We start from the raw sequence: 54,677 nt of genomic DNA on the forward strand, positions 1-54,677 counted from the left end.
GTCCGGGGGCGGGTCCGGGGGCGAGCGTACGGTGCGCTGCCGCTGGGTGATCGATGCCACCGGCCGCGCCGCCGCGATAGCGGTCCGGTGCGGGGCCCGGCGGCGGGTCCGGGACCGGCTCACAGCCCTGTACGTACCCCTGGAAGCGGACCCGCTGGACACCGACCGCCGCTCCCTCGTCGAGTCAGACGAGGACGGCTGGTGGTACACCGCCCCGCAGCCCTCCGGCGGGCGCCTGGTCGCCTACTTCACCGACACCGACCTGCCCGCCGCCACCCACACCGCGCGCCACTTCCACCGACGGATGTCGGCCACCCGCCACGTGTCCCGATGGGTCCACCGGGACGGGCCCCCGCCCACATCACCCACCGCACCCCGCCGGGCGGCCGCGCACACGGCGCACCTGGACCGGGTGTACGGAGACGGCTGGACCGCCGCCGGGGACGCGGCCGTCGCCTTCGACCCGCTCTCCTCCCAGGGTGTGCTGACCGCCCTCTACACCGGGCTGAGCGCGGGCCTGGCCGTCGACGCCCACCTGAGTGGCGTTCCTGACGGCGCGGACTCGCCCCTCGCCGCCTACGCGGACCATGTCGCGGCCGCACGGAGCGCGTATCTGCGCGGCCACCGTGTCATCCACGCCCAGGAGGCCCGCTGGAGCGACCGCTCCTTCTGGGCGCGGCGCGTGGCCGACGTGCCCTGACAGCTCCGGCCGGTGCGACCTGAACTGCTCAGGCCGCATCGGCCTGAGCAGTTCAGGGGCAGGCTTCCGGTGATCCGCCGCGTTGCCGAGAGTTGCGCACCTTCCGGCGCGGAGATCACGTCGTACGCCGGCGGCCTCTCGTAGCTTCCTCCGAACAGGACCGTGGCGCTGGCCTGCACGAACCGCCAGTAGAATCCGAGGGCGTGCTCCTTGGGGTCGGAGCGGGCCACGATTCCGATGCGTTCCACATCCCGCCACTGAGCTTGTTCCGCTTTGACGGACACCATTGGTGTGGTGGTCAGGCTGCGAGTGCGGTCTCGTATTCGGCTGGACTGCGGTAGCCGAGGTTGACCAGATCGGTCCGCAGGTGATCGGCCGTCGCCCAGCCGATCACCCGGCGGGAGGCGATGTCGATGACGGTGGCCAAATAGAGCCAGCCCTCCGCGGTCGGGACATAGGTGATGTCGCCGCACCAGCGAGTGTCGACGCCGACCAGGTCGGGACCGAACTGCCGCAGGACGAGGTCGGGCCGGGTGGCGGCGCGGGAATCGGGGACGGTGGTCAGGTGCCGTCGTCTGCGGTAGCGGCCCTCCAGGCCCGCCGCCCGCATCAGTCTGGCGACGCGGCGGCGTCCGCAGAGGGCACCCTCGCGTTTCAGCACGGCGTGGATGCGTGGAGCGCCGTAGGTGCCACGCGATCTGGCATGGACCTCGGCGATCTGCCCGGTCAGCTCCGCGTCACGAACGGCCCGCAGGCCGGGCTTGGCGGTGCGGCGGGCGTAGAAGGCGGTTCGGGAGACCTCCAGCAGTTCACACACGCGCTTGACGCCCCTGCGTCGCGCAGGGATTCAGGATCAAGCCGATCAGCTCGTCCGAGATACAGACGACAGCGACAGCACGCCACGTCGTCCCCCCTCGTCCACGTGCCCGGTCGCAACCACGCCGTCCCCGAAGAAGACGATCCGCTCCCAGTACCACCGCAAATAATCTCGAAGACCCGATGATGCCCGCCCCGCACGGCAATTCCACGCGCCCAGCGCAGCAGCCCTACCGGATGACCTATGTCAAGCAAGTCGAGGGCGTCGGGACCAGGCTGACCCTGCTGTGGTTCCTCCAGCGCGATCCCCGCGAGAACTGGCGGGACCACTTCGCGGACCTGGACACGGGGGTGGCGGCTTCGGGGCTCGGCAGCGTGCGGTTCGTCGCGCCGTTCATACCGACGGTCCCCGAGACGGACCGCTACGTGGACGAGCTGCGGTGAGCAGAACGAGATCATTGCCGCGCTCGCCGGCGACGTTCGGCCGCGGCATTTCGCGTACGAGGTCCGGTGAGCCGTCCGCCGGAGGAATGACGCTCCATTTCGGGTTGGAGAGCCTGAGCGAGTGAGGAGATCGTCGGGTAGGTGAAGAAGGAGGTCAGCGGGATGTCGATGCCACACCGGTCGCGCAACTGCTGGCGTATCCGCACGATGAGCAGTGAGGTGGTGCCGGCGTCGAAGATGTTCTCCGTGACACCGACCCGAGAGACACCCAGCACTTCGCACCAGATCTCGTGCAGGAGATTCTGAACAGGCCCGCTCGGCAGGGAGTGATCCGTACTTGAGACCTGCTGCTGGGCGATGGCCTTCAGGGCGTTCCGATCAGTCTTTCCGTTCGGGGTCAGCGGCAGTGCCGGCAAGGTCAGAACCCGGTTCGGCACCATGTACTCGGGCAGCCTCTGCCGCAGGAAGGCCCGAGCGCTGTGTTTCAACAACCGCAGCAGTGCACCCTGCCGAGGGTCGTTGCTGACGGGCCCGTCGAGCGTCGGCCGCTCGTGGACGAAGTGTCCGTCCCACTGACCGCGACGAGTGAAGACCGTTCGGATCCGTCCTTGCTCAGGCAGGCGGGAGGACCAGGCATGGTGGGTCTCCCAGCCGTGCCGGGCCGCGACCTCGTCGAGTTCCTCCGGCGAACACGCTGAGCGGGACGCCGTCTCGTCATCCGTCATGAGGTTGACGAAGCGGGTGACGCGCGCATTCGGGATGCCGTCGACGACGACCGCGACCGAGCTCGACGCCCCGAGCAGTCCGTCCAGGCCGACGAGGTCGCAGACCTGCTCCCAGTCGTGGTGCTCACGGGGATACGGCTGCTTTGGCACCTCCCCACTGATCCGGAGCAGGACGTCGTAGCGGAAGCGGGTCATTTCGTTGTCGAACCCCGCTGCCTTGAGCGACACCTGAATCCCGGTCACCGCCGGGAGAGTGTCCTGCAGCTCCGTAAAATACCCGGGGTCGATGAGAAGTTCGTCTTCTTCCAGTGCGTGCCGTGCGGCGAGGGCGCGCAGTTCCTCGGCTCCTATCCGGTCGTCCGTCTCCAGCACACCGGCGTGGAACGCCTCTGCCAGCTTCAGGCTCCTCAGGTCTCCGACGAAAATGTAGCCGCCGGGAACGACGATCCTGCTCGCCGCGGCGAGGACCTCCGCGAGATAGTCCGGTCCGGGGAAGTACTGGGCGACGGAGTTGATCACCACGCAATCGAAGAGCTCGCCGTCGGCGACGTCCCCGATCTCCGTGGCGGCGACCGTGGCCAGCCGCACCCGGTCGGTGAGCCCCCTCCGGGCGACCGCGTCCTTCACCTGGTCGATGGCCTTCGCGGAGAAGTCGATCCCCAGGTAGCGGTCCGCCCCGGGAGCCAGGCGGAGCAGCAACAGCCCGGTGCCGCAGCCGATCTCCGCGAAGGTGCGAGCGCCCGTCCCGGTGATGCGGTCGACGGTCCGCGTCACCCAGTCCAGCATGTCCGTCCTGGGCAGTGGCTGTTTCGAGTAGCTGTCCCGCCAGCCCTTCAGGTCGAAGTCGTCCTCTTCGCCAGGTTCGCCTTCGGCATAGGTGTTCTCCCAGATGGTGCGCCAGTCCTCTGTAGTGTCGTCCGCCTTCTCCGCCACCTTCTGCGGCGTCACCACGGTGACCATCTGGTCCTCTCCCCCGGAGGTCGTCACGGCCAGCGTGCAGGCGTCGCGGACGCCGGGGCAGGCTCGGGCCACGGCGTCGACCTCCCCGGGTTCCACGCGGTGGCCGCGGATCTTCACCTGGTCGTCGAGGCGCCCGAGATACTCGAGATCGCCATCCGTCCGCCACCTGACGAGGTCTCCGGTGCGGTAGACGCGTATCCCTTCGACATCGACGAACCGCTGCGCGGTCAGATCAGGGCGGCCGAGGTAGCCCAGTGCCAGCCCCGCACCGCCGATACACAACTCGCCAGGTACTCCCGTGGGGGCCTGACGACCGGCAGCGTCGAGGACGAACAGGCGGGTGTTCGCAAGGGGGCGCCCGATTCCGGTCACGGTGTCGAAACGCCCCAACACTGCGCGTGTCGACCATATGGTGGTCTCGGTCGGCCCATAGAGGTTGTGCACCTCGGGCCCCATCGCGGTCAGTGTCCGGGCGAGCGAGTGCGGCAGGTGCTCTCCGCCGCTCCATATCTGCCGCAGGGCGGGCGGCGCGACGCGGTGGGACGATGTGTAGAGCTTCCAGGTCGCGGGGGTAGCCTGCACCACCGTGATCTCCTCGTCGGAGAGCAGCTTCTGCAACCGGTCGGGGTCGCCCCCGATACCCGGCGGCCCGATCATCAGCGTCCCGCCGGTCAGCAGCGGGAGCCAGAGTTCCAGTCCCGCGATGTCGAAAGACAGGGATGTCAGGGCGAGCATCCGATCGCCCGGGCCGAACCCGGATTCGGACACGAAGTCGTCCAGAAGGTTCCCGAGACTCTGGTGACCGACCATCACCCCCTTGGGACGACCGGTCGAGCCCGAGGTGTAGATCACGTAAGCCGGGCGGTCGCCGCACGGCTCGGGGGACGGCTGTCGGCGTGGGAGGAGTGACGTGAGGTCGTCCAGCAGCAGAACTTCAGTGCCGGCGGGGACGGGGATACGGTCCGCGAGGTCGCGCACGCTCAGCAGAACCCGGATACCGGCGTCCTGCGACATGTGTTCCAGCCGGGCAGTTGGGTACGTCGGGTCGAGGGGCACGTAGGCCCCTCCCGCGGTCCAGACGCCGAGCAGGCCCGCCGGCAGGTCGCGGCCGCGCGGGAGAGCCACACCGACCAGGTCCCCGTTCCGCAGCCCACGTGCCGTCAGCGCCGCGCCGATCGCCTCTGCCCGCTCGATGAACTGCGCGTAGGTGTAGATGCCATCGGACGCCTTCACCGCAACGGCATCCGGTCGGTCGTGCGCGGTCGCGGACAGTCTGACGGAGAGCGCGCGGGGATCGACCGGACGCGTGGGTCCCGTGCCCAGGGCGGCGAGTACGGCCCGCTCCTTGGCGTCCGCCAAATCGATGTCTTCGACGCGGACATCCGGTCCTTCGGCGACGACCTCCCACAGCCGCCGCAGATGGCGGAGGAACCGCTCCGCCGTGTCCGGGGCGAAGAGGTCAGTCGAATACCGGAGCCGGCAGTCGAGACCGTCGTCGTGCGGAGTGACCTCGAGTACCAGGTGGAACGGTGAGGTTCCCGTCTGGCTCTCGATCAGTTCCAGTTCGGCGTCCGGCAGTCCACCTCGAAGAACGGGTTCGTCGCGGAATGCCACCATCACCTGGACCAGCGGGTTATGGGACAGGCTGCGCTCAGGCGCAACACCGTCGAGAATCTCCTCGAACGGGATGTTCTGCGACTCGGCTCTCCGGTACACGTCCCGCACACGCTCGAGGTACGCGGCGAAGGACGGAGCGCCGGTCATGTCCGTCGGGATCACGAGGGTGTTCGCGAAGGGGCCGACCAGCAGTTCGGTGCCGGCCGACGCGCGGTTGGTCACCGGGGTCGCCACCAGTATCCGTGACTGCCGTGACCAGATACTCAGTACTGCCGAGAACGAGGCCAGAACCATCGTCCGGAGGGTTGTACCGTGCGCTCGCACGACCTTCTCGAGCCGGCGAACCAGCGATGACGGGACGCGGCAGGACAAAGACGCCTCCGCGAAGGTCTGCACGGCTGGCCGAGGGCGGTCGGCCGGGAGATCGAGCACTGTGGGGAAGCCCGAGAGTTCGCGCAACTTACCCGCTCGCCGTTCCCTGGCCCGCGGCGTGTTCACCCCCTCACGCTGCCGTCTCGCGAAGTCGACGTAGCGTGTCGGCGGCAACTCGGGTAGATCCGGGACACCGCCCAGCCTGCTCTTCCGGTAGAGCTCCGCGACCTCGCTCAGAAAGATGTCCAGAGATCGAGCGTCGGTCACGACGTGATGCATCACGACCGCAAGGATTCCGGTGCCCCTGCCGCCCTGCACGAGCCCTACCCGCACCAACGGGGCGTCGGTCAGATCGAATGGCTCCCGGACGAATTCCTCGGCCTTGGCGAAGACCCCTAGCTCATCGGCCGCGTCGAGTTTCTGCACGGTGATCCGCGCCTCATCAAGGACTTCCTGTACGAGAGCATCCCCCAGGATGCCGAAGCGGGTCCGCAGGACCTCGTGCCGTGCGACAACGCCGTTGACCGCGTGCTCGAGAGTCGGCACGTCCAACTCGCCGTGTACGACGAACTGCGCGCTCAGGTTGTTCCGGGAGGTCCCGGGCAGCAGCTGTTCGGTGAACCAGAGCCGCTGCTGCGCCAGCGAGGTCGGGTTTGCGCCCGCGCCGAACGTCATCAGTCGACCTGCTTTCCCGACAGTTCCGCCGGGTCGATCCCGGGGCAATGCTCCAGCAGTGAAGGATGTACATAGGGGATCCGCTCGAAGGCCCGCGGTGCCATGTCGACGCGGAGCGCGTGATCGCGCTCGGCATAGGCCTGCCAGTCGATCCGCACGCCACGTTCCCAGAGGGCTCCGACAGCCCGGAGCAGCGAGCACCAGCCGTCCGGGGCTTCTTCATCGGACACCAGGGTCAGGACGGCGTCTTCAGCCACTCCCCGGAGCCGGGCCGTCTCCCGCGGATCCGTTCCGCCGGCCAGCTGGAGATACACGGCCTCGGGATGCTGCGACACCACCGCGCGCAGGGCCTCGTCGAACGGAACCTGCTCACGCAGTTGCGCTCCCCAGTACCCGGGATCCCATGCCTCCTCACTTGTCAGCCAGGCTCCTGTGACGCAGGAGAGGGTCGGCGTCGTGGGCGAGTTCAGCCGAACCTCACGCATCCGCCGGGTGAAGAGGGCGGCGGCCTCGGCGCGTTCCGGAAGATCTGACATGGCCTGGCTGCGCCAGCACACCGCCCGCGCTGCGTCCTCGCCCGAGAGGACACCGCTCAGCTGCGCGGCGGTCAGTTCGCCCACGCCGTGTCCCACCAGCAGGTCCGGTTCAACTCCCAGCGCGCCGAGGAACGCATGCTGTCCGACGCCGAGCAGGTGGAGTACCGGCTGAGAAACGTTCGTCGCGGTCAGGCACCTGCCGTGGAGGAACGCGTCGCGCACGGCCGCGAAGGTCTCGGGAGCCAGCGTGTGTTCCATCGCCGCGAGACCGTCGTCCACGGCGGATCGGAAGGCGGGCTCCGCCTTGTAGAGCGCGAGCGCCGCCTCAGGCACCCCGGCCTCCTCACCGGGGAGGGCGAGGACGAGTGCTGGCGGAACTTCGGGAGGAGTGCGGAACTGCCCCGGCTTTGGCCACCGCTCGCCGGTCGGGCTGTCGTCGACGGGGATGACCGCAGCCGCGCGTGTGGTGAGCTCCGGGCGACCGGTGCGGAGCGTGTGGCCGATGTCCTGCCGAGCCTCGGCCGATGCTCCGTCCACGGCCGCACGCACCGCGTCGACGGCTTCGGTGAGCCGTTCGGGATCGTCCGCGGACAGCGGCAGCAGTTGCCAGGACCGCCCCTTGCGAGAGGCGAGCTGCATCTCAGGCTCGGCGTCTCCGATGATGACCTGCGCGTTTGTCCCGCCCAGTCCGAACGAACTGACCGCCGCATAGCGGCCCCGGTCCGAGCGCCGCCAGGCGATCGGCGTGTCCGCCAGTGTGAACGGCGTACCCCGCAGGTCGGTTGGCGAGGCTCCCTCCACCAGCGGCGCGTTGGGGGGAATGCGGCCATGGCGCAGGGCAAGAAGGCAACCGATGACGCTTGCCGCGCCGGCGGCCGCGGTGAGGTTTCCGATGTTCGCCTTGACGGAGTGGAGCCGGCAGTCGCCGACGCCGGCTCCGGTGGATCGAAATGCCCGGGTCGCGGCATCAATCTCCAGCGCGTCCCCGATGCCGGTGCCCGCACCGTGCCCTTCGAGCAGGCCGATGCTGGTGGACCTCAACTCGGCGACGTCGAGGGCTTCTTCGATCAGTTCGGTCTGGCCGGCGACCCCTGGCGCCGTGAAGCCCGCGCGCTCTCGGCCATCGTTGTTGACCGCGGTGCCAGCGATGACGCCGAGGATCGGGTTACGGGCGGCCAACGCCACATCCAACCGGCGCAGGAAGAGGGCGGCAACACCGTTGCCGTCCACCGTGCCGTCGGCCGAGGCCATGTAGGGCTCGCACCGACCTCGCGGTGAGTAGATGCCGCCCTCGGTGAACGTGTAGCCCGCGTCCCGTACGTCCAGGGCGACACCCCCCGCCAGTGCCGAATCGCACTCACCTGCGAGGATCGCCTGGCAGGCGAGATGCACTGCGACCCCCGAGGACGAGCAGGCGGTCAGCACGGTCACCGAAGGACCAGTGAGACCATAGGCGTAGGAAATTCTGGTGGACATGTAGTCGGGCTCGGTCCCCACGGCAAGCCCGGACAGATCCACATCTCCGCCTGCCGAGGTTGAGCAGTATTCGATCTGCGCACCGTAGCCACTCGTTCGGGCTCCGAGGAACACCCCGACACGATCCGGCAGCGAACCGATGAAGCATCCCGAGCTTTCGACCGCCCGGTAGCAGGCTTCGAGCATGACCCGGTGCTGCGGGTCGGTCAGTTCCGCTTCGGACCGGCTGAAACCGAATGCTTCGAGGTCGAATCCGAGGTAGTCCTCCATGGAATACGCAACGGGCACATATGCCGGATCCTTGTATCTGTGGACTGGTATCCTGCGGCGCACCAATTCCGCATGGTCTATTTCGCGTCGACCGGACCGTCCCGTGCTCATGAGCCGCCAAAAGTCCGCCGCGCTCCGCACGCCGGCCGCGCGAATCGACATCCCCACCACGGCAACACGAACAGTCATTATCCGGACCACCTCGCCTATTGCGTCGACCGGCCGCCCTTCGGGACGACCACGTGTCCAGCGTGCGATCAACCTTGTCTCGCCAGCGAGACAAGCACAATAATCAGGCCGGTGAAGCGTGCTGGTCGTGGCTGGCATGCCCGCGAGAAAGGGGAGCCCGTGGAAAATTCACTCGAAGACGACGAAGGCGCTTACCTGGTTCTGGTGAACGACGAGAACCAGCACTCCTTGTGGCCTGCTTTCCGAGCAGTTCCGGCCGGCTGGACAATGGTCCACGGAGAGGGTACGCGAAAGAGTTGCCGTGAGTATGTTTCCGCGCACTGGACAGACATGAGGCCGGCCAGTCTCGCCAGGGCGATGGACGACGAACCGCGGGGAGAGGTGTCGGGACCGTGACGGACGACAGCGAGTTCAGCAACTCCATGGACACATTGGTGCTTGAGAACGTGCGGAGCCTGACGGGCAACGCCGACGTCGGCCTTGATGACGACTTCTTCGACGTGGGCGGGAACTCCATCATCGCCATCCGACTCGCGCAGACCTTGAGCGAGGAACTCGGGATACGCCGTGACGTCCGGATCGTTTTCAAGAATCGGGTACTCAGAGACATCAGCGAAGCCCTGAGAGCCCGTTGTGAGGGAGTGGGCAGCGGGCAGGCGCCTTGACGGGCGCGGCGCCCATCCCCGACGATCAAGCGCATGCCTGCCGCCCTAACACCTTTACGCCACCGCCCGTTCCGTCACCTCTTCATGGGTACGACGGCAAGCCTGCTCGGCAACGGAGTGGCGCCGATCGCCCTGGCCTTCGCCGTGCTCGACGCCACTGGCTCGGTCGGCTCGCTCGGATTGGTGGTCGGCGCCCACTCCCTTACCAGCATCCTCTTCCTGCTGTACGGCGGGGTGTTGGCGGACCGGCTGCCGCGCGGCCGACTGTTGGTCGGCAGCAGCGTGGTCAGCGCCGCGAGTCAGGCGGTGGTCGCTGCCCTGGTCCTCAGCCACAGCGCCACCGTCCCCCTGCTCATGGGACTCGCCGCGGTCAACGGGGCGTCAAGTTCCTGCTACCAGCCCGCCGCCCAGGCACTGCTGCCCCAGACCGTGCCGGCCGAGTCCCGCCGCGCCGCCCTCGCGCTCTCCCGGATCGCGGGCAACAGCTCGATGATCGTCGGTGCCTCGCTGGGCGGCGTACTGGTCGCCGCGATCGGACCCGGCTGGGGTCTGGCCGTCGACGCGCTCAGCTTCGCGCTCGCCGCCGCGTCCTTCGCACTGGTCCGCGTCCAGGTCACTCCGCCCGCGCCCAGCCCCGGCGTGGTACACGAACTGCGCATCGGCTGGCGGGAGTTCACCTCCCGCACCTGGGTGTGGGTGATCGTGGTGGCCTTTTGCTTCCTCAACGCTGGCCTCACCGCCTCGCTCACCGTCCTCGGCCCGGCCGTCGCCGACACCACCGGGATCGGCCGCAGCGGCTGGGGCCTGGCCGTCGCGGCGTCCTCACTCGGCGCGGTCGCCGGCGGCGTACTGTCGCTGTACTGGCGGCCCCGGCGCGCGATCCTGGTCGGCTGCGCACTGATGGGCCTGACAGCCATGACCCCACTGCTGCTCGCCCTCGCCCCGTACACCGGGTTGCTGGTCGTCGCCAACTTCGTCGCTGGCGTGGGCATCGAGCAGGCCGGCGTCGCCTGGTACTCGACCCTCAACGAACAGATCCCCGAGGACCGCCTTGCCCGCGTCTACGCCTACGACGACCTCGGCTCCTACCTCGCGCTCCCACTCTCCCAGTTCGCCGCCGGACCCGCCGTACTCCTCCTCGGCCTGCACGCCACCCTCTACGCGGCCGCGACGCTCATCCTCCTCGCCACGTTCGCCATGGTCGCCACCCCCTCCATCCGCGCGCTGGCCCCGGGGCCCACAAAACCGCTGCCCGCCTCCGAAGATCCGGTGCCTGGCTGAGCGGGACGGCTTTGGGGGGCTGTCCGGCCGGTGGACTGCTTCATGGACCTGCCTATCGCGATTCGAGGCACCGCAGGGGTTCCGAACGGATGCCCCGGCGTCATCCGCACGCTCAGGAGCAGGCAATGGCTCGTCGGACGATCTTCGCTGCCCAGGTCTCGATCGATTCGCCGTCCCTCCTGGCGGCTCTTTCCAGACTTTCCAGGTCCTCGGCCGAAAAACGGAGATTCAGCGGGCGCGCTTCGGACGTGGAGGTGGTGTCGAGTAAGGCCAGTGTCGACGTGGGGCTGGTTGCCGTGCGATCGGCGTCGCTCGCCGCATCGTCGCTCCCGGCCTCCAGCTGCGCCGGCTCTCCTTGCCGCATGAGCAGACTGCCGCGCACCTCCCGACGCAGCTTGTTTCGACTCCAGCCCAGTTCACTCGCCTTGCCCAGCCAGTAGTCCTGCTCCGGTTGTTCGAGTGCCACCACTTCGAGATGGTGGCTGAAGCTCAGACCTTGGTGCCTGCGGGACAACGGAAACCGTCGTGCCACCCAGCTGTAGTTGCGCAAGGTCTGGTAGCTGAGTGACGTCCGCCGGATGGCTTCTTCGTAGCGGTCGTGGAACACGAACTCGCCGTAGACCAGCCAATCGGCGATCCACCAGGTGGACGAGTCGGCAAAAGAGAACAGCTCGGTACCGAGCTCTTCCCATGTGCTGAAACTCTGCTTGGCCGTGAACAGCAAGCCCACTTTGTGGAGCTGGACACCAGAACCCCGCGGCTGCCGAGCAACACCTGCCGCTGCCACGTGTCGTGCGGCCGGGTTTGCCGAGCTGACATCTTTACGCATCGTCACCCCTGGACACGTTCCATGTATCGACTGACCTTCGGCGGACCGTCAACGGTCGTGCGCGGTAGACGTCCCGGAAGGCGACCCACCGCTGCGCCATGTGCCCGGCACGGACATTGGCGGACGCCGCACCTGCTGAAAATTCGAATATCAGCGGAAAGCTTCTCTCCTAGATTAGCGGCATCTTCGGGAGAGGCAGGATCTGAATGTTTTGCGCATCGTGCGAGTAAGTGGTTTCAAGCAATAGTCGACTCGCTTGCAGGACGCCCACTGCGGCTAATGCCAGACTTTATATGACGGTTAGACGATCGACAAGAGGAAGGCCCACTTGCATGCCGCACCGGCATTTGGTAATAGGGACCCACCTGCAACTTGAGGCCGATCGGCGAGTGGTCGACTTCGTGTTGCCCTCTTGACTCGAACCCGAAGTGCTGTGATTCACTATGACCGCAGCAAGCGCTAACTATTGGTTTAGATCTAGAAATCCATGGAATCATCGGCTGGTCCCGTGAGCCGCGCCATTGCGTGTTCCCGCATTATCGACTCCGGACAAAGCTCGTCCCTCCGTATGCAGAGGAAACGCTGTGGTCTCTGAGCTCTCCTTATCAATTGCGACGGCAGAACAGAAATCCGGTTACGCGTCGATCGTCTCCCAGTACCTGCGCCATCTCGCGGACGGCGCGCTGCGCGTCGACGCAGAGGCCGTCAGCCAGGTGGCGGCGTGCGTCGTGGAGACGATCTCCACCGGCGGGACCGTACTCATCGCGGGCAACGGCGGCAGCGCGAGCACAGCCGACCACATGGCATGCGACTGGGCGGCCAACGCACTCCGCGCCGGGCACCGCTTCGGCAGGGTGACCAGCCTTTCCTCCAATTCCGCGTACGTCACGGCGCTGGCCAACGACATCGAGTTCAGCAAGGTGTTCGCGCAACAGGTCAGAGCAGTCGGCGCGGAGGGCGACCTCCTGGTCCTCCTCAGCGTGAGCGGTGACTCGCCGAATCTGGTCGAAGCCGCCAAGACGGCCCATGAGCAAGGGCTGACGGTCGTGGCCCTGCTGGGCAACGCCGGCGCGGTGGCCCAGCACTGCGACCTGGTGGTCGAGGCGGGCGCGGGAGACTACGGCCTGACCGAGGACCTGCATCTGGCCCTCAACCACGCCATGGTCCGCGTCTTCCGCGGCGGACGCCCCCATCGGTACGGCTGGGCCGACGCCGGCCCTCCCGGGAAGGAGGGTCAATGAGCGCAGACGTCATATCTCCCATCGTGATACGGGGCGCCGGCTCGTCCCCGTCTGCTGACACCCACGGCCCCGCCGGACCTGGTCTGCTCTGCGACCGAGACGGCACGATCATCGAGAACCGCGCTGACTACGTTCTGCGGTCCGAACACATACGGCTCCTTCCAGGCACCGTCACCGCGCTGCGCGATGCGGCACGCGCGGGATTCACCATCGGCATCGTCTCCAACCAGTCCCCGATCGGCCGCGGATTGCTGACCGAGAACGAGGCGGTGGAGCTGCACCACGAGCTGCTCACCCGACTCGCTGCGGCCGACGTGCCGGTGGCCGCGAGCTACCTGTGTCCGCACACGCCCGCACATCACTGCCCCTGCCGCAAACCGGAGCCCGCGCTGATCCGGCAGGCGGTGAGCGAACTGGCACTGGACCCGGCGCGGACCTGGTATGTCGGGGACGCGGCGACCGATGCGCTGGCGGCCCGAACGGCAGGCGTCCACGGCGTCCTCGTCCGGACCGGTCGAGGGGCTGCGCAGACCGGGGCCCTCGCTCGCCACGGCCTGACTGACCTGCCCGTCGTGGCGGACCTGACCGCAGCGGTGGAACTTGCCGCCCGTCGGCTCCGAACAGCTCAGCTCTGGCCAGGGCCGACGAGCACCGAGCCCTGACCACACCACTCTGCCAACCGTCCGCGGTGCCCGGCGCCCGGACGGTCGTCCCCTGAACCGGAGGTTGGCGCATGACCCGTATGGTCGTCACCGGCGGTGGCGGATTCATCGGCTCGCACGTTGTGGAGCGGCTGGCTGCCCAAGGCCACACCGTGACCGTGGTGGACGACTTCTCCACCGGTCACCGCGCCAATCTGTCCCGCGTGCTGCGGCTCCACCCCGATGTGACAGTCCACGAGGCCGACATCGCCGCGCCCTCCACCGCGGACCTGGTCCGTACGGAGCGGCCCGAGGTGGTCCTGCTGCTGGCGGCCCAGATGAGCGTGAAGGTTTCCATGCGCGACCCGGTCCTGGACGCGCGTCTCAACGTCGAGGGCCTGGTGCGGATGCTGGAGGCCGCCCGGACGGCCGGCGCACGGAAAGTCGTCTTCGCATCGAGCGGCGGCACGATCTACCGAGAGGCGTCGGACGGTGAAGGACCCACCACGGAGGCGTGGGAACGCGCGCCCCGGTCCTTCTACGGACTGACGAAGTCGGTGGCCCTGGACTACCTGCGGCTGTACGAGGAGGTGCACGGACTGTCGTCCGTGGCTCTGGCCCTGGGCAACGTCTACGGACCGCGGCAGGATCCCGGCGGGGAGGCCGGGGTCGTCGCCATCTTCGCGCGTCGGATGCTGAACGGTCAGCGGTGCGTCGTCAACGGCGACGGCCTGACCACAAGGGACTTCGTGCACGTCGACGATGTCGCGGAGGCCTTCGCGCTGGCCACCGAACGAGGCAGCGGTCTGATCAACATCGGTACGGGTCGGTCCTCGTCGGTACTCGACATCCATGCCGCGCTGGCGGCCACGACCGGTTTCACCGGGGCTCCGGTCTTCGGCGCCCCGCTGCCGGGAGAGATGCGGCATGTCCGCCTCAGCACCGATCGGGCCGCCGAACAGCTGGGATGGCGCGCGGGGATCGGCCTCCAGGAGGGCGTGAACAGCGTGGTGCGCTGGGTCCAGGAGCACTCCGAGAGGCCTGCGGAGGTAGGGCTCGCCGCCGAGCACCGCACGGCAGTCACCCCGGGAGAAGGAGCCTCGTGACCCTCGCGACCAGTCACACCCGTCGCCTCCGCCCGGCCCGGCACCGGAGGCTGTCGATACGCAACAGTCCGTGGCCCGACGGCTCGCAGGTGTTGCTCCGACAGGTCCGTGGCGAGCGGACTTGGCGCCTGCTGCCCGTCACCGTGCTGTACGACGACGGGCAGCGGTACGTCTTCCGCGTCCAGGCGGGCTCCACCTGGCTCGACGTGGGCCGCGCGGGCACCGACCGCTCGCACGGTCGGCGCGGAGGCCGACAACTGACCACCACCGGCGGGTCGGAGCACGACCTGACGTATGTGGTGGACCGCTTCGGATCGTACTCCGTAGCCATGAGCACCGACCCCGCGAGCGGCGAGCTGGTGAAGTGGTACGTCAGAGCCCAGAACCCGTTACGCCGACGCTCGTGGGGCTTCGACACGAGCCTCGTGGCGGAGGGCATCCCCAGCACCGCAGGACGGCTGAAGCGTGGGGCGCGGCGGCACGTGGTGGGACGCCTGGCCGACGCGGAGTGCCGGGCCGCCCTGGTGAGCTGGACCCGGCCACCAGCGGAACCGCTCGACGTGCGGCACCTGATCGACCGGCTGGCTCCGGTGCTGGGCGTGCCCGTACCTGGCGGACGCGACTCCGCCGGGGCCGTCGCGACCGGCGCTGCGAAGTCGGGCCTGGCCGCCTCCCCGGTGCTCGTGGCCGACGACCTGACACCGCGTCGCGTCTACGTGGCGAGCGGGCGCGCCCGGCGGCCGGTGAGTGTCGCGGAGGGCTGCCCGTTCTGCCCCGGAGGCCGCGAGGTACCCCCGGACTTCGAGACGGCCGCGTTCCCGAACCGCTGGCCGCCGATCGCGACCGGCCGCTGCGAGGTGCTGGTCCACAGCCCTGACCACACCCGGGACTTTGCCGGCATGTCCAGGCGGGCCGCGCGTCGCGTGGTCGACCTGTGGGCGCGGCGAGGTGAGGTACTGGCCGGTCTCGACGACGTCCGATGCGTCCTCGTCTTCGAGAACCGGGGCACGGCCGCCGGAGCCACGGTGGAGCATCCGCACAGCCAGATTTTCGCGCTGCCCGTCCTCCCCCCGTTGCTTGAACCGGTGCGGGGGAACGGCTCACCGGCTCCGCCGTGCCCGGCCTGCGTCGAGCCGGACCCCGCTCTGCTGGTCGAGCAGAGCGACGGTTGGCGTGCCTCTGTGCCGCCCGCCCCGCCGGCGCCGTACACCGTGCGGCTGACCGCGCCGCGGCATGTGGCGTCGCTGGCGGAGCTGGATCCGGCCGAACGCGACGGGCTCGCCGCGGCCCTGATCCGTACCGTGCGCCGCCTCGACCGTCTGTTCCAGGAGCCGATGCCGTACCAGCTGTGGACTTCCCGTCCGGCGCACGGATCACCGGACGGTCATGTGTCGGTGACCGTCGCCGGACTGCTCTCCCGCCCCGGGCGGCCGCGGATACTCGGCGCGGCTGAACTGGCGACGGGCCTCTACTTCACCCCGGTCGGGCCGTCCGAGACGGCTGCGGCACTGAAGGGCATCGATCCCCACTCGCGGCCATCGGAGGAACGACGGTGACCGCACGGGATACGGCTGCGGACCGCGCCGGGACGACGGCGAGCCTGGTGGTGGCCCGTGCCCCGCTGCGCGTCTCCCTCGCTGGCGGCGGCACCGATCTGCCCAGCTACGCCGACCGCTTCGGAGGCGTCGTGATCAGCCTGGCCATCGACCGCTATGTCGGCGTGACAGCCTTCCCCCGCTCGTTCGGCGGCGGTGTCCGGATGTGCTGGGAGGACGTCGAACAGGTGGACCACGCCGAGGAACTGCGCCATCGGTTCGCGCGCGCCGCCCTGTTGGACACCGGCACGTTGCGCAACATCCAGGTGGCGTCGTGCGCCGACGCCCCGAGCGGTTCCGGCCTCGGCGGTTCCGGAGCGTTCACGGTCGCGCTTCTGCACGCCCTCCTGCACCAGGACGGGCCTGATCCCCAGGAACTCGCGGAGCGGGCCGCCGCAATCGAAATGCGGGACCTGGGGCGTCCGGTGGGCAAGCACGACCACTACATGGCAGCCCTCGGCGGGCTGCGCCTGCTCCGGATCGGCAAGGACAGGAGTGTGCGTCCGGAGTCGCTGCCGATCGACGACAGGTTCGAATCCTATGTCCGGGAACGCCTGCTGCTGTTCTTCACCGGGGTCAACCGGGACGCCGGCCAAGTCCTCAGCGGGCAGGACCGTCTCACGCGTCGCGGCAACGTCGGCACACTGCGCGGGCTCCAATCCATCCACGCGCTGGCCGCCGAGATGCTCGTCGCCGTCACCACCGGCCGGGTCGACGAGGTCGGACCACTGCTCGACGCTCATTGGCAGGCCAAGCGAGAACTCAGCGAGGGCATCTCGAACGACCGGACGGAGACGCTCTACAAGGTTGGCCGCGAGGCTGGCGCCGACGGCGGCAAACTCCTCGGCGCGGGTGGCGGCGGCTTCCTCCTGCTCAGCAGCGGACCCGGCAGAACCGACGAGATCCGGGCCGCGATGGCCGAACAGAACGCTCAGGAGCTGCCGTTCGGGCCGGACACCACGGGCTCGCAGGTGGTGGGACTTTCCATATGACGACGATTCGATGCCTTGCAGGTGCGGTCCCGGAGGAAAGGTATGTGTGCCATGTCCCCACTGTTGAGCGTTGTCGTGCCAATGTTCGACGTCGAGCCCTACATCTCCGCCTGTCTCGAGTCACTGCTCGGCCAGCACGTCGACGACGTCGAGATCATCGTCATCGATGACGGGTCCACGGACGCAAGCCGTGCCATCGCCGAACAGTGGGCGCGCCGGGATTCCCGCATCCGGCTGATCGGGCAATCGAACGCCGGATTGAGTACCGCCCGCAACGTCGGCATCCGCGTGGCGCGAGGACGGTATCTCGCGTTCTGCGACAGCGACGACGTCGTGCCGGCCACGGGATACGCCTCGCTCGTCGGGTCCCTGGAGGCCACGGGGTCCGACATCGCCTGTGGCGACGTACGCCGGCTGCACAGTGCCGGCTTGCGACCGCATCCCGGCTACCAGGACACGTTCGCCCGCAGCCGGAGCCGCACCCACATCCGTCGCGACACCTCGCTGGTGCGCGACCGCATGGTGTGGAACAAGGTGCTCCGTCGCTCGTTCTGGGACGAGCGAAAGCTCATGTTCGAGTTGCCGGCGTACGAGGACGCCCCGGTCATGATCCGCGCGCACATCGAGGCGTCAGCAGTGGACGTACTGACAGAAGTCGTCTACCTCTGGCGAATCCGCGAACAGGGACCACCGTCGGGCACCCAGCGACGCGACGAACCGGACAACATCGCCGCCTGTATGCGCATGGTGCTGGACACGTTCCAGGTGATCAGGTCACTCGCCCCGGAACTCATCCCTCCCTATGCGGTGGACATGTGCTGCGGTGACGTGCGGCAGGGGCTGCGCGCGCTCCATCTGCACGATGACGCGACTCTGGGCGAGGCTCTGTCGCTGGCCCGTTCCTTCATCGCGGATGTCCCCGAGAGCGTTTTCGACGAGTTGCCACCGACGGACCGCCAGCTCATGCGTCTGCTGGCACAGGGTGACCTGGCGGGAATCCGGCGCATCGTGGAACATCCCGCTGCAGCGGTGGACTACTTCCGCGGTTGGTGAGGGGCGCGCGCTATCCGTCGACGGCGGTCAGTTGAACCGCCATGTCCCCGATCGTCTCGGCTTCGAAGAGTGCTCGGACGCTCAGCTCGCAGCCGAGGAGAGTGCGCACGCGACCGATGACCTGCATGGCGAGAAGCGAATTCCCCCCGAGTTCCCAGAAGTTGTCGTCGAGGTCGGCCTTCGCAACACCGACGACCTCGGCCACGATCTCGCTGAGCCGCCGTTCCCGGGAGCCGGCGAACGGCGTCGCGCGATGGCCGGTCTCCACCACGGTGCTCGACGACTTGATGCCGGACAGCGCCCAGCGGTCCAGCTTGCCGTCGGGTGTGATCGGGAACCCGTCGAGAACCTCCACCCGGTCGGGCAACAGCGCGGAGGGGATTTTGCCGCGGAGGAAGTCCCGTACAGCAGAGTACGTCAACCCGTCACGGCCTTCGTCGCCCGGCACGACGTACGCCACCAACTGAGCCGTGTGCGTGCCCAGATCGGTAGCCATGACGGCGGCGCGGTCGATGGCGGGATGGCTGTGCAGCAAGGCCTCCAGCTCGCCCGGCTCGACGCGCAGACCTCGAACGGTCACCTGGTCATCGAGACGGCCCCAGAACTCCAGCTGCCCGTCAGGCCGCAGGCGGCCCTTGTCGCCGGTGCGGTACAGGCGCTGACCGGGGACGCGGCTGAACGGGTCGGCCATGAATCGCTCGCTGGTGTGCACCGGCTGTCCCGCGTAGCCCTGGGCCACCCCGAGCCCGCCGATGCAGATCTCGCCGAAGAACAGCAGCGGCAGCAGCTGGAGTTGGTCGTCGACGATGTAGATCTGAGCCGTGCCGGCCGCGCGCCCAGCCACCTGGCGCGCGTGTTCGCCGATCTCCGCACTGGCGGAAACGGCGGTGCACTCGGTCAGACCGTACGTGTGGAACGCGAGGAGCCCTGGCTGCTCGTGCAGGCGCCGCCACAACCTGTCCGACGCGCTCTCACCACCGGTGATCACCAGCTTCGGCGGATACGGCACCGCTAGGATGCCGGCGTCGACCAAGATCTCCATCTGGCTGCCGGCGCAGTCGAGTACATCGATCGATGACGCCGGATCCGATCCCCGGGAGAGGAGCCGGAGCGGATCCGTCCTCTCCTCTTCGTCGAGCAGCAGCAGCCGATGCCCGAAGGCGATCATGCCGAGACACTGGTTGATGAACACATCAGAAGTCAGGGAACCCAGCGCGCCGACATTCACCTGGCACCCTTCGGGCAACCGTGCGTATATCGGCGCCAGTCGGGTGGCGGCGAGAGCGACGAGGCTGCTCTGGTCCACGACCACGCCTTTCGGCTGTCCCGTGACACCTGATGTGAAGATCGTGTACGCCGGGGCGGTGGCCGGGCGACGAACGGAATCGGGCCCGTGCGCGGATCCCTCCCCGAGGGCCTTTGCCCCATCCGCCAGGAGTGCGGCCGGTGAGACCGTCTCCACCTCGGCGAAGCACGCGTCCGAGACGACCAGGTCGGTGTCCGCCTCCGCGAGGCGCGGGCGGTGGGCCTCGGACCGCTGCGGATCCAGCAGGAGAAAAGCGCCGCCCGCACCCCACGTGGCGAGCATCGCGACGATCAGATCAGTGCGCCTGGCCAGGCAGATCCCCACCATAGTGCCGGTCCGCACGCCGCGGGCGCGCAATGCCACGAGCATCGTCCGGGCGCGGCCGGCCAATTCGGCGAAGGTGAGCCGCTCGTCCTCCGCAACAACCGCTTCCCGTTCAGGAACGGTCGCGGCCGTCGATTCGAAGATTTCCCATGCGGATGTGTATTCCGCGGGGGCACGGTCGTCCCGCGTTTCACAGCTTGCGCCGAGCATCAGCGTTTCCGCCAGTGCGGCCCCGCTGAGGACCGGGACGCTCCCCAGGGGGACATCGGGTGCCCGGCTGAGTGATTGCAGGAGGTTTCCGTAGGCATCAGCGAACCTCCGCATAGCCTCCTCGGAGAACCGCTGACGGTTGTATTCGACGGTCAGGCACGTTTCGTGCGCTTGCCGCCGTATGTCCAGCATCAGATCGAACTGGATCCTCATCAGTTCCACGGGGTCCGGCACGGGTGTCACACGCAGGCCGTCAAGGGCCCAGATCGCGCTCGGGTCGAGCGAACCGTATCCGATGGCGGCCTGGAAGAGGGGGTTACGATCGGCGTCCCGATGGGGGGCGAGAGTCTCCACCACCACTTCGAATGGCACATCCTGGTATTCGAGTGCGTCCAGGATCGCCTCATCCACCTGCTCGATAAAGCGATCGAAGGTCGAGGTGACCTCTACCCGGCAGCGCAGCGCCACGGTATTGGCGAAAAATCCGATCGTCCCGTAGAAGTCCGGGTTCGGTCGAGCGACCACCGGTGTGCCGACCGCTATATCGCTCGATCCCGTCCAGCGCTGCAACAAAATAAAGTACACCGCAAGCATGCCGGTGAACGGAGTGACCGAGCGGTCCCGGCAAAATGCTTCGAAGTCCGCCACCACCTTTCCTGGAAGGGTGACCGGGAGCCGGGAACCGATAATCCCGCCCGGGCTCTCCCCGCTGTCCTCAGGCAGCCGTACGGGCTGGATGCCGGCAAGCCGGTCGCGCCAATAGTCCAGGCCGGATCGGTCCACCTCCGAGGATTTCTCCGCCAGGCAGAAATCGGAGTATTGAACGGCGGGCTTCGAGAGGGCCGCGGAGTCCGCATCGGCATAAGCGAGGCGCAACTCTTCGGCGAACACCTGAGCGGAGACTTCGTCGATGATGAGGTGATGGAAAACGAAGACCAGCAGCTGCGACCCGGGTGACACCCGTATGACGCTCGTCCGCCAGAGCGGCCCCGACGCGAGGTCGAAAGGAACACCCAGCAGCCTTGTGGCCTCGGACTCTGCCCAGGCGCGGCGCTCGCCGTGCGAGTCCCCCTTGGCCTCCACCATGTCGATCAGAGCGGTCCGGTCAGCGGCTTCGTCCGCGTCGTGCACGACCTGGAGGACCTCGCCCTCGTCCTCCATGAATGTGGTGCGCAACGTTTCATGCCTGTCACGCAGCACTTGAAGAGAGCGCCCGAGGCGGTCGGTGTCAAGGTCCCCGCCGACCGCGAGAACAGTTCCCCAGGCGTCAACCGAACTGTCCGGCCGAACCAGTGAGGAGAAGTACATCCTCTGCTGTGCGGATGAGGCGGGAACCGTACGACCATTCACGTGGCGCATTTGAGACATAGCAGCCCCCGTTTCTCTCATGCTGGCACATGTGCACTCCGCGCGACCTCACGTGGCTGCAGCCATCAAAGCAGAATGTCTGCCGCAAGACCCCCCTGTCTCGCCGGCTAGACAGAAGGCGGTCACGCCGATGGACCGCGTGTCTCGCCGGCGGGACACGCTCGGCACGCCATTCCATTCGGGCTCGAAATGGGGGCAGAGTGAAGATTGCCGTATCGCCGGACAGCCGGAAATGCGGGTGGCTTCCGTCACGTGAATTGGGAGAATTGGGGGAAGCACGGTGGATTGGCTGTTGTCGCAGCTTCAGAGTCGGTCCGACGCCGAGGCGATGGTCGGGCACGGCGGCAGGGTCACGTACGCCGAGCTCGCGGAGCGAACCTCCGGCTGGCTGGCCGAGCTGAGCCGGCTCGAAGTGGCGGCGGGCGAGTGCGTGGCGATCGTCGGGAACGCCTCACCGCACATGGTCGCGCTCTTCACCGCGCTCGCCGTCCGAGGCGCTGTCGTGGTTCCCTTCGCCCCCACCGATCCGCCGGAGGATCAGCGGGCGCGCCGGGTCACCATGGCGCATGCGACCCGTGTCGTCGAGTTCGGCGGCCCCGACGAGTGGACTGTCCGGACCCCCACGCCACCGGACGCTCCCCGACCACGCCTGCTGACCGAGTGCGCCCGCCGCGGCGAGGCCGGACTGCTGCTGTTCTCCTCGGGCTCGACCGGCGAGAGCAAAGCGGCCCTGCTCTCGCTCCCGCGGCTGCTGGGCGGCTTCCGTGCGTCCCCTCGCCCTCGGCGGACGCTCCAGTTCATGGCGCTCGACCACATCGGGGGCGTCAATACCTTGTTCCGCACACTCATCGGCGGCGGCACCGTGGTCGCCGAACCGCAACGCACCCCCAAACACGCCTGTGAGGCCATCCACCGTCACGGCGTCCAGGTGCTGCCGACCACGCCGACCTTTCTCAACATGCTGCTGCTCTCCGACGTCCACCGGGACTACGACCTGTCCTCGCTCGAACTGATCACCTACGGCACGGAACCCATGCGCGAGGTCACCCTCGCGCACGCGACCAGGGTGTTCCCCCAGGTGCGGTTCAAGCAGACCTACGGCCTCACGGAGACCGGCATCCTGCCCACGCGGTCCGTCTCGTCCGACTCGTTGCGGATGGACCTCGGAGGGCAGGGATTCAGGACGCGGGTGCGTGACGGAGTTCTCTGGATCAAGTCGCCGAGCGCCATGATCGGGTATCTCAACGCGCCCAGCCCCTTCGACGAGGAGGGATGGCTCAACACGGGAGACGCGGTCGAAGTCGCCGAGGACGGCACCCTCCGTGTGCTCGGACGGCTCTCGACCCTGATCAATGTGGGCGGGGAGAAGGTGTCCCCGGCCGAGGTCGAGAACGTGCTGCTCCGAGCCGGCAATGTCTCCGACGTCATCGTGACCGGACGCCCAAACGCCGTCACCGGTCACATCGTCACGGCCACCGTCGAACTGGTCGAGCAGGAGGAGCGGCGGGCACTGAACAGGCGGCTGCGCCAGTTCTGTACCAAGCACCTACCGCCCCACAAGGTTCCGGCCGTCGTCACCGTCTCAGACGTGCCGTTGCACGGCGAGCGGTTCAAGCGCATGGGGGGCGCTACATGAGCGGCGCCGCGGACCGGCGTCCGGTGGCGGTCGTCAGCGGAGGCAGCCGCGGTCTGGGTCTGGCTCTGGTGACCGACTTCCTGGAGCGCGGCTACCGGGTGGAGACCTTCAGCCGGACCGAGTCCGCCGAGCTCACCGCGCTGCGCAAGGCGGCCGCCGCGGACACCCTGTCCTGGTCGTCGGTCGACGGAACGGACGCCGAGGCGGTCGAAGAGTTCGGCCGCGCGGTCACGCGTCGCCGGCGCCGCATCGACACGCTGGTGAACAACGCGGCCACCGGGCTCGAGGGCCTGCTGACCCTGACCGCCCCGACGGCCATCGAGACCGCGCTGCGGACCAACGTGACCCTGCCGGTCCTGCTCACCCGGGCCTGTCTCAAGCCCATGCTCGCCCGCCGGACCGGTGTGGTGATCAACCTGTCCTCCATCAACGCGCTGCGCGGGCAGACCGGCGTCGCTGTGTACGGCGCGGCGAAAGCCGCACTGGACGGACTGACGCGGGGCCTCGCCCGTGAAGTCGGCCCCGCCGGGGTCCGCGTGGTCAGTGTCGCCCCCGGCTACTTCGACAGCGACATGACCGCGGGCATCGGCCAGGCCCAACGCCAACGCATCGTGCGCCGAACGCCGTTGGGCCGGCTCGGCTCGGTGGACGACGTGCTCGGCGTCATCCGGTTCCTCACCTCGCCCGCGGCGAGTTTCATCACGGGCCAGACCATCACCGTCGACGGCGGCTACACCTGCTGAACCCCTGCCGCGGGTCCGGGTGCGCATGAACGGAGTGTGATTCCCATGAACAAGCGGGACACGGTCAAGGCCGTCCTGCTCGAGATCGTGAACGAGGTGGCCGGGCCGGTGGAGCACCTGGACGACGACCAGCTCCTCGTCGACCAGCTCGGCCTCGAATCGCTGCACCTCGCGCGGCTGGTCGCCGTACTGGAGATGGAACTGGACACCGACCCGTTCTCCGACGACATGCCCATCACCGGTGTGCGCACGGTCGGTGACCTGCTCCAGGCGTACGACCCGGTCGTCCTGCCCCGACTCGGGGCCGGCGAGCCGTCGTGACACAGCGCGAGCCCGGCGAACCGATCGCCATCGTGGGCATGGCCGCCCGTTTCCCCGGAGCAGCGGACGTGGACCGGTTCTGGGACGTCGTCCTCGCCGGACGGGAGGCGATACGCGACCTTGACGACGAGGAGTTGCTCCGCAGTGGTGTGAGGCCGGAGTGGCTGAAGGACCCCGACTACGTGAAGGCGACCGCCTCGATGGACGGCGTCGACCTCTTCGACGCGGCCTTCTTCGACATCTCCGGCCGCGAGGCCGCCTCCATGGACCCTCAGCAGCGGATCTTCCTGGAGACGTGCTGGCACGCTCTGGAGCACGCGGGCCTTCGCACGGCAGCCGGTGCCGGCGCCTCGGTCGGTGTCTTCGCCGGCAGCGGCGGTGTCCTCACCAGCTACCTCCCCGAGGTGCTGAGGAGCGCCGGGCCACTGGAAGACCCCACGGCCTCGCTGGAGCAGCTCGGGACCGACAAGGACTTTCTCGCCACCCGGGTGTCGTACAAGCTCAACCTGACCGGTCCCAGCCTGACGGTGCAAACGGCGTGCTCCACATCCCTGGTCGCGGTGCACCTCGCCGTCCAGAGCCTGTTGCGCGGCGAGTGCGAGGCGGCACTGGCCGGCGGCGTGAACATCCGACTCCCGCACGCCACCGGTTACTGGCACCGCCGGGGCGGCATCCTGTCGCCGGACGGCCGCTGCCACCCCTTCGACGTCAGCGCGCAGGGAACGATCTTCGGCAGCGGCGTGGGCGCCGTCGTCCTGAAACCCCTCGCCGACGCGCTTCGCGACGGTGACACCGTCTACGCCACCGTCCTCGGAACAGCGATCAACAACGACGGCGGCGGCAAGTCCAGCTACGGTGCGGCGAGTCTGCCCGGCCAGCTGGCCGCGATGCGTCGGGCGCTCCACGTCTCCGGTGCCGATCCCGCCACGATCGGCTACGTCGAGGCGCACGGAACCGGCGTCCCGCTCGGCGACCCCGCCGAGATCGGCGCGCTGAAACAGATCTTCGGGCAGGACTCCCCCTGCGCCATCGGCTCGGTGAAGGCGCTGATCGGGCACATGGAAGCGGCATCGGGCATCGCGGGTCTGATCAAGGCCGCGCTGTCCCTGTATCGGGGGCGGATCCCGCCCAGCCCGTACTTCACGGCGCCGAGTCCTCGGCTGAACCTGGACGACACGGGTCTGTTCGTCAACACGGCACCGCTGTCCCTGCCCGGGGCCCCTCGCCGGGCAGCGGTCAATTCCCTCGGCATCGGCGGCACCAACGCCTTCGCCGTGCTGGAACAGGCACCGGAACGCACGCGGACGGATCGGCGTCCAGGGCAGGAACTCATCACGATCAGCGCCAGAAGCGCGGACGCGCTGCGGGACCTGGCGGACCGGTGGGCGAACCGCCTGCGGGAGCCCGACGCGCCCTTGAGGGAGCTGGCCCACACCAGTCATGTCGGTCGCCGCCCGCTGCGACACCGGCTCAGCGTCATCGCGGACACCGCGGACACGGCGGCCGAGCGCATCGAGTCGTGGCTGAGCGGCGGGAGAGGAGCGGCGGACACGGGCGAATCCGCGCGAACCGAGCCTCGGGTCGCGTTCCTCTTTCCGGGTCAGAGCTCCGAGTACGCCGGCATGGCCGTCGAGCTCCACCGTGAGCATCCGGTGTTCCGCGCGGCGCTGGACCGGCACACGGAAACCTTCCACCGCCTCACCGGGGTCGGCCCCCTCGACGTGCTGGCCGACCCCGCCTCGCAGACGCGGGCCGAACTGCTCCAGCCAGCGGTTTTCCTCCTTCAGGTCGCGCTGGCGGAGTTCTGGGCCTCATGCGGAGTGCGGCCCGACGCGGTGGTCGGTCACAGCCTCGGCGAGTACGCGGCCGCCTGCGTGGCCGGCGTGTTCAACGTCGAGCAGGGTCTCGAACTGGTCGGCGCACGCGGTCGCGCCTTCGCGGCTGTTCCCGGCAGCGGCCGCATGGTCGCCGTCGGCTGCGGCGACGTGGCCGAGCTGGAACGGCTGGTCACGGCGGTGGGCGGTTCGGCGGCGGTCGCCGCGTACAACGCGCCGGGACGAATCACGGTCTCCGGCTCGGAGACCGTGATGAGCGAGCTGGAGACCGAATTCCGGCAGCGGGGGTGGGACACGATCCCGCTGGAGACCACGCACGCCTTCCACTCACCGTTGGTCGCCCCGGCCGTCGCCGCCCTCGTCGAGGCCGCCGGCCGGGTCGCCCACCAGCGGCCGGCCGTGCCGATGGCCCTGAACCTCACCGGCACCTGGGCCGACGGGCAGGAACTCGACGCCGAGTACTGGGGGCGGCAGCTCACCTCACCGGTCAGGTTCGCGCCTGGTGTCGGCGAACTGCTCAGCGGCGGGTGCACGGTCTTCCTCGAAGTCGGCCCCGGGCGGACGCTCACCACCGCCGGCCGCATCCAGTCCGACGACGAAGCCGTCTGGCTGCCCGGCCTCGCGCCCAGGGTCCCGGATCCGGTCACCGTGCTCGGCCATCTGGCGCGCCTGGACAGAGCAGGGATACCGGTCGACTGGGCGGCGTACTACGCGCCCCTGCGGGCGAGCAAGGTCTCCGCTCCGCTCTATCCCTTCGCCCGGGTCCGGCACTGGACCGCACCGGCCCCCGCGCCGCCTTCCGGCTCCGGGGTGTCCACGCGGCCGGCCGAGGATCTGCCCGGACTGGTCCGGCTCGCGCTGCCGCGATCCACGCAACGACGTTACGAGACCACCGTGGCTGCGAGCGCTCCGCATGCGCTCGCCGATCACGAGATCTCCGGTCGCCTCGTCGTACCGGGGGCTTACCACACCGCGTGCCTGGTGGAGGCGGTGGCCGGCGACTCGGCTGCGGTCGTCGAGGACCTGGTCTTCCCGCGGGCTCTGGAGGCCGAGGAGGCGCCACGCCGACTCCAGCTTGTGCTCACCCCGGCCGGGGACCACAGGTTCGTCGCACAATCGCTCGGCCTGACGCGTGCGGACGACCCGTCGGCCGACGAGTCCTGGCAGGTGCACGCGGAGGGGCGGATTCACCGGGCCGAGGTCTCTGCACAGCCGACGGACCCATCGGCCCACCTCGCCGGTCGGCCGGTTTCCCCGGCCGAGCTCTACCCGCGGTTCGAGGCAGCGGGCTTCCGGTTCGGTCCGGCGTTCCAGTGGATCGAAGAGCTGCGTCTGGACGGTGAGGACAGCTCCGGCGACCTCGCCTTCTCGGCCGACTCGCCACGAGAGCGCACCATGGCGCTGCTCGACTCCTGTGTTCAGCTAGCGATCGCGGCACGGATCGTCCGCGCGGCACCCGAAGACGGCGTGCTGCTGCCGTTCCGGATCGATCGGGCGGTGTTCCACCCTTCCCGCGAGGCCGTGGGATCAGGTGTCGCGCGCATCCGGCACCGCGAGGCCGATGCCTCCGGCGCGCTGGCCGACGTCTCACTGACCGACCTCGAAGGCAACCCCCTCCTCGACCTCTTCGGGCTCCAACTGCGAGCGGTCTCCCTCCGTTCGCCCGAGGCCGCGATCCACGCCGACACGTGGGAGGAGGTCAGGACCACCGGTGACGTGTCGTCCACGCCCGGACCGTGGGTGGTGCTCGCCGACCCTCAGGGGCACTGGCGCCGGGCTGTGACAGCGCTGGAGGCAGGCGGCGGCCGGTGTGTGGTCGCCGAGGTGGGCACGGCCTTCACCCGCCTGGGCGAGCACCGGTACGCGCTGGATCCCGCAGACGCGGATCAGCTGGTGCGGCTGTTCCGCGCCACCGGGCCGGCGAGCGTGTTGCACTGCCTCGGCCTGGACGCCCAGAACACGCGGACCGCATGTGGCAGCGTGGCCGCGCTCGTGCGGGCCGGCGAACGTGCGGAGTGGACGCCCGATTCCGTGGTCCTGCTGACCCGCGGGGCGGTGGCCGTCCACGATTCCGCCGAGGTGGGCGACCCCTATGGGTCGATGCTGTGGGGCCTTGGCCGGAGCGCCGCACTGGAGGCACCACATCTGAACCTGCGGCTGCTCGATGTCGATCCGCACGACCGCACCAGCTCACTGAGCATGCCGTCCGAGTGGCCCGGCGCCGAGGCCGCGATCCGGGGCGGACGGCTCTACCGGCCCACGCTGCGCCGCGAGTCGGTGCCGTCGGCTAGTCCCGGCCGGCTCGGTGCCCACGGGTGCTACCTGATCACCGGCGGGACCGGCGAGCTCGGTCTGCGTACGGCGGCGTGGCTGGCCGGACGCGGGGTGCGACACGTCGTACTCGCGTCGCGACGTGCCCTTGAGACGCGGGTCGAGGAGCAGGTCCGCGAGCTGGAGCGGTCCGGGGTGAAGGTCACCCTGGCCGGCCTGGACGTCACGGACCAGGCCGCGGTCGACCGGCTGGTCGAGCGCGCGCATCGGGAGTGGGGCGGCCTCAAGGGCGTCGTCCACGCGGCCGGAGTCCTCGACGACGCGGTGCTGTCGCAGCTGAGTTGGGACCGCTTCCGCTCGGTACTGGCCCCGAAGGTCGCCGGCGGTTGGCACCTGCACCGCGCCACCCTGGATCTCGACCTCGAGCACTTCATCCTCTTCTCCTCCACGGCCGCTCTGCTCGGCGCCCCGGGACAGTCCCACTACGCGGCTGCAAACGCCTTCCTCGACGGGCTCGCCCACCACCGGCGCGGGTTGGGACTCCCTGCGCTGAGCGTCAACTGGGGGCCGTGGGAGGCGGGCATGACGGCGCAACTGAGCGAACGCCTGCGAACCCGGCTCGTGGAGAGCGGGTTCACCCCGCTGGAAGCCGATCCGGCCTTCGCCGCACTCGACCGGATCCTGGCTGGGCCCCGCGGACAGTACGGTGTCTTCACCCTGGACTGGTCCCGCTACCTGGACCGGTTCCCCATCGGGCGAGCGGTCGTCACGGGTGGGGGAACATCCGCCGAGGACGGAGCGGAGGCTGTCGGGCGGCTACGCCGGGACTGGCACGGCGCGGCACCGGAACAGCGCCGTGAGCTGGTGCTCGTATACCTGCGCGCCATGTTGGCCAAGCGGATCGGCATGTCCGAGGCCGCCATCGACGAGGACCTCGCGCTCCACGAAACCGGGCTCGACTCGCTGGTGGCGGTCGAAGTACGCGGCCAGATCTTCCGCGACCTCGGCGTCGACCTGCCGCTCACCGGTCTCCTCCAGGACAAGGCCCTGCGCCTGCTCGTCGACGAGCTGGCGGAGCGCCTGACGCTCGACGCTCCGGCCCGTGCTGTCGCTTCCGCGGCGGCGCCGACCGCCGTGGAGCCCTTCTCACCGCAGGAGGCGGAACGCCTCCTGGCCAACCTCGACTCGCTGACCGAGGACCAGATCGAGGCACTGCTGCCCTGGCTGGCCGACCGGGACGGAATCTCATGACTGACGAGGGTACGCACCCATGGGAGACACGGAAGAAGCTGGAGGCGGCACTGCGGTCGCGCGCCGGTCGGGCGCGGACCGAGCACCCGCTCTCGTACGCCCAGCGGCCGCTTGTGCTGCTGCATCGAATGAACCCCGACAGCGCGTCCTACAACGTCGGGTTCACCGCCCGCTTCACCGGCGGATTCGATTCCGGCACCTTCCGCAGCGCGGTCTCGTCGCTCGTCGGGCGGCACACGGCCCTGCGCACCACCTTCGACGGCACCGACGGGCAGACGGTGCACGGGTGGCTCGAACCCGACTTCGCCGAACAGGACGCCGGAGGGTGGGCCGAGCAGCGGATCGACGACGCGGTCCGCCGTGCCTACCGCGAGCCGTTCGACCTCGCGAGCGGGCCGCTGGTCCGGGTACGGACGTATCCGGTGACACCGGGAGAGGCCGTGGTGCTGCTGGTCGTGCATCACGTGGTGTGCGACTTCTGGTCGCTCGGTGTCATCGTGGCGGAACTGGAGCAGCTCTACCTCGCCGAGGCCCGGCGCAGTCCGTCCCGGCTGACCGGACACAACGTGCCCTACAGCGACTTCGTCTCCCACCAACGGCGGCTGCTCGAAGGGGAGAAGGGCAGCATGGCTCGCGCGTATTGGCACGCTCGGCTCGCGGGCCGGCTCGAACCTGCCGAATGGCCCCGCTTCGAACTCGACGCGGACTCCGACGGGGGCGGGTCGATCGTGTTCCCCATCGCCCCGGAGCTCACCGACGGTGTGTTCGCGCTGGCCAAGGAGGAAGGGGTCACGCCCTACACCGTGTTGCTGACCGCCTTTCAGGTCCTCGTCAGCCGCTACACCGGACGGCGGGACGTCCTGGTGGGGTCTCCCTTCGCGGGCAGGACCAGTCCGACGACGGCCGAGTGCGTGGGGAACTTCGTCAACCCGGTCGTGCTGCGCGCCGACCTGAGCGACGCCGTGCCGTTCCGTGAGCAACTGGGCCGTACCCGTCGTACCGTCATCGAGGCCCTCGAACATCAGGACTACCCGTTCGAGCTGCTCGTCGGCGAGCTGGCGCCGCGCCGGGTGGACGACCGCAACCCGGTCTTCCAGGCGATGTTCAGCTACCAGAAACCCACCCGGTACCCGGCGCTGGCGGGCCTGTACGTGGCCGACGACGGCGCGGCCCCGGTCGGGTGGGCCGGGCTGACCGCGGTGCCGTACCGCATGGACCAGCAGGACGACCAGCTCGAACTCGTGCTGGAGATCGTGCATGACGGCGAGCGGCTCGTCGGGCTGCTCAAGTACCGCAAGTCCGTCTTCCCGGCTCGGGCCGCTCGCCAGGTGACCGAGAACTATCTGGCACTGCTGCGCGCCGCGCTCGCGGACCCCGGTCGCGGTGTGGAGGAACTGCCGATGGCGTCCGACATCATCCCCGGCAGCGACCGCCGCACCCCCTCGCCGCGTGAGTCCTGCGGCTCGACTCCTCACCGCGGCCCGGCGCTGCGGGATGTCGAAGAGCGCATCACGGCCGTCTGGCGGCACGTGCTCGGGCGCGGGGGCATCAGGCCCGATGACAACTTCTTCGATCTCGGTGGCAACTCCATGCTGCTGACCCAGGTGCACGAGATGCTCGCCGACGAAGCCCCGGACACCCCTTTGAAGATCAACGAGCTGTTCCGCTACCCGACCGTGGCCGGCCTGGCCCGGCGCCTCGGCCGGACCGCCGCCGAGGCCGACAGGGATCGCCCCGCCCGAGGCAGGGCATCGAGCAGACGGGCACAGCTCGCGGGTGGAACGGCCCGCAGCGCCCGCCTGCGGGCGCGAGAGCGTCGTCTCCCCGGCACCGAAGGGAGCGACGATGTCTGACGGTGGCACGACCGATCCGACGGTTCGACCGAACGACGTGGCCGTGATCGGCATGTGCGGCCGGTTCCCCGGCGCCGGGAATCTGGCGCAGTTCTGGAACCGGCTTCGTGCCGGAGACGACATGCTGACCACGTTCGCCGACGCCGAACTCGTGGCTGCCGGGGTGCCGGAGCGGTTGCTGCGCAATCCCGCCTACGTCAGGCGCGCCGCGACGCTGCCGGACGCGTTCGACTTCGACCACGAGTTCTTCGGCCTCACCAGCCGCGAGGCGAAACTGCTCGATCCGCAGCAACGGATTCTGCTCGAGGTCGCCTGGGAACTGCTCGAGACCATCGGCTACTCCGGTGGAGGGGGCGCTCAGGCCGTCGGCGTGTTCGCCGGTGCGTCGATGAACACGTACCTGACGAATGTGCTGGCTCGCTCCTGTGACCCGCTGGGCTACGACGGCACCGAGCTCATGATCGCCAACGACAAGGACTACTTGACCACCAGGATCTCCTACAAGCTCGGCCTCAAGGGCCCGAGCGTCAATGTCCAGACCGCCTGTTCGACGTCGCTGGTCGCCGTGCACATGGCGGTGCAGAGCCTGCTCGCGGGTGAGTGCGACGTCGCCCTGGCCGGCGGTGTCTCGGTGATCGCCAACCCCTATCCCGGCTACGTCTTCAGCGAAGGGATGATCCTCTCCCCGGACGGGCGCTGCCGGCCGTTCGACGCCGACGGCGCGGGCACGGTCTTCGGCGACGGAGTGGGCCTGGTCGCTCTGAAACGGCTGGCCGAAGCGATCGAGGACGGCGATCAGGTCCTCGCCGTGGTGAAGGGTTCCGCGATCAACAACGACGGCTCGGACAAGATCGGCTACACGGCCCCGAGCATCGAAGGGCAAAGAGCGGTGATCGCCGAGGCGCAGGCGGTCGCCGACGTGGAGAGCGACACCATCGGCTACGTCGAGGCCCATGGGACCGCGACGGTGCTGGGTGACCCCATCGAGTTCGCCGCGCTGAGCGAGGCCTTCGTCGAGGGCGGCGCCCGGCCAGGCCGGTGCGCCCTGGGCTCGGTCAAGGCGAACGTCGGCCACCTTGCGGCAGCGGCGGGGGTCGCGGGCCTGATCAAGACGGTGCTGGCGCTGCGGCATCAAGAGATCCCGGGCCACCCGAACTTCATCCGGCCCAATCCCGAGATCGACCTGGACGACAGTCCGTTCTTCATCAACACCCTGCCGATGGCCTGGCCGGCGGGAGAGACTCCCCGGCGGGCCGGTGTCAGTTCATTCGGCCTCGGCGGCACCAACGCCCATGTCGTCTTAGAGGAGGCACCGCCACTGCCCGCCCGGCAGGCCGCGGGCGACGGTCCGCGGCTGCTCGCGGTGAGCGCCAGGAGCGACGCGGCACTGCGGGGGCTGGCGGGCCGGCTGGCCGACGCGCTGGAGCGGGCGGACGCCCCCGGCCTCGACGACGTGGCCTACACGCTGCGCGGGGGACGGCGCGGCCACGCCCATCGCCACGTCGTCACCGCGAGCGACCACGCCGGTGCCGCGGCCGGACTGCGCGCGCTGGCGGAGGGGAGGTCCGCGGGCCGGGTGGCGGCGGAGGCCGCCCCCGCTGTCTCCTTCCTGTTCGGTGAGGTCACAGTCGAGGAGTTCGGGGCGCTGGCCGCGTACCTGCCCGCCGTCGTCGACACGGCGAAGCGGCACACCGGGAGCCCCGACATCGACGCCGCCGAAGCGTCCGCCGCCCGGTTGACGGCCAGTCAGGTGGTCGCGACGCTCTGGACGGAGTCCGGGGTCCGGCCCGCGGCCGTCGGTGGAGCGGGCGCCGGCGAGGTGCTGGCGGCCTGTTTCGCCGGGGTTCTGGACGCCGCCGACGCGCAGGCGCTGCTGTCCTGGCGGGCCGGTCTGCTCGACGCACTGCCCGAGGTGCGCCCGCGAGCGCCGCGGATCCCCTTCCTGTCGGCCGTGGTCGGCGGTGAACTGCCGCAGGCACGGGCGCTCGACCCGTGCCACTGGACCCGGGACGTGTGGGAGGGCGGTCGGCTGACCGAGGCCTTCGCGGACCGGGCCGGGGAGGGCGCCGTCGTGCTGCCGGTCGGAACGCCGTCCCCGCCCGTGGACCTCACCCTCGCCGCCGACCCGCACCTGCTTCCCGTGGCACGGCTGCTGGCCGCCGCGGCGCGGCTGTGGACGGAAGGCGTGCCGGTGGACTGGTCGTCCTGGTCCGGAGGTCAACCTCGCCGGGTCCCGCTTCCGACACAACCGCTGGAGCGCGTCTTCTCCCGACTCGAACCGCCCACCGCCTCCACCGGGAAACGGGGCTTGGCCTCCGAGGCGGAACCGGTCCGCGCCGAGCAAGCGGCCGAGTCGCGGCTGGGCGGCGAGGAGCTGAAGCGGGCACTGGCGAAGCTCTGGTCCGAGGCCTTGCGGAACGAGGTGGACCGCTACGACCTGAGCCTCTTCGAGCTGGGCGGCGACGAGATGCTCGTCGTCAGACTCACCCGGCGCATCGAGCAGGCACTCGGTGTGCCGCTGACGGCCGCGCAACTCCTCGCGCATCCGACGATCGGTCAGCTGGCGGCCTGGCTGGACCAGGACCGGCCCTGCGGCCACCAGGACAGGAAAACCGATCTCTCCAGGAGGAAGCTGCGGTGAACGGTGAGGACCAGCGGCAGGACATCCGCGACTATCTGAAGGTCAAGGAGGACTTCGACTCCAAGATGGCCGAGATCGACCGGACCGAGAGGTTCGACGCCTCCCACGGAGTGGACACCAGCACCCCGTTCGAGAGCTGGGAGATCGAGGAGATCGACGAAGCCGGCCTGCTCAACAACTACCGGTACTCACCGTCTCCGGCCGCCACTCTGCGAAAAGTCATCTCGGCGACCCCGGTGACCTACGAGGACGTGGCGTTCGTCGATTTCGGGTCCGGGAAAGGGCGTGTGCTGCTCGTCGCGTCGGAGTTTCCGTTCAAGCGAATCATCGGGGTCGAGTACTCGGAGCACCTCTGTTCGATCGCGGAGCGGAACATCGGACAGTACAGCTCGGCCTCGCAGAAGTGCGATGTCTTCGAGATCCGTCATGAGGACGCCACGAAGTTCGAGATTCCGGACGATGCCGGCGTCTTCTACTTCTACGAGCCGTTCAGTCCCCCGTTGGCCATGAAGGTGCTGGAGAACATCGAGCGCTCCCTTGCCCGCGCCCCGAGGGCCGCTGTCATCTGCATGGTCGGGCGGGCGTTGCTCGCCGTCATCGAGGGGCGGGAGCCGTGGGTTCCCCACGGTCCGGTGGTCACGTCGCCGGACGAAGAGTACTTCGACGCCCGGCTGTTCACCGCACGCGTCAGCGCGCCGGGGGATTCCTGAACCGATGTCCGATCACAAGGAGAGCACCGTGGAACCCCTGCTCCAAGAAGTCGCGACCATCGTCGGTGACTATTTCGACATCCGGCCCGAACAGCTGGAATCCGACGCCGCTTTCACGGACCTCGGGGACTCGCTGTCGTTGCTCGGCATGTTGCGACGCCTGGAGGACCGCTACGGCTGCAAAGTGCCGCTCCGGGAACTCTTCGGCGATGCCCAGACCCTGTCCGGCCTGACCGCGTACCTTCGCACGCACGCACCGCCGGACACGACGCCCGCCCCCGTCGCGCCGCCCCCCGTCGACAGCGAACCAGGACTCACCACACCGTCGGCCGAGACGCCGACGCCGGACGGTGCCTCGTCGCCGGGTGCCTCGACCGCCGTGCAGGACCTGATCAGAGAACAGCTTCTGGTCATGCAGCGCCAGCTTCAGCTGCTGGCGGACGGCGAGCCGGCTCCCCCGGTCGGCCCGGCTACCGGGCCCGTGTCCCGAGCCGGTGCTTCGACGCGCGTGGCGCTCTCCCCGCCGAAGTCGGTGGTGCCCCTCGCACCGGGCGCGCGCAGCAGCGCGACCAGTCCGGTGGAGACGGCAGAGCGCACCCGCTATCTGAAGGAACTCGCTGACCGCCTCGGTAGTCGGACCAAGGGCTCCAAGGAATTCGCGCAACGGTTCAGGCCGATGGTCGCCGACAGCCGGTCCACGGTCGGTTTTCGCCCCTCGACCAAGGAGATGCTGTACCCGATCGTCGCCGAACGGGGGCAGGGCTCCCGGCTGTGGGACATCGACGGAAACGAGTACGTCGACCTCACCCTGGGCTACGGCGTCCACCTCCTCGGCCACAATCCGCCGGTCGTCATGTCGGCCTTGCGCAAGCGGCTGGACGTCGGTTTCAGCCTCGGACCGCGCACCCAGTTGGTCGAGGAAGTCGCCGCCGGGATACTCGAACTCACGGGTATGGACCGCGTCGCCTTCCTCAACAGCGGCACGGAAGCGGTCATGACCGCGGTCCGGCTCGCACGCGCCGCGACCGGCCGCGACAAGATAGTAGTTTTCTCCACCGCGTACCACGGCCACTTCGACAGCGTGCTCGCCGTACCGTCCCACGAGAACGGCGTGTTCGGCACCCAGCCGCTCGCACCGGGTGTCTCGCCGCTCGCGGTGGAGAACGTGTACGTGCTCGAGTTCGGCACAGACGACGCTCTCGACTTCATCAACAGGCACGGACCGGAACTCGCGGCGGTTCTCACCGAGCCGGTGACGCTGCGAACTCCCGGCGTGCAGAACCCCGACTTCCTTCGCGCGCTCCGGGAGATCACCAGGACGCACGGTACGAAACTCGTCTTCGACGAGATGGTCACGGGTTTCCGTTGCCATCCGGCGGGCGTCCAGGGACTGTACGGAATCAAGGCCGATCTGGCCACCTACGGAAAGATCGTGGGCGGCGGCATGCCGCTGGGCGTGATCGCCGGACGCGGCGGGGTCATGGACCCGATCGACGGCGGCGTCTGGAACTTCGGCGACGACTCGGGACCGAGGGTGGAATCCACCTTCTTCGGCGGCACGTTCAACCAGCATCCGCTGACCATGGTGACGGCCAAGGCGGTCCTCGACCACCTCCGCGCGGCGGGACCCGAACTGCAACGGAGCCTCGACCGCAGGACTGCGACGTTCACGGACCAGCTGAACGCCGACTTCCGTGAACTCGACGTGCCGATCGAGGTCCAGAGGTTCTCCTCGCTCTTCAAGTTCGAGCACCAGGCGAACATGGACCCGTTCTACTTCAATCTGCTCGACCGTGGCGTGTTCGTCTGGGAGCTGCGCAACTTCTTCCTGTCCACCGCGCACGAGCAGGCCGATCTCGACCACATCCGCACCGCGGTGCGGGAATCGGTCGAGGAACTGCTCGCCCACGGCCTGCTCGGCAGCCGGGTGAACCCGGCCGGTCCCCTCCCCCGTGCGGCAGCGCCCCGCAGCACCCGCGCGCAACGGCAACTGCGGGCTCTGGACCAGGACGGCGTGCCCGCCTTCGAGATGTCCGTCGGATTCTGGCTCGACGGCTCCCTCAACCGCGATGCCCTGCGCACCGCCGTGCGGGACCTGGTCGCCCGCCACGAGACCCTGCGGACCACGTTCAGCCCGGACGGTGAGAGGCTCATCGTCCATCCCGCGTCGGAGACACCGCTGGACGATGTGCTGTTCGAGCACACCTGCGGGGACGAGGACGAACTCGGGCGCTTCCTGCGGTCCTGGGCCGAACGACCGCTCGATCCGGTCGACGGGAGAGTGTTCCGCGCGGCTGTGGTGGAGGTCGGCCCCGAGCGGCATCTGCTGCTGGTCACCGTGCACCACGCGGCGGTGGACGGCTGGTCCTACGGCGTCCTGCTCGACGACCTCGCCGCGATGTACAACGCCGGATGCCGCGGTACGAGCCTCCAGTTGCCGCCGGCCGCGCAGTTCCGGGACTACCTCGACTGGCACGAGCGGGTCACGGCTGGCCCCACCGCCGCAGAGCACCGTGATTTCTGGCGTTCCCGCCTCAAGGGAGCTCCCCCGCTGGAGCTGCCGTCGTCAGGGCAGCCGAGCCGGTTCCCCTATCGGGCGGTACGGCACGGCGTTCTCCTCGACGGCGATTTCCGCGACCGGATGCGGGAGGCCGCCCGCCAGGAGGGCGTCACGGTCTTCGCCTACCTGGTGGCGGCCTGGGGGGCCTTGTTGCAGCGGCTGACGGAGCAGGACGACGTCCTTGTACCCGTCGCGTCCGCCCGGCGTCCGCCGGAGCTGGACCAGGTGGTCGGATACTGCTCGAATCTGCTGCCCCTGCGCCTGCCCCGGCAGGCGGACATGCAGGTCGCGGACTACGTGGCCGAGGTCCTGTCCCAGCTGGTCACCGGACTGGAACACCAGGACTACCCGTTCGCGGACCTCGTCGCGGAATCCGCTCCGCTCGGAGCAGGCCTGCGCAGCACGTTGTTCACCACGTCGATGTCGTTCTACCGCCATGTCGTGGTGGCACCTATGGACGGGCTCGAGGTCTCGGAGGCCGCTCCACTGCCGATCACACACACCGGCAATCCCCTGGCTCTGAACGTCATGGAGCGTACGGACGGCTTCAAGTGCGAGTTCGAGGCCGCCACCGACATCGTCGACCCCGGCCTCGTCGAGCGCCTTCCCCAGTACTACCGGAACCTGTTGAGCGCCATGGTCGCCGGCAGCGAGCGGCCGTTGGCCGAGCTGGACCACGAGGTCCGGGAAAGCCTGAACGCGAGCCAGTGAGCCGAAGCGGGGGGGGCGCAGGTGCAGGCACCACACCGGGTCGGCCCGCCTGCGCCGGAGCTTCACCGAGCGGGCGGCCCGGGTACCTCTGCGTGCGGCAGACCGGCGGCCGCGCCGACGCCCCTTGCCAGTACCTCGTCCAGGTCGAACAGTGACAACGGGTCGACGCGGTGGTCCGCTGCGGTGAAGTCGTGGGACCGCGACAGGATGTGGGGCACGGCCACGCAGCGCGCACCGGCGGCCTTGGCCGCCTGTACTCCTCGGCCGGAGTCCTGAAGGCGATGACGGCCGAGGGTTCCACGCCGAGTCGTCGTGCCGCGAGGAGGTCGACGACGATGTCCTCGGTCTGCGTCTCCAGGCGCTGCGTCAGCCACATCCGGTTGTCCAGCAGCCGAACGAAGTTCTCGACCAGGATCAGCAACGGCCGCGGCTCGGTCAGGAGTTGGTGGTATTTGAAGTTGTTGGAGATTAGCGATTTTTCGCCTGTGCTGATGTTCAAGAATGGGGGCTTCACCCTGTGGGACAGTCCTCCGGGGCCAGCCCCGCCTCAACCTCCTTGAGCAGCTCGTCCGGCGCGGAGCGGAAGGTGTGATGCCCGCCCGAGAGCACGGTGCCCGCAAACCGACCGTCCGCCGCGTACGGGGGCCAGCCATCCATCTGGGACGGCCGGATCTCCTGGTCGTCCTCCCAGCCGATGCTGCGCACGGCGGCCCGCAACCGGACCGGGGCGTCCAGACGGTAGTTCTGGTTGGCCGCGATGTCGGCCCGGAGAACGGTGAGCCCGAACTCGATCGCGGCCGGATTGGGCTCACCGCCCATGACCCTGGTGAGATGCCCCAGTTCCACCTTGAGTTCCTCGTCGTCCAGGTGCAGGAAGCGTCCGAACGGGCCTTCGTGCGGGGCGACTTGGGATGAGATGAAGAGTGCCTGCGGAGCCGGCCCGCCCACCTGGTCCAGATACAGGGCGATGGCGAACGCCGCCAGGGCCCCGCCGCAGTGCCCGAACAGCCCGAACGGCCGGTCCAGATAGGGCCGGAGCCCGTCGACAGCCAGTCGGGCGAGCTCCTCGTAGCTGCCGTAGTGCTGCTCGCGCAATCTGTTCTCGCGGGCCGGCAGCTGAACCGGACAGACCTCGACGTCGTCACCGATCAACCGGGGCCACTGGGTGTACATGGACGCGCCGACGCCCGAGTACGGCAGGCAGAACAGACGGGCTCGCACGTCGTTCCGAGGCCGGCGGAGCAGCCACTTTCCGGGGCGTACTGCAGTCATGGGCACCCTCCCTGTAGGTGTGTGTGTTGGACGTCCCGACGGTGTCGTCAGGCGGTGGGCAGGGAGGGCAGCCGTCCGCCGTCCGCCACCGCACTAGTCAGCGGGGCCGAGGCCCCGTCACGCAGTGCGGCGGTCACCGGCAGGCTCTTGACGCCGGAGACGAAGTTCGAGGCAAGATGCCGCACCGGGCCCGCCGGCTCGAAGGACGCAACCAGCTGGACGATCTCGCCGAAGAGCAGGCGCAGCGCGATCCTGGCCAGGGGCGCTCCGATGCAGTAGTGCGGTCCGAAGCCGAACGTCACATGGCGGTTGGGATGGCGCTGCACGTCGAAGCGGTAGGGATCGGCGAACACCGACCCGTCCCGGTTGGCCGAGCCCAGCCAGGCCACTACGGCCTCGCCCGTCTTGATCGGGACACCGCTGAGCACGGCGTCCCGCACGGCGTAGCGCATGAAGTGGTTGGCCGGGGACGCCCAGCGCAGTCCTTCCTCCACCGCGAGGGCCGTCTGGGCGCTCTCGCCGGTGAGCAGCGCGTATTCACCAGGGTTCTCCATCAGGGCGAGCACTGTCGCGGCGATCGCGTGCGGCATGGTGACATTAGCGCCGAGCAGCATGCTGTAGCAGTTGTAGACGATCTCGTCGGTACGCAGTCTGCGACCCCCCGCGTCCATGCGCGTCAGGAACCCGATCAGGTCGTCCCGTTCGACACCGCGGTCCCTCACCTGGTCGGCGAAGTAGGCAAAGAGTTCGTGGTGAGCGGAGAGCAGATTGTGGTGTCCGCCCTCCTCCGCACCGAACACGCTGTCATCGGGGGCGGCCGCCATCGTGGAAAGCCTGGTCAGCCGCGGCCAGTCCTCCTCGGGCAACCCCATCAGGGCACCCGCGAAGGCCATGGGGAACCCGGCCGCGGCGGCGGCGAGGTCCCAGGGCTTGCCCGAGGCCAACGGGGCGAGGAATCGGTGCACGACGCTCAGGATCTGCGGCTGGGTGGATTTGAGCGCGCTGAAGGAGAACACCTTCATCATCGGTTCACGCATCGCGGTGTGCACCGGCGGGTCGCTGGCCGCGAGCATCTTCCCCGCCGCGGGGTCCGTGCCGCCGAGGATGGAGAGCAATGTGCCGCGTCGGGAAGTGAAGCGGGTGTGATCCTTGAGCACCGCGAGGACGTCGGCATGCCGGGTAACCGAGAGGAACGACCGCCCGTCCGTCAAGGTCTGGCGATGGACGGGCGCCTTGTCCCGCATCACCTTCCACACCGGGTGCGGGTCTCCGTGCGCGTAGAAGTCGGGATCGAAGAGATCGATCACGCCGAGGTCCACGTCGACGGGATCCGTCACGTAGCTGATCTTCACCGTTCGACCCCTCCGATGAGTTCCTCGATGCGCGCGGCCAGCTCCGCCACCGTGGGGTTCTCGTAGAAGGTCCTGGGGAGGATCACCGCGTCGAAGGCGTTTCCGATCTCGGCGGTGATCTGGGTGGCTATCAGGGAGTGGCCGCCCAGTTCGAAGAAGTCGTCGTCGACTCCGACCTCGTCGAGTTCCATGACGTCGGCCCACAGCTGAGCCAACATCTTCTCGACCGGAGTGCCGGGGGGGCGGAAGTCGCTGTCCACGTCGGGGCGTTCCCGGCTCGTCAGGGCCGAGAGGGACCTCCGGTCCACCTTGCCGTTGGCGGTGAGGGGGAGCGAGTCCAGACGGGTGAAGACCGCCGGGACGAAGTGCGGCGGCAGTTCTTCGGACAGGGCCCGACGCAGTGCGGGGGCCGATACGAGGAAGTCGCTCTCGTAGAAGGCCGCGAGCCGTGAACCGTCCTTGGTCGTCTGCGCCACCACAGCCACGGCTTTGACATCGGGGTGCCGTCGCAGGGCGGCCTCCGTCTCCCCCGGTTCCACCCGGAAGCCTCGGATCTTGACCTGGGCGTCCACTCTCCCCACGAACTCCAGTGATCCGTCCGGCAGTTCTCGCACCAGGTCGCCGGTGCGATACATACGTGCCCCGGGGCGGTCCGCGAAGGGGTCCGGGATGAAGCGCTCGGCGGTCTGGTCCGGGTCGTTGACGTAGCCTCGTGCCAGCCCGAGCCCTCCGGTGTGGAGTTCACCGACCTCGCCCGGGCGGACGGGTCTCAGGTGCTCGTCCAGGACGTGAGCGGTGGTTCCCCGGATCGGCCGGCCGATGGGGACGGTCTCGTGCTCCAGAGGCAGACCGACCGGATGGCAGCAGGTGAAGGTGGTGTTCTCGGTCGGCCCGTACCCGTTGATCACCGCGCCTGCCGGCAGCAGTTCCGCTGCCTTGCGGACATGCGGAGCGGAGAGGACGTCACCACCGGCCAGCAGGTGGCGGAGCCCGCCGAGCGCTTCAGGGGCGGTGTCGAGGATCTGATGGAAAAGGCCGGCGGTGAACCACGCCACCGTCACCGCCTCGTCGCGCACGAAAGCCGCCAGTTCACCGGGCGTCAGCTCGCCGGGCGGGGCGACGGCCAGGCGTCCTCCGTTCAGCAGCGGGGCCCACACCTCCAGGGTCGAGGCGTCGAAGGCCAGGGGGGCGTACTGCAGGACGGTGTCGTCCGGACCGACGGACAGGAAATCGGCTCCGAGGACCAGACGCAGGACCGCGCGATGCGGAACGCAGACCCCCTTGGGCGTGCCGGTCGAGCCGGAAGTGAACGCGATGTAGGCGGTGTTCTCGGGGCCCACGGTCGTAGCGGGTTTCGCAGTGGGCAGCCCGGACAGGTGCGTGGCGAGCTGGTCCAGCGGAACGGGAGTGGCGACTCCCGGTATCCGCTCAGCGTCCTCGGACAGGGTGAGAACGAGCTTGACGCCTGCGATCCGGAGCAGTCGGGCCTGCCACTCCTGCGGCGCGCGGCGGTCGAGCGCGAGATAGCTGCAACCGGCCTTGAGTACAGCGAGCAGGCCCACGAAGAGATCCACGGAACGCTCGAGACACAGAGCGATCGGATCCTCGGAACTCACGCCGAGGCCGCCGAGGTGATGCGCCAATTGGTTGGCATGAGCATCGAGTTCGGCGTAGCTCAGTTCGGTGCCCTGGATGCTGACCGCCGGGGCGTGCGGAAAGGCGGCGGCACAGCGCTCGAACGCCCCGTGCACCGTCCGGGACGGGGTCCTCTCTCCGAGACCGTTGCTCATCTGCTCACTCTCTGCCATTGTCCCGTTGGCTGGGTGGGTGCCACATGTACGTCCGCGCCCGAGACGTCGAACAGGGCGCGGCGTCACCTGTTCCATTCATTCCGACGTCATTTCCGAAGAGTTGCGCACAAGAGAAAGGTCACCGGCTGACGGGATACCTGTCAACTTCTCGCGCCAGGCCAAGTGTTCGTCGGGTGCAGATGTGGACGGCTGTCTCGCTGGCGAGACAGCCGGGTAGCCGTGACACAAAGTGGTCCCATCCTTGATCCTGCGGTGAGACGCTCCAGGAACTTTCCATTGCCGGAGGGCCCGAATGGTCAAGTTGAGCACCACAGAAATCGCCTATTCCGGGGACAGGTTCGGCACGTACCCCTTGACTTGGGGACAGCAATGGCTGTGGAGGGCCGTCTCCACGCAGGCTCCGCACTACGCTCACCTGGGTATACCGATCCGACTCAAGGTGCCGACCGGGTGTGACGTGGAAGGGGTATTGACCATGCTCTCCACCGTCATCGAACGTCACGAGGTACTGCGAACGAGATACTTCGTGGACGCCCAAGGCGCCGCGAATCAGGTGATCTCGGCCGGGGGGAAGCTTTCCGTCCAGCTGTACGACGTCGAGGATTCATCGCCCTCCGGGGTGGCGGATCACCTTGAGTCAGAAATGACCAGCACTCCGTTCACCATGCCCGAGATATCGATTCGAGCCGCAATCGTCACAGCGGCCGAGGTGCCACTGTTCGTCATTCTTGCGATATTTCACATGGCAATAGACGGCTGGAGCACTCCCCTTATCACCGGTGAAATAAAGCAGCTGCTGGAGGCGGCAGCCCGCCATGCCGCGCAACCCGACCTCGGCGACATAGTGCACCCTGTGGACAGACTTCGGGCCGAGCAGGGGCCGGAAGGGGTGGCACGCTCACAGCTGGCCCTGGAGTTCTGGAAGAAGGAGCTGAGGGAGTTCCCGCGGTTGACCGGCGAATCAGTGCCAAAAGTATCCGTGGCACGCAGGTTCGAAGAGCACATCATGCGGTCCAGATTGACCGCCCTGGCCGTCACACTGCTATCGGCAAGATTCAAGTCCAGCCCCGCCGCCGTACTTCTCACCTATGTACACAAGGTGCTCAGGGAGGAATACGGAATGACACGGTGCGGTTTCATGGTGTTCTCGCACAACCGCTTCGGCCCGACAGACTTCACTTACTCCGGACCACTCACACAGAGCGTTCCTGTGGCTTTGAACCACACCGCCTCCGACATGCACGAACAGGTGCGGATGACGCATCAGGCCATGCTGGAATCCTCGATATCCGGCGAATGCGACCCGGAAGCCGCACGGGCGTTGATCAACAGTTTTAGGAAATACGGAGAGTCCGGACCCAATGTTTCATACGCATTCAACGCGCACTTTGACGGGATCAAGTACGGGGTACTCCCGAGTGAGAGGAAAGCGCCGTCCGAGATCGAACAGGTCGTCAAGGACTCGACCGACACCTCATTTCCCGAAGCACGGTCATATGTCTACGACGACATGAAGTTCTTCATGGAAGCACAGGACGAAGAGGACGGGTACTACATCCAGCTACGCGCCGATACGGCACTCTTCCCTTCTGCTCACATCGTCGCATTCCTGAAAGAGTTGGAATTTTCCCTGGCCGAGTCCGCCGGGCTACTGAATCCCGACGGGGTCATTCGCTGAGGGTCTTCCCTCCTTGAGCACCCGCCCGCATCTTGACGCTCCGCCAGATACTGCGCCAGAGCGGGAGGCCGCCGGTTTGTCACTTCTCTCCGGGAAGACCTGTTGGGTGCCAAAAGTCCCGCATACGCGTTGAGCTGGGCGTTCGCCAGACTGTCGTGATCTTCGTCAGGCTGTGTCGCGGTACTCGTGGATGAGTCCGCTGAGGACGTCGTGGCGCTGGATGTGCTGGGCCGGGAAGGGGATGACGTCCGGATCGTCGGCTGGTGCGCGAAGGTGCAGGGCGCGATGCGGCCTTCCGGAGTTGTAGTGCTCGGCGTATTCGGCGAGGACACGCCGAGCGTGTCGCTCGTTGTAGATCAGCATCCGGTCGGTGCACGCGGCCCGCACGCTGCGGATGAACCTCTCCACGTGGACGTTCATCCGCGGTGTCTGTGGCGCGCTCTTCAGGATCTCGATGCCGTCGGCGGTGAAGACGGCATCGAACGCCTGGGTGTAGCGGCTGTCGCGGTCGCGTAGCAGGTAGCGGAAGCCGGCGGCGCGGTCTGCGAGGTTGGCGAGGAGGTTCCTCGAGAGCTGGGTGCCCCAGGCTGCGGTCGGGTGGGCGGTGACGCCGAGGATGTGCACGGTGCGGGTGCCGACCTCCATGACCACGAAGGCGTACAGCCTGGTCAGCGCGGCGGTGTCCACGTGGAAGAAGTCGCCGGCGAGCAGACCGGAGGCCTGGGCGCGTACGAACTCGCGCCAGGTCGGGGCGCCCTGGCTTCGCCTGGGTGCGGGGCCGAGGCCGGCGCTGCGCAGGATGCGTCGGATGGCGGAGGCGCCGACGCGGTGGCCCCGGCGCCGCAGCTCGCCCTGGATACGGGTTGAGCCCCAGGTCGGGTTCTCGCGGGCCAGGCGCAGGATCTGGGCGGTGAGTTCCTCGGAGATCGGCGGGCGGCCGGTCCGTGCGGGTTTCTGCTTCCACTTCCAGCGCAGTTGCCGCCGGTGCCAGGTGAGCAGGGTGCCGGGTGTGAACAGGCGGTGTCGGCGCAGCCGGGAGGGCAGGTGCCGGGCGAGGGCGGCGAGCACTGCACGGTCCGGCCAGGTGAGGTGTGGCCGGACGCCGAGCTGGCGGCGCAGCACCGCGTTCTCGTGGCGCAGCGCGAGCAGCTCGGCGTCCTTGGTCTGCTGGGAGCGGGAGAGCAGCAGGAGCAGTCTGAGGAGTGCGAGGAGTCTGAGGAGTCTGAGGAGTCTAGGCAAGCCTCCGTTATGCCTCCCGTCGACGCCCCCAACCGTTGCCCCTGGAGTACCACCGCAGGCCGCGCAGCACCGTCACAGAGGGCAGATGTCCTCCGTGTCAGCGGTCGTGCGGTTGGCTGACGGTCGACACCCCGTAGGGCGTCACTTCCAAACAGATCGAGCCCCGCAAGCGGAGACCGCAACAGGGGCCGAGGCTCTGGCCGTGGAACGAAGGCGCCCGCCGGGGAGCAGGCTCTGCTCGCCGGGGGCCGCCGGTTCGAGGTGGTCCGGGCGAAGGGCGCCGATCTCTGGTGGACCCTCACCACGGCGTACATCATCAACCGCGGGCGGAAGCTGGTCGGGATGCCGCTGGCAGATCCGCCGTTGGCGCTCGGCCGCCAGAGAAGGGCGGGTCACTTCTTCTTCGGGACTGTCTGGCGGAGTTGTGCCATACGGGTGTGGCGGCGACCTGCGTAACGGGCTATCGCCTGGTCCACGTCCTCCGGTGCGACCTTAAACCGGTACTCCTCCAAGATCAGGAGGCGCAGTCCGCCATGCCCCCGCTTGACACTGAGCCACAGCGTACGGGGAATGACGGCGCCATGGCGCGGCCAGAGGACGAGCGAGTGTTCCTCGCGATCGGCGCCGACCACGATGCCGATGCGGTCCATATCTCCCCAGGGAACATGCAGGCGGTGCCTGCCGAAGAGCCAGGCCCTCAGCGTCAGTCCGCCCGGGCCCACGTGGAGGTGCACGTAGTGTCGGCCGGTGAGGAAGTACGCCGTGAGACCGAAGACGAAGAGCGGGAACAGCAGCACATTGTCCACGGCCGGAACCCAGTCGGGCACCTGCGTCTTGCCGGCCACCAGTCCACTGATCGCGAACGGGGCGAAGAGTGTCACACCTACGAAGGTGGAGATGCCCGCCGGCTGGCGACCGCGGAACGTGCGACCGGCGATGGGCAGCGCCGGTGCGCCGGGCCGGGTACGCAGCCAGGCCTCGTCTGGCAGCGCGAGCTGTTCCTCGTCCGCGAACCGCGAGAGCGCTGCCTCCAGGAGCTGACTGTCATACGTGACTTCAAGAAGTAGGCACAGGGTCAAGGCGCCCGGCACCAACTTTGGCAGCAGCATGTTCGTACGTTCGACCCTGCCCTCCAGGTTTCCGATGGGTCGAAGCACCAGCAGACCCGGATAAGGGGCCCCTCGTGGCCAGTTCACTACGCCGATCCGCTCGATCTCCTTCCAGGCATACGAGATCTTCAGCTCGCCCCGCGTCAGAGTAAGCCCGGCCGCGCCGACCGCAAGCCGAACGGGCCGAACGCATCGCGCCGCGGCGAACCAAGCCGTACCCAGGAAGAACATGCACAGGGGCAGCGATGCCCACGCCGTAAGGATCTCCGTGGGCCGGACGAGCGCATCGAGGGGGGCGAAGGCGAAGCCCAAGACTGCGCAGGGCACCACCACGGCCGCGAGAACGCGGCGGTCGGCGGTGAAGACCTGCTCGTTCACGGCGGCCGGTACCGGATGCGCGGCGAGGCCCGGACTGGGAGTCCACGCCGCCCCGGCATACATGGCGAGCGCGGCCTCGACGGCCCCCGGGGTCGTCCTGAGTCTGCGCAGGTCCGCGAACCGGAGAGTGCCCTCGGTGTCGTCTTGGTGGGGCCCGGGGGATCTCCGGCTTGCCGTCTGCGGAAAGACGCCGGGCATGGGGCGGACCATGAGGTCGTGTCGACGACCGTGCAGTCGGCCCGGGGGACCTTGCCGTAGCCAGCACCGGCTGATCCGGTGCCATGGGTAGGAGAAGTGCTCGGAGGTCCCGTACTGCAACTCGACGCCGTCCGGACTCAGCACCAGCGAGTAGCCAGCAGGGTTCCGCTTACCGAGGGCTCCGAGCAGCGCCAGGCCGCTCATGACCAGAAGAATCGCGACCGTCTGGCGCCAGTTGTACAAGTTGAGATGCTTGTTCTTGTCAGGAGAGATCGCCGTCGCGATCGCCAACAGGCCAACGAAGAGCGGCGCGCCGATGGCCCAGTTACGGACCCGGTGATAGGTGAGACTGGGCCCGAACCGAATCTCACCACTCGCGGGTGAGTCGACGGGCGTGCCCTCTCCCGATGCCGCCGTACCGTCTCCCACCACCGTCCCGGCCGGCAGGGCCGCAGCCCTGTTCCGCACCAACCCCAGCCGCGCGTTGCCGTCCGAGCTCTGCTGGCGTGGCTCCGGGTAACCGCGGCGGGCCAGGGACTTGGTTAACGGGTCGTAGAGGGTGCTGAGGGAGAGGAGGTCGGGGCCGTTGGGGAGGCCATCGCGCAGGAGGCGGATGAACTCACCGGTGAAGGCGGTGTAGCGCTCGCCGACGGGGGCGTAGGAGGGGGCGTTCGCGGACGACGTGAGGATGTAGGTGCCTCGGATGGCCAGGGTGTCGGCCGGCTTGGTCCGGGTGCCCATGAGCGTATCCAGGACGCGGCCGCTGTTACAGCAGTCGAGGATAAGGATCTTGTTGGGACAGGGCGACTCTTCGAGGATCTCCCTTATCGCCTCGAACGGAATGGACGTCCAGCGCAGATCGCTCTCGTCCGTGCCGGGCAGCGCGAGGTGCAGAGTCAGGTCCTCTTTGAGGACTCCGTGACCGGAGAAGTAGACGAGCAGGGTATCGGTGGCCGTCATGGCGGCCTCGCGGACAGTGGCACAGACCGAGCCCGGATCAGGGGCGTCCTGCACCACAGTGCAACGCCCCCTGGGGAAGCCGCCGAACGCGTCGGACGTCAGCAGCTCCTGCAGGACCTCAAGGTTGTTGCGTACGGCGAGGAGGTCCCGCAGGTCACTGTCATAGCGGGAGGTACCGATGAGGACCGCGCGGGAACCCCGGGGGTCCGGCAGTCGGAGGGTCACAGCTGGCGGTGGTCGCGCAGCGCGGTGTCCAGAAGAGTCTGGGCGTCGTCGGCGGAGTCGGCGGTGACCTTCACATTGCGGCCGTCGGGGAGCGTGAGCTCCACCGTGGCCGCCGCCCGCCAGGCCTTGAGCAGCGTCGGAAGCGAGCGTATGAGGGCGGTGACGGCGCCGCTGCTGCCGATGGCGATCGTCAGCAGTTCGATACCGGAACCCATCTGGCCCTTCCCGGGGGCCTTGTTTACCAAGGCTACCCGGCCGCGCAGCTCGGGCTCGGCAACCAGTCCTCGGCGCAAGAGGGCCAGGTCGTCCTCGGTGGCGCCGGAGGCGTTGCCCGCCTCGTCAGTTAAGTCGTCGATGAGCATTCTCAGCGTCACATCCAGCATGTCGTCCCCCGAACGTTGTGCCCCGATCACGCATACGCAGGGTCAGTGTGCAGTACGGGAGGGGATAGGGCCCAGACGTGTGCAGAGAGTGATGGCCAGTCAGGGGAGGAAATTGTGGACGAGCAATGCTCATGACCTGTGGATCGGTGTCGGCGAGGGCGCTGTCACGTTGTTGGGTGGGTAGGTGTCTGATGGCGTCGCGGCGTGGTGCAGCTCGGTTCCGGGCTGTGCTCAGGCAGCGGTGGCGACGCCGGTGAGCGGTGGCGACGCCGGTGATCTGCTCCCAGATTGCGAAGCGGATGCTCATCTCGGCTCGGTGGGCGGCAGCGGTCATCAGGTGTCGGCGGGGCCGGAAGTGGGGCGAGATACCGCTGAACGCAGACAGGAACCGCTGGGCCCCGCCCACTGAGCGGAAGCCCTATCATCGCCCGTTCGCGCTGTCTGGTGGGCTGGTGGCTGCTCTCGGCTCGGTTGTTGAGGTACTTCGACTGACGGTGCTCGACGGAGGGCATGACTTCTCGGTGGGCGGCGCCGTAGGAGCGGAGCTTGTCGGTGACGATCACCCGCGGCACCGCGTGCGTCTTCTTCATCAGGCGGCGGAAGAAGCGCCTGGCCGCGGCCTTGTCCCGGCGGTTCTGCACGAGGATGTCCAGGACGTTGCCGTCCTGGTCGACGGCCCGCCACAGGTACTTCCGTTCTCCATTGATCTTGATGAAGACCTCGTCCAGGTGCCATTTGTCACCCGGCCGGTGCTGCCGCCGGCGCAGCGAATCGGCGTACCGCTGCCCGAACGTGGCGCACCAGCGGCGCACCGTCTCGTAGGAGACGACGATCCCGCGCTCGAGCATCAGCTCCTCGACCTCGCGGAACGACAGCGGGAAGCGGAAGTACAGCCACACGCAGTGGGAGATCACCTCGACCGGGTACCGGTGCCCCTTGTACGACAGCGACACGGCCTCCACGGACAGCCCCCTCCAGCACGATCAACCAGAATCCCACCCGGCTGACCAACGTGACAGCGCCCGTCGAGGTAGCCGACAAAGTCCCCGGTCTCGTCCCCGTCCGTGACTCGAAGAAGGCCCAGGACAGCCCCGTACTGCTCTTCCGGGCACCGTCCTGGGCCGCCTTCCTCACCTCCGTGAAGGGCTGACCGCGACTACGGCGCGACCGTCAGCGCCGTACGCCCGACGCCCGTCGAACCGTCGCCGTACTCGACGAGGCCGAGGTACCTCCGGCCCGCTTCCGTGCCCTGCCAGGTCACCGTGACCCGGGCACGGTTGTCCGTGCCGACCTGCTGGGAGGCGGGGGTGACGGTGGCGGGGACATCGGGGGCGGACTTGCCCAGCTGCCAGGTCCACAGGGTGAACTGCTGGCTGTGGGTGCCGTCGGGGAGGGCGTACTGGACGACATAGGCGTCGTAGTCGCCCGGGGGCAGGTCGGCGTGTTCGTCCGATCCCTCCACCGGGCTCGGGCTGACCTGCTTGCCGTCCTTGTCGTACACGAACAGGTCGAGGTCACTGCCGCGGAGGTGGTCGGAGGAGAAGACCGCCACCCGGGCGAGCCGGGTGTCCCGCGGTACGTGGACGCGGACCTTCTTGATCGCCCCCGACTCGCTCGGCGGCGCCTCGGCGTGGCCCTCCTTGTCCACGCCCGTGAGCGTGCCGGTGTGCTTCTCCCCGGCGTACAGGCCCGTGGTCGTGGCCGTCAGCCTTCCTGTCCAGCCGATGCGCGTGGCGAGCGCGACCGTTGTCTTCCCACCGGTCACCGTCACCTCGTCCGGCACGCTGAGACGCGCGGCCCGCAGGGAGATCTGGCTCCTGACCCGGTGGGCGCTGTGGGTGTCGCTCCAGGTGAGGGTGCCGAACCGCCAGGAGTCGTAGGCGGCGTCGGTGCGGGTGAAGGCGACCTTGTACGTCGCTTTCGCGCCCGGCGCCACGGTCAGCGTCCTCGGGGTGACCTTGGCCGTGTAGCCCGGCGGGGTGTGGAGCGTGGCCCGGTAGGTGGCCGTCTCCGAGGAGACGTTGGTGACCGTGCGGGTCACCGTCTGCCGGATGAAGACATCACCGACGGAGATGGTCGGGTAGTTGAGGTCGCTGGGGTCGGTCTCCGGGGCTGTGGCGCAGGCGCCCGCCGTCGGCGGCTCGACGCCCACCGCGCAGAGGTACGCAGTCCAGTCCGCGGAGGTCGAGTCGTAGACCAGCCCGGGATCGGCGGCCCGGGTGACCCGGGGCGAGCCGGCACCGTAGTCGAGCGGTGTCGCGGGGACCGTCTTGCCGGCGGTGTCGGTCTGCCGGGTGATCGGCCTGCCCTCGTTGTCGGTCGTCGTGGCCGTGGTCATCAGCGCGGACTTGATCCCCATCGGCGACCAGTCGGGGTGCAGCTGCTTCAGCAGCGTGGCGAGGCCGGCGATGTGCGGGGTCGCCATCGACGTGCCTTCCCAGAAGCCGAACGACCCCTTGTACCCGGCGAAGCCGCCGGGCACGGTGCCCGCGGCGATCAGCTGCCCCGGTGCGGCGATGTCGGGCTTGAGCAGGTCACCGCCGGAGGCCGGGTCGGGACCCGAGGAGGAGAAGGCGGCGACGGAAGGGGCCTCAACGCGGGTGCTGACGGTGGCGGTGAAGCGTGCGGTGGCCCCCTTGGCGGCGGCGTACTCCTTCACGGCCTTCCCGTCCCGCGGCCCCACCACGAACGTGGGGAACGTCGGCTCGGCGAAGACGTCCTGGGAGCTGGTGGGGGTGTTGGCCAGGACCATGGCCACCGCGCCGGCCTTCTTCAGCTCGTCCAGCCTGTCCTGGTACTCGAACGCGGCACTGCCGCCCCGGTCACAGATGACGATCTTCCCTCTCACCCGGTCCGCGTCGAGTGTGTCGGGCGCGCAGAATTCGGCCTCCTCGGCGCCCGGAAGGCCGGCGTTCGCGGCGTAGACCAGCGGGGCCTTCGGGATCCCTTCGCTGAAGGCGGGGCCGGTGATACGCCGCCCGTTGCCGAGGACCAGCGTCGCCCGGTAGTCCGTGTCGTGGCTCTCCGCGGCGACCGTGGTGACCCAGGGCGAGGTGTTCCCCACCGTGTCCGGACCCTCGTTGCCGGCCCCGGCGGCGACGAACACGCCTGCCTTCGCCGCGTTGAACATCGCCTCCCGGTTCGCCGGGCCGGTCAGCCCGCCACCGATGGAGAAGCTGATGACGTCCACACCGTCCGCCACGGCACGGTCGATCGCCGCCAGACTGTCGGCCTCGCCGCAGCCGAAGCTCCAGCACGTCTTGTAGAACGCCAGCCGGGCCTGCGGCGCCAGCCCGCTGAGCCTGCCGCGGACGTTGGTGCCGGGGATCGACACAGGGGTGTCGTAGTCACCAGCGATCGTGGTGCCGATGTGGGTGCCGTGGCTGTGCATGTCGAGGGCCGAGCGCACGTCGATCGGCTGGGGGTCGGTCAGCTCGGCGCGGAAGTAGGCGGCGCCGATCACCTTGTTGTTGCAGCTGACCTGGTGGGCGGGGTCGGCTGGATCACCCTTGTCGCAGGTGCCGTGCCACTTCCTGGCGATGACCGCCGCGTCGGGGCGCGGCTCCGGCATCGCGGCCAGCATCGGGTTCTTCGGGTCGACGGCGTCGATGACGCCGACGATCATGCCCTCACCGGCGTGCCGCGGGCCGCCCAGCTTCGACCAGAGGCCCTTCTTGCCGGACAGGCCGAGGAAACGGGGGACGTCGGGCGGGGACGCCGGGGCGGCAGCGGCGCGGCCGGACGCGGAGGACCTCGGTGCGGTCCCCTTGCCGACGGCGGCTGGCCCGCTGTCCGCCGCGGGTGCGGGTTCCGGTGCGGGCTCGGGTCTGGTGACGGTGGACCTCGTCACCGACACCACACCCGCGGTCCGGGCCAGCTCGGCTGCCTGCCCGGCCGTGAGCCTCGCGGCGAAACCGTTGAACGTGTAGTCGTAGTCGTAGAGCTTTGTGGCGCCCGGGACAGCGTCCAGCACCCGGTCCCTGCGGGCGTCCAGGCGGCGCACGTACTCCCGGGACGCGGACGAGGCGGGGTCGAGACGCTTCCCGGAAGCCGGCATAGTCCGCTTCAGGCCGCGCAGGCCGCCGTCGTACGCGGCGACCGGGGCGTCGGCCAGCTTCACCACGTAAGTTCCGGTGGTGTCACTGCGGTTCTCGGTGCCGGCGTGTGCCGACACCGTCATCCCCGCGAGGACGAGGGCCCCTGACAGAAGCGGTGTGAGCACCGCGGCGAGGGATTTCGCACGTATGTAATGGTGGGTCAACTGAGTTCCAAGATGGTCGGCCTGGCATGAGTGACGACTCCCCCGCCGCCCATCTCACAGCACTCCGCGCATCCGAGGATCTTGAAAGGTCAATTGTCAGCGTCTCTTCACAGTTATTTCACAGAGATAAAGTCGGCCTAAGCCCGCAACTGCCCCTGGACCACTTTCCCGCCGGCGTTCCGCGGCAACTCCCCCCCGAACTCCACCACCCGCGGCACCTTGTAGTTCGCCATCTCCCGTCGCGCCCAGGCGATCAGGTCGCCCCCGTTACCTTTTTCGTGGCCCCGCAATGGGGCGCCTGGCCCCCGGGTCCGGTATGGCTGTGTGCCCCCTGTCGAAGTGGATGACCTGGGGGGGTGTTGCCGCCGGGCTTCGGGGCACCGCTTGACCGCTGATGAGGGGCCTGACGACCGCCTGGTCCGGCGCAACGCCGGGCCGCTTCACGGGCGGCATGTCTGCGTAACGTGGTTGCCGGCCTGTGGTGCCGCAGGGACGGCCGGGAGTTGAGAAGACGAGTGGCGAGGGGCACGCGCACATGGTCGACACGACCGCGATAGATCTCTTCCTCGGCCTGGACCTGGGCAAGGAGTTCCACCACGCCCACGGCCGGACCCAGGACGGCAGAACCGTGCACGACAAGCGGCTGCCCAACACCGAGCCGAGACTGCTGGAGCTGTTCACCAGGCTGGTGGCGAAGTTCGGCACCGTTCTGGTGATCGTGGACCAGGTCGCCAACATTGGCGCACTCCCGCTGACAGTGGCCCGCGCGGCGGGCTGCCGGGTGGCCTACCTGCCCGGGCTGTCGATGCGGCGGGCCGCCGACCTGCACCCGGGCGAGGCCAAGACCGATGCCCGCGACGCGTTCGTGATCGCCGAGACCGCCCGCACCATGCCGCACACCCTGCGCGCGGTGGACCGCGACGACGAGGTGCTGGCCGAGCTGACCATGCTCACCGGCTACGACAACGACCTCGCCGGCGAGGTCAACCGCACCACCAACCGGCTGCGCGGCCTGCTCTCCCAGATCCACCCCTCCCTCGAACGTGTCCTCGGCCCCCGCCTGGCCTACCCCTACATCCAGGCCCTCCTCCAGCGCCACGGCTCCCCGCCCAGGCTGAAGAAGCTGGGCCGGGCCCGCTGCGAGGCCCTGCTCAAGGCACACGGCTCGCGCAAGGCCCACCACCTCACCACCGAGATCTTCGACGCGCTCGCCGAGCAGACCCTCGTCGTTCCCGGCACCGAGGCATCCGCGCTGATCGTGCCCGGCCTGGCCGCCCAGCTCGCCGCCGCACACACCCAGCGCCGCCAGGCCGAGCAGGAGATCGCCGCCCTGCTGGAGGCCCTCCCTCCTTTCCACCTCCTGACGTCCCTGCCCGGCCTGGGCGTCAGGACCACAGCGGCCGTGATCGTCGCGAGTCGGTGACGGCACGTCCTTCCCCACCGCCAGACACCTCGCCTCCTACGCCGGCCTCGCCCCGGCCACGAAGTCCTCGGGCACCTCCATCCGCGGCGAGCACGCACCCCACCGCGGCAACCGCCTCCTCAAACGCGCCCTGTTCCAGGCCGCGTTCGCCGCGATCGGCTGCAAAGCCGACCCGTCCTCCCGGACCTACTACGACCGCCAACGCGCACGCGGCAAGACCCACACCCAAGATATTGGGACTGCGAGCGTTGCGCGCCGTGCCCGCGGATGGCAGAAACTCTCGGCATCCGCTCGCCGCCGGGACGAATTCGCGGCGCCTCGGAGTGCCCCAGTTCACACGGTCCGTGGTGTCAACGGTGGAACAACCCAGGGGTGGTTGACGGTTCCTCTGTATGTGGCTGCGGAGGGGACAGTGTCCCCGGGCCTCACCAACAGCCCATGGGGACGATCGTCCGGCTGAAGCCC

Annotated in this window: 33 protein-coding genes and 3 pseudogenes; 22 read left to right on the top strand and 14 right to left on the bottom strand. The window is 68.7% G+C overall.

The genetic code is table 11. The features are described from left to right. The coding region (locus ADL01_RS30785; RefSeq protein ID WP_420719753.1) for an NAD(P)/FAD-dependent oxidoreductase at positions 1 to 700 on the top strand (700 nt) is incomplete at its 5' end. Positions 701 to 998: 298 nt separating this feature from the next. Here ADL01_RS30785 and ADL01_RS30790 read toward each other — a convergent pair. Continuing rightward, positions 999 to 1,517: an IS3 family transposase gene (locus ADL01_RS30790; protein ID WP_159049691.1), complete on the bottom strand. Its 519-nt coding sequence runs from the start codon at positions 1,515 to 1,517 to the stop codon at positions 999 to 1,001. Positions 1,518 to 1,744: 227 nt separating this feature from the next. Here ADL01_RS30790 and ADL01_RS30795 point away from each other — a divergent pair. After that, positions 1,745 to 1,960 (top strand): annotated as a pseudogene (locus ADL01_RS30795) (hypothetical protein); the annotation flags it as partial. Between the two features lie 11 nt (positions 1,961 to 1,971). Here ADL01_RS30795 and ADL01_RS30800 read toward each other — a convergent pair. Further along, entirely contained in the window at positions 1,972 to 6,309 is a 4,338-nt protein-coding gene (locus tag ADL01_RS30800) for a non-ribosomal peptide synthetase (protein WP_053745291.1), read from the bottom strand. Continuing rightward, on the bottom strand, positions 6,309 to 8,780 hold the full coding sequence (locus tag ADL01_RS30805; protein ID WP_159049692.1) for a beta-ketoacyl synthase N-terminal-like domain-containing protein: 2,472 nt from the start codon (positions 8,778 to 8,780) through the stop codon (positions 6,309 to 6,311). The genes ADL01_RS30800 and ADL01_RS30805 overlap by 1 nt, the downstream gene beginning before the upstream one ends. A 159-nt stretch (positions 8,781 to 8,939) precedes the next feature. Between ADL01_RS30805 and ADL01_RS46800 the strand changes: the two genes are divergently transcribed. Genes ADL01_RS46800 through ADL01_RS30815 form a run of 3 tightly spaced genes read left to right on the top strand, consistent with a single transcriptional unit; the run spans position 8,940 to position 10,726 of the window. Continuing rightward, complete coding sequence (locus tag ADL01_RS46800) at positions 8,940 to 9,176, top strand: MbtH family protein (RefSeq protein ID WP_078960844.1); 237 nt, start codon at positions 8,940 to 8,942, stop codon at positions 9,174 to 9,176. Beyond that, complete coding sequence (locus ADL01_RS30810) at positions 9,173 to 9,445, top strand: phosphopantetheine-binding protein (RefSeq protein ID WP_053745293.1); 273 nt, start codon at positions 9,173 to 9,175, stop codon at positions 9,443 to 9,445. The genes ADL01_RS46800 and ADL01_RS30810 overlap by 4 nt, the downstream gene beginning before the upstream one ends. Before the next feature lie 33 nt (positions 9,446 to 9,478). Next, a complete protein-coding gene (locus ADL01_RS30815; RefSeq protein ID WP_053745294.1) occupies positions 9,479 to 10,726 on the top strand; it encodes an MFS transporter in 1,248 nt (415 codons plus the stop codon). A gap of 112 nt (positions 10,727 to 10,838) precedes the next feature. Here the strand turns inward: ADL01_RS30815 and ADL01_RS30820 are convergent, their stop codons facing one another. Continuing rightward, complete coding sequence (locus ADL01_RS30820; RefSeq protein ID WP_324614646.1) at positions 10,839 to 11,456, bottom strand: LmbU family transcriptional regulator; 618 nt, start codon at positions 11,454 to 11,456, stop codon at positions 10,839 to 10,841. 683 nt (positions 11,457 to 12,139) lie between these two features. Between ADL01_RS30820 and ADL01_RS30825 the strand changes: the two genes are divergently transcribed. The 6 genes from ADL01_RS30825 (at position 12,140) to ADL01_RS30850 (ending at position 18,183) form a co-directional block, all read left to right on the top strand. Next, positions 12,140 to 12,796: a D-sedoheptulose-7-phosphate isomerase gene (locus tag ADL01_RS30825; RefSeq protein WP_053745295.1), complete on the top strand. Its 657-nt coding sequence runs from the start codon at positions 12,140 to 12,142 to the stop codon at positions 12,794 to 12,796. Next, the gene (locus ADL01_RS30830) at positions 12,793 to 13,458 is read left to right on the top strand and encodes a D-glycero-alpha-D-manno-heptose-1,7-bisphosphate 7-phosphatase (RefSeq protein ID WP_053745296.1); all 666 of its coding nucleotides are present in this window, start codon (positions 12,793 to 12,795) and stop codon (positions 13,456 to 13,458) included. Before ADL01_RS30825 ends, ADL01_RS30830 begins: the two co-directional genes overlap by 4 nt. 71 nt (positions 13,459 to 13,529) lie before the next feature. Next, entirely contained in the window at positions 13,530 to 14,543 is a 1,014-nt protein-coding gene (locus tag ADL01_RS30835; RefSeq protein WP_053745297.1) for an NAD-dependent epimerase/dehydratase family protein, read from the top strand. Further along, entirely contained in the window at positions 14,540 to 16,099 is a 1,560-nt protein-coding gene (locus ADL01_RS30840) for a hypothetical protein (protein ID WP_053745298.1), read from the top strand. The genes ADL01_RS30835 and ADL01_RS30840 overlap by 4 nt, the downstream gene beginning before the upstream one ends. Then, entirely contained in the window at positions 16,096 to 17,130 is a 1,035-nt protein-coding gene (locus ADL01_RS30845; protein WP_053745299.1) for a hypothetical protein, read from the top strand. Before ADL01_RS30840 ends, ADL01_RS30845 begins: the two co-directional genes overlap by 4 nt. A 51-nt stretch (positions 17,131 to 17,181) precedes the next feature. Further along, entirely contained in the window at positions 17,182 to 18,183 is a 1,002-nt protein-coding gene (locus ADL01_RS30850; protein ID WP_159049693.1) for a glycosyltransferase family 2 protein, read from the top strand. A gap of 10 nt (positions 18,184 to 18,193) precedes the next feature. Here ADL01_RS30850 and ADL01_RS30855 read toward each other — a convergent pair whose 3' ends face one another. Then, positions 18,194 to 21,382 carry a non-ribosomal peptide synthetase gene (locus ADL01_RS30855; protein ID WP_234354854.1) on the bottom strand — a complete coding sequence of 1,063 codons (3,189 nt, stop codon included), beginning with the start codon at positions 21,380 to 21,382 and terminating at the stop codon, positions 18,194 to 18,196. A gap of 301 nt (positions 21,383 to 21,683) precedes the next feature. Here ADL01_RS30855 and ADL01_RS30860 point away from each other — a divergent pair, with 301 nt between their 5' ends. From ADL01_RS30860 to ADL01_RS30895, 8 genes are read left to right on the top strand one after another with little or no spacing between them, the layout of a single operon-like run. After that, positions 21,684 to 23,027 carry a class I adenylate-forming enzyme family protein gene (locus ADL01_RS30860; protein WP_199834974.1) on the top strand — a complete coding sequence of 448 codons (1,344 nt, stop codon included), beginning with the start codon at positions 21,684 to 21,686 and terminating at the stop codon, positions 23,025 to 23,027. After that, positions 23,024 to 23,770 carry an SDR family NAD(P)-dependent oxidoreductase gene (locus tag ADL01_RS30865; protein ID WP_053745302.1) on the top strand — a complete coding sequence of 249 codons (747 nt, stop codon included), beginning with the start codon at positions 23,024 to 23,026 and terminating at the stop codon, positions 23,768 to 23,770. The genes ADL01_RS30860 and ADL01_RS30865 overlap by 4 nt, the downstream gene beginning before the upstream one ends. Positions 23,771 to 23,815: 45 nt before the next feature. Next, positions 23,816 to 24,091, top strand: coding sequence for an acyl carrier protein (locus ADL01_RS30870; RefSeq protein ID WP_053745303.1), 276 nt, complete (start codon positions 23,816 to 23,818; stop codon positions 24,089 to 24,091). Continuing rightward, positions 24,088 to 29,448, top strand: coding sequence for a type I polyketide synthase (locus ADL01_RS30875; RefSeq protein WP_053745304.1), 5,361 nt, complete (start codon positions 24,088 to 24,090; stop codon positions 29,446 to 29,448). Before ADL01_RS30870 ends, ADL01_RS30875 begins: the two co-directional genes overlap by 4 nt. Next, complete coding sequence (locus ADL01_RS30880; protein ID WP_053745305.1) at positions 29,445 to 31,301, top strand: condensation domain-containing protein; 1,857 nt, start codon at positions 29,445 to 29,447, stop codon at positions 31,299 to 31,301. Before ADL01_RS30875 ends, ADL01_RS30880 begins: the two co-directional genes overlap by 4 nt. Continuing rightward, positions 31,294 to 33,942 (top strand): type I polyketide synthase, encoded by a 2,649-nt coding sequence (locus ADL01_RS30885; protein WP_053745306.1) that lies wholly within the window; start codon positions 31,294 to 31,296, stop codon positions 33,940 to 33,942. Before ADL01_RS30880 ends, ADL01_RS30885 begins: the two co-directional genes overlap by 8 nt. Then, on the top strand, positions 33,939 to 34,652 hold the full coding sequence (locus ADL01_RS30890; RefSeq protein ID WP_053745307.1) for a methyltransferase domain-containing protein: 714 nt from the start codon (positions 33,939 to 33,941) through the stop codon (positions 34,650 to 34,652). The genes ADL01_RS30885 and ADL01_RS30890 overlap by 4 nt, the downstream gene beginning before the upstream one ends. 4 nt (positions 34,653 to 34,656) lie before the next feature. After that, entirely contained in the window at positions 34,657 to 37,923 is a 3,267-nt protein-coding gene (locus tag ADL01_RS30895) for an aminotransferase class III-fold pyridoxal phosphate-dependent enzyme (RefSeq protein WP_053745308.1), read from the top strand. A 62-nt stretch (positions 37,924 to 37,985) separates the two neighbouring features. Here the strand turns inward: ADL01_RS30895 and ADL01_RS44945 are convergent, their stop codons facing one another. The 4 genes from ADL01_RS44945 to ADL01_RS30910 all read right to left on the bottom strand — a co-directional run bounded on the left by ADL01_RS44945 (position 37,986) and on the right by ADL01_RS30910 (position 42,337). Further along, on the bottom strand, positions 37,986 to 38,147 hold the full coding sequence (locus ADL01_RS44945) for a hypothetical protein (RefSeq protein WP_159049694.1): 162 nt from the start codon (positions 38,145 to 38,147) through the stop codon (positions 37,986 to 37,988). A 286-nt stretch (positions 38,148 to 38,433) separates the two neighbouring features. After that, positions 38,434 to 39,195 carry a thioesterase II family protein gene (locus ADL01_RS30900; RefSeq protein WP_053745309.1) on the bottom strand — a complete coding sequence of 254 codons (762 nt, stop codon included), beginning with the start codon at positions 39,193 to 39,195 and terminating at the stop codon, positions 38,434 to 38,436. Positions 39,196 to 39,242: 47 nt separating this feature from the next. Then, positions 39,243 to 40,547 carry a cytochrome P450 gene (locus ADL01_RS30905; protein WP_053745310.1) on the bottom strand — a complete coding sequence of 435 codons (1,305 nt, stop codon included), beginning with the start codon at positions 40,545 to 40,547 and terminating at the stop codon, positions 39,243 to 39,245. After that, positions 40,544 to 42,337, bottom strand: a complete 1,794-nt coding sequence (locus tag ADL01_RS30910; RefSeq protein ID WP_078960849.1) for a non-ribosomal peptide synthetase — start codon at positions 42,335 to 42,337, stop codon at positions 40,544 to 40,546. The genes ADL01_RS30905 and ADL01_RS30910 overlap by 4 nt, the downstream gene beginning before the upstream one ends. A gap of 313 nt (positions 42,338 to 42,650) precedes the next feature. Between ADL01_RS30910 and ADL01_RS30915 the strand changes: the two genes are divergently transcribed. After that, the gene (locus ADL01_RS30915; RefSeq protein WP_053745311.1) at positions 42,651 to 44,036 is read left to right on the top strand and encodes a condensation domain-containing protein; all 1,386 of its coding nucleotides are present in this window, start codon (positions 42,651 to 42,653) and stop codon (positions 44,034 to 44,036) included. Positions 44,037 to 44,201: 165 nt separating this feature from the next. On the opposite strand, the gene ADL01_RS30920 is transcribed toward ADL01_RS30915, so the two are convergent. The 4 genes and pseudogenes from ADL01_RS30920 to ADL01_RS30935 form a co-directional block, all read right to left on the bottom strand. After that, positions 44,202 to 45,275 (bottom strand): integrase core domain-containing protein, encoded by a 1,074-nt coding sequence (locus tag ADL01_RS30920; RefSeq protein ID WP_053745312.1) that lies wholly within the window; start codon positions 45,273 to 45,275, stop codon positions 44,202 to 44,204. 392 nt (positions 45,276 to 45,667) lie between these two features. Next, positions 45,668 to 48,145, bottom strand: coding sequence for a caspase, EACC1-associated type (locus ADL01_RS30925; protein ID WP_053745313.1), 2,478 nt, complete (start codon positions 48,143 to 48,145; stop codon positions 45,668 to 45,670). Then, positions 48,142 to 48,528, bottom strand: a complete 387-nt coding sequence (locus ADL01_RS44950) for an effector-associated constant component EACC1 (RefSeq protein ID WP_159049695.1) — start codon at positions 48,526 to 48,528, stop codon at positions 48,142 to 48,144. Before ADL01_RS44950 ends, ADL01_RS30925 begins: the two co-directional genes overlap by 4 nt. A 274-nt stretch (positions 48,529 to 48,802) precedes the next feature. Then, a pseudogene (locus ADL01_RS30935) lies at positions 48,803 to 49,490 on the bottom strand (IS6 family transposase); the annotation flags it as partial. A 50-nt stretch (positions 49,491 to 49,540) separates the two neighbouring features. Between ADL01_RS30935 and ADL01_RS42835 the strand changes: the two are divergent. Next, positions 49,541 to 49,678, top strand: coding sequence for a DUF397 domain-containing protein (locus tag ADL01_RS42835; protein WP_324614645.1), 138 nt, complete (start codon positions 49,541 to 49,543; stop codon positions 49,676 to 49,678). Positions 49,679 to 49,684: 6 nt separating this feature from the next. Here the strand turns inward: ADL01_RS42835 and ADL01_RS30940 are convergent, their stop codons facing one another. Then, positions 49,685 to 52,750, bottom strand: a complete 3,066-nt coding sequence (locus ADL01_RS30940) for a S8 family serine peptidase (protein WP_234354855.1) — start codon at positions 52,748 to 52,750, stop codon at positions 49,685 to 49,687. A 574-nt stretch (positions 52,751 to 53,324) separates the two neighbouring features. Between ADL01_RS30940 and ADL01_RS30945 the strand changes: the two are divergent. Beyond that, positions 53,325 to 54,537: pseudogene (locus ADL01_RS30945) on the top strand (IS110 family transposase); the annotation flags it as partial. Between the last annotated feature and the right edge of the window lie 140 nt (positions 54,538 to 54,677).

Source organism: Streptomyces sp. NRRL WC-3618 (assembly GCF_001280005.1).
In the GTDB taxonomy this organism is placed as follows: Bacteria; Actinomycetota; Actinomycetes; order Streptomycetales; family Streptomycetaceae; genus Streptomyces.

Excerpts from the sequence above, each read along its gene's own strand:
- ADL01_RS30865 (WP_053745302.1), top strand. The coding sequence starts at position 23,024 with ATGAGCGGCGCCGCGGACCGGCGTCCGGTGGCGGTCGTCAGCGGAGGC.
- ADL01_RS30885 (WP_053745306.1), top strand. The coding sequence starts at position 31,294 with ATGTCTGACGGTGGCACGACCGATCCGACGGTTCGACCGAACGACGTG.
- ADL01_RS30830 (WP_053745296.1), top strand. The coding sequence starts at position 12,793 with ATGAGCGCAGACGTCATATCTCCCATCGTGATACGGGGCGCCGGCTCG.
- ADL01_RS30805 (WP_159049692.1), bottom strand. The coding sequence starts at position 8,780 with ATGACTGTTCGTGTTGCCGTGGTGGGGATGTCGATTCGCGCGGCCGGC.
- ADL01_RS30800 (WP_053745291.1), bottom strand. The coding sequence starts at position 6,309 with ATGACGTTCGGCGCGGGCGCAAACCCGACCTCGCTGGCGCAGCAGCGG.
- ADL01_RS30870 (WP_053745303.1), top strand. The coding sequence starts at position 23,816 with ATGAACAAGCGGGACACGGTCAAGGCCGTCCTGCTCGAGATCGTGAAC.
- ADL01_RS30850 (WP_159049693.1), top strand. The coding sequence starts at position 17,182 with ATGTCCCCACTGTTGAGCGTTGTCGTGCCAATGTTCGACGTCGAGCCC.
- ADL01_RS30910 (WP_078960849.1), bottom strand. The coding sequence starts at position 42,337 with ATGAGCAACGGTCTCGGAGAGAGGACCCCGTCCCGGACGGTGCACGGG.
- ADL01_RS30895 (WP_053745308.1), top strand. The coding sequence starts at position 34,657 with ATGTCCGATCACAAGGAGAGCACCGTGGAACCCCTGCTCCAAGAAGTC.
- ADL01_RS30880 (WP_053745305.1), top strand. The coding sequence starts at position 29,445 with ATGACTGACGAGGGTACGCACCCATGGGAGACACGGAAGAAGCTGGAG.
- ADL01_RS44950 (WP_159049695.1), bottom strand. The coding sequence starts at position 48,528 with ATGCTGGATGTGACGCTGAGAATGCTCATCGACGACTTAACTGACGAG.
- ADL01_RS30815 (WP_053745294.1), top strand. The coding sequence starts at position 9,479 with ATGCCTGCCGCCCTAACACCTTTACGCCACCGCCCGTTCCGTCACCTC.
- ADL01_RS30915 (WP_053745311.1), top strand. The coding sequence starts at position 42,651 with ATGGTCAAGTTGAGCACCACAGAAATCGCCTATTCCGGGGACAGGTTC.
- ADL01_RS30855 (WP_234354854.1), bottom strand. The coding sequence starts at position 21,382 with ATGCGCCACGTGAATGGTCGTACGGTTCCCGCCTCATCCGCACAGCAG.
- ADL01_RS30835 (WP_053745297.1), top strand. The coding sequence starts at position 13,530 with ATGACCCGTATGGTCGTCACCGGCGGTGGCGGATTCATCGGCTCGCAC.
- ADL01_RS30900 (WP_053745309.1), bottom strand. The coding sequence starts at position 39,195 with ATGACTGCAGTACGCCCCGGAAAGTGGCTGCTCCGCCGGCCTCGGAAC.